This is a genomic window from Bacillus sp. JJ675 (genome assembly GCF_036963165.1).
GTDB lineage: Bacteria > Bacillota > Bacilli > Bacillales > Bacillaceae > Bacillus > Bacillus glycinifermentans.
In genome coordinates, this window is sequence record NZ_JBALMR010000057.1 from 1 (window position 1) to 57671 (window position 57671).

Annotated in this window: 57 protein-coding genes, 1 pseudogene and 1 other annotated feature; of the genes and pseudogenes, 43 read left to right on the forward strand and 15 right to left on the reverse strand. The window is 46.6% G+C overall.

The genetic code is table 11. From position 1 onward, the window contains the following. Positions 1–156: 156 nt before the first annotated feature. Genes V7126_RS15180 through V7126_RS15190 form a run of 3 tightly spaced genes read right to left on the reverse strand, consistent with a single transcriptional unit; the run spans position 157 to position 2612 of the window. A complete protein-coding gene (locus V7126_RS15180) occupies positions 157–1317 on the reverse strand; it encodes an acetoin utilization protein AcuC (RefSeq protein ID WP_046131904.1) in 1161 nt (386 codons plus the stop codon). Beyond that, complete coding sequence (locus V7126_RS15185; protein WP_046131903.1) at positions 1314–1958, reverse strand: acetoin utilization AcuB family protein; 645 nt, start codon at positions 1956–1958, stop codon at positions 1314–1316. The genes V7126_RS15180 and V7126_RS15185 overlap by 4 nt, the downstream gene beginning before the upstream one ends. Positions 1959–1979: 21 nt before the next feature. Next, positions 1980–2612, reverse strand: a complete 633-nt coding sequence (locus tag V7126_RS15190) for a GNAT family N-acetyltransferase (protein ID WP_046131902.1) — start codon at positions 2610–2612, stop codon at positions 1980–1982. 155 nt (positions 2613–2767) lie between these two features. On the opposite strand from V7126_RS15190, the gene acsA reads away from it, so the two are divergent. The 5 genes from acsA (at position 2768) to V7126_RS15215 (ending at position 7892) form a co-directional block, all read left to right on the forward strand. Next, on the forward strand, positions 2768–4486 hold the full coding sequence (gene acsA / locus V7126_RS15195; protein ID WP_065894675.1) for an acetate--CoA ligase: 1719 nt from the start codon (positions 2768–2770) through the stop codon (positions 4484–4486). 54 nt (positions 4487–4540) lie between these two features. Beyond that, positions 4541–4774 (forward strand) — a binding site (T-box leader). Positions 4775–4822: 48 nt separating this feature from the next. After that, the gene (gene tyrS, locus V7126_RS15200; protein WP_175076819.1) at positions 4823–6088 is read left to right on the forward strand and encodes a tyrosine--tRNA ligase; all 1266 of its coding nucleotides are present in this window, start codon (positions 4823–4825) and stop codon (positions 6086–6088) included. Between the two features lie 367 nt (positions 6089–6455). Continuing rightward, on the forward strand, positions 6456–7013 hold the full coding sequence (locus V7126_RS15205; protein ID WP_236809821.1) for a metallophosphoesterase family protein: 558 nt from the start codon (positions 6456–6458) through the stop codon (positions 7011–7013). Then, a complete protein-coding gene (locus tag V7126_RS15210) occupies positions 7000–7218 on the forward strand; it encodes a hypothetical protein (RefSeq protein WP_236809820.1) in 219 nt (72 codons plus the stop codon). The genes V7126_RS15205 and V7126_RS15210 overlap by 14 nt, the downstream gene beginning before the upstream one ends. Before the next feature lie 245 nt (positions 7219–7463). Continuing rightward, on the forward strand, positions 7464–7892 hold the full coding sequence (locus V7126_RS15215; protein WP_175076818.1) for a DUF805 domain-containing protein: 429 nt from the start codon (positions 7464–7466) through the stop codon (positions 7890–7892). A 231-nt stretch (positions 7893–8123) separates the two neighbouring features. Here V7126_RS15215 and V7126_RS15220 read toward each other — a convergent pair whose 3' ends face one another. From V7126_RS15220 to rpsD, 3 genes are all read right to left on the reverse strand, one after another. Beyond that, positions 8124–8279 (reverse strand): hypothetical protein, encoded by a 156-nt coding sequence (locus tag V7126_RS15220; protein WP_175076817.1) that lies wholly within the window; start codon positions 8277–8279, stop codon positions 8124–8126. Positions 8280–8315: 36 nt separating this feature from the next. Then, positions 8316–8525 (reverse strand): hypothetical protein, encoded by a 210-nt coding sequence (locus V7126_RS15225; RefSeq protein ID WP_175076816.1) that lies wholly within the window; start codon positions 8523–8525, stop codon positions 8316–8318. Between the two features lie 319 nt (positions 8526–8844). After that, positions 8845–9447, reverse strand: coding sequence for a 30S ribosomal protein S4 (gene rpsD, locus V7126_RS15230; RefSeq protein WP_046130819.1), 603 nt, complete (start codon positions 9445–9447; stop codon positions 8845–8847). Between the two features lie 331 nt (positions 9448–9778). Between rpsD and V7126_RS15235 the strand changes: the two genes are divergently transcribed. Continuing rightward, the gene (locus V7126_RS15235; protein WP_046130820.1) at positions 9779–11488 is read left to right on the forward strand and encodes a sensor domain-containing diguanylate cyclase; all 1710 of its coding nucleotides are present in this window, start codon (positions 9779–9781) and stop codon (positions 11486–11488) included. Between the two features lie 13 nt (positions 11489–11501). Here the strand turns inward: V7126_RS15235 and V7126_RS15240 are convergent, their stop codons facing one another. Next, the gene (locus V7126_RS15240; protein WP_046130821.1) at positions 11502–11996 is read right to left on the reverse strand and encodes a GAF domain-containing protein; all 495 of its coding nucleotides are present in this window, start codon (positions 11994–11996) and stop codon (positions 11502–11504) included. 126 nt (positions 11997–12122) lie between these two features. On the opposite strand from V7126_RS15240, the gene refZ reads away from it, so the two are divergent. Continuing rightward, positions 12123–12761, forward strand: a complete 639-nt coding sequence (gene refZ / locus V7126_RS15245) for a forespore capture DNA-binding protein RefZ (protein ID WP_046130822.1) — start codon at positions 12123–12125, stop codon at positions 12759–12761. Here refZ and hisJ read toward each other — a convergent pair. Further along, the gene (gene hisJ, locus V7126_RS15250) at positions 12754–13563 is read right to left on the reverse strand and encodes a histidinol-phosphatase HisJ (RefSeq protein WP_046130823.1); all 810 of its coding nucleotides are present in this window, start codon (positions 13561–13563) and stop codon (positions 12754–12756) included. The two genes, refZ and hisJ, sit on opposite strands and share 8 nt — an antisense overlap. Positions 13564–13755: 192 nt before the next feature. Between hisJ and ezrA the strand changes: the two genes are divergently transcribed. Continuing rightward, the gene (gene ezrA / locus V7126_RS15255) at positions 13756–15453 is read left to right on the forward strand and encodes a septation ring formation regulator EzrA (protein WP_046130825.1); all 1698 of its coding nucleotides are present in this window, start codon (positions 13756–13758) and stop codon (positions 15451–15453) included. A gap of 89 nt (positions 15454–15542) precedes the next feature. Here the strand turns inward: ezrA and brnQ are convergent, their stop codons facing one another. Continuing rightward, positions 15543–16880 carry a branched-chain amino acid transport system II carrier protein gene (gene brnQ / locus V7126_RS15260; RefSeq protein ID WP_046130826.1) on the reverse strand — a complete coding sequence of 446 codons (1338 nt, stop codon included), beginning with the start codon at positions 16878–16880 and terminating at the stop codon, positions 15543–15545. Positions 16881–17069: 189 nt separating this feature from the next. Between brnQ and V7126_RS15265 the strand changes: the two genes are divergently transcribed. The 8 genes and pseudogenes from V7126_RS15265 to V7126_RS15300 all read left to right on the forward strand — a co-directional run bounded on the left by V7126_RS15265 (position 17070) and on the right by V7126_RS15300 (position 24395). Continuing rightward, positions 17070–18215, forward strand: coding sequence for a cysteine desulfurase family protein (locus V7126_RS15265; protein WP_046130827.1), 1146 nt, complete (start codon positions 17070–17072; stop codon positions 18213–18215). Between the two features lie 7 nt (positions 18216–18222). Then, positions 18223–19428: a tRNA uracil 4-sulfurtransferase ThiI gene (gene thiI, locus V7126_RS15270; RefSeq protein ID WP_335497699.1), complete on the forward strand. Its 1206-nt coding sequence runs from the start codon at positions 18223–18225 to the stop codon at positions 19426–19428. A 111-nt stretch (positions 19429–19539) separates the two neighbouring features. Continuing rightward, on the forward strand, positions 19540–19755 hold the full coding sequence (locus V7126_RS15275; RefSeq protein ID WP_006638006.1) for an alpha/beta-type small acid-soluble spore protein: 216 nt from the start codon (positions 19540–19542) through the stop codon (positions 19753–19755). 193 nt (positions 19756–19948) lie between these two features. Further along, complete coding sequence (gene mbcS, locus V7126_RS15280; protein ID WP_335497700.1) at positions 19949–21538, forward strand: acyl-CoA synthetase MbcS; 1590 nt, start codon at positions 19949–19951, stop codon at positions 21536–21538. Between the two features lie 33 nt (positions 21539–21571). Then, the gene (locus V7126_RS15285) at positions 21572–22000 is read left to right on the forward strand and encodes a MarR family winged helix-turn-helix transcriptional regulator (protein WP_216899118.1); all 429 of its coding nucleotides are present in this window, start codon (positions 21572–21574) and stop codon (positions 21998–22000) included. A 136-nt stretch (positions 22001–22136) separates the two neighbouring features. Next, a complete protein-coding gene (locus tag V7126_RS15290; RefSeq protein ID WP_254416521.1) occupies positions 22137–23522 on the forward strand; it encodes an MFS transporter in 1386 nt (461 codons plus the stop codon). 28 nt (positions 23523–23550) lie between these two features. Next, the gene (locus V7126_RS15295) at positions 23551–23763 is read left to right on the forward strand and encodes a hypothetical protein (RefSeq protein ID WP_254416522.1); all 213 of its coding nucleotides are present in this window, start codon (positions 23551–23553) and stop codon (positions 23761–23763) included. Position 23764: 1 nt separating this feature from the next. Then, a pseudogene (locus V7126_RS15300) lies at positions 23765–24395 on the forward strand (HlyD family efflux transporter periplasmic adaptor subunit). A 57-nt stretch (positions 24396–24452) separates the two neighbouring features. Here V7126_RS15300 and V7126_RS15305 read toward each other — a convergent pair. Then, a complete protein-coding gene (locus V7126_RS15305; protein WP_046130832.1) occupies positions 24453–25253 on the reverse strand; it encodes an NAD kinase in 801 nt (266 codons plus the stop codon). Between the two features lie 187 nt (positions 25254–25440). On the opposite strand from V7126_RS15305, the gene sppA reads away from it, so the two are divergent. From sppA to V7126_RS15380, 15 genes are all read left to right on the forward strand, one after another. Beyond that, positions 25441–26448, forward strand: a complete 1008-nt coding sequence (gene sppA, locus V7126_RS15310) for a signal peptide peptidase SppA (protein ID WP_216899120.1) — start codon at positions 25441–25443, stop codon at positions 26446–26448. 15 nt (positions 26449–26463) lie between these two features. Next, entirely contained in the window at positions 26464–26979 is a 516-nt protein-coding gene (locus V7126_RS15315; RefSeq protein ID WP_216899122.1) for an RDD family protein, read from the forward strand. 118 nt (positions 26980–27097) lie between these two features. Next, the gene (locus tag V7126_RS15320) at positions 27098–27781 is read left to right on the forward strand and encodes a DUF2953 domain-containing protein (protein ID WP_335497701.1); all 684 of its coding nucleotides are present in this window, start codon (positions 27098–27100) and stop codon (positions 27779–27781) included. A 12-nt stretch (positions 27782–27793) separates the two neighbouring features. Next, positions 27794–28246 (forward strand): GerW family sporulation protein, encoded by a 453-nt coding sequence (gene ytfJ / locus V7126_RS15325; protein ID WP_046129682.1) that lies wholly within the window; start codon positions 27794–27796, stop codon positions 28244–28246. A 125-nt stretch (positions 28247–28371) separates the two neighbouring features. Beyond that, positions 28372–28875, forward strand: a complete 504-nt coding sequence (gene tpx, locus V7126_RS15330; RefSeq protein ID WP_046129681.1) for a thiol peroxidase — start codon at positions 28372–28374, stop codon at positions 28873–28875. 82 nt (positions 28876–28957) lie between these two features. Then, a complete protein-coding gene (locus V7126_RS15335; RefSeq protein ID WP_175076809.1) occupies positions 28958–29944 on the forward strand; it encodes a class I SAM-dependent methyltransferase in 987 nt (328 codons plus the stop codon). A gap of 224 nt (positions 29945–30168) precedes the next feature. Further along, entirely contained in the window at positions 30169–31356 is a 1188-nt protein-coding gene (locus V7126_RS15340) for an acetate kinase (RefSeq protein WP_216899124.1), read from the forward strand. Positions 31357–31458: 102 nt separating this feature from the next. After that, on the forward strand, positions 31459–31983 hold the full coding sequence (locus V7126_RS15345; RefSeq protein ID WP_175076807.1) for a MogA/MoaB family molybdenum cofactor biosynthesis protein: 525 nt from the start codon (positions 31459–31461) through the stop codon (positions 31981–31983). A 171-nt stretch (positions 31984–32154) separates the two neighbouring features. Beyond that, a complete protein-coding gene (locus tag V7126_RS15350) occupies positions 32155–33366 on the forward strand; it encodes an argininosuccinate synthase (protein ID WP_046129677.1) in 1212 nt (403 codons plus the stop codon). Then, positions 33363–34742: an argininosuccinate lyase gene (gene argH, locus V7126_RS15355; protein WP_175076806.1), complete on the forward strand. Its 1380-nt coding sequence runs from the start codon at positions 33363–33365 to the stop codon at positions 34740–34742. The genes V7126_RS15350 and argH overlap by 4 nt, the downstream gene beginning before the upstream one ends. Positions 34743–34818: 76 nt before the next feature. Continuing rightward, on the forward strand, positions 34819–34959 hold the full coding sequence (locus V7126_RS15360) for a hypothetical protein (RefSeq protein ID WP_164918170.1): 141 nt from the start codon (positions 34819–34821) through the stop codon (positions 34957–34959). A 174-nt stretch (positions 34960–35133) separates the two neighbouring features. After that, on the forward strand, positions 35134–35895 hold the full coding sequence (locus V7126_RS15365; RefSeq protein WP_046129675.1) for an SDR family oxidoreductase: 762 nt from the start codon (positions 35134–35136) through the stop codon (positions 35893–35895). A 43-nt stretch (positions 35896–35938) separates the two neighbouring features. Next, positions 35939–36628 (forward strand): metal-dependent hydrolase, encoded by a 690-nt coding sequence (locus V7126_RS15370; RefSeq protein ID WP_175076805.1) that lies wholly within the window; start codon positions 35939–35941, stop codon positions 36626–36628. Positions 36629–36728: 100 nt separating this feature from the next. Continuing rightward, positions 36729–37280 (forward strand): PadR family transcriptional regulator, encoded by a 552-nt coding sequence (locus V7126_RS15375; protein WP_175076804.1) that lies wholly within the window; start codon positions 36729–36731, stop codon positions 37278–37280. A 119-nt stretch (positions 37281–37399) separates the two neighbouring features. Then, on the forward strand, positions 37400–38722 hold the full coding sequence (locus tag V7126_RS15380) for a CBS domain-containing protein (RefSeq protein ID WP_175076803.1): 1323 nt from the start codon (positions 37400–37402) through the stop codon (positions 38720–38722). A 21-nt stretch (positions 38723–38743) separates the two neighbouring features. Here V7126_RS15380 and V7126_RS15385 read toward each other — a convergent pair whose 3' ends face one another. Then, positions 38744–39046, reverse strand: coding sequence for a YtpI family protein (locus V7126_RS15385; protein ID WP_046129671.1), 303 nt, complete (start codon positions 39044–39046; stop codon positions 38744–38746). A gap of 147 nt (positions 39047–39193) precedes the next feature. On the opposite strand from V7126_RS15385, the gene V7126_RS15390 reads away from it, so the two are divergent. Then, positions 39194–40135, forward strand: coding sequence for a DHH family phosphoesterase (locus V7126_RS15390; RefSeq protein ID WP_175076802.1), 942 nt, complete (start codon positions 39194–39196; stop codon positions 40133–40135). Positions 40136–40259: 124 nt separating this feature from the next. Here the strand turns inward: V7126_RS15390 and V7126_RS15395 are convergent, their stop codons facing one another. The 3 genes from V7126_RS15395 to V7126_RS15405 form a co-directional block, all read right to left on the reverse strand. Then, complete coding sequence (locus V7126_RS15395) at positions 40260–40439, reverse strand: hypothetical protein (protein WP_046129669.1); 180 nt, start codon at positions 40437–40439, stop codon at positions 40260–40262. A 110-nt stretch (positions 40440–40549) separates the two neighbouring features. Beyond that, complete coding sequence (ytrI, locus tag V7126_RS15400) at positions 40550–41053, reverse strand: sporulation membrane protein YtrI (RefSeq protein ID WP_046129668.1); 504 nt, start codon at positions 41051–41053, stop codon at positions 40550–40552. Further along, positions 41050–41391, reverse strand: coding sequence for a YtrH family sporulation protein (locus V7126_RS15405; RefSeq protein WP_046129667.1), 342 nt, complete (start codon positions 41389–41391; stop codon positions 41050–41052). The genes ytrI and V7126_RS15405 overlap by 4 nt, the downstream gene beginning before the upstream one ends. Before the next feature lie 137 nt (positions 41392–41528). Between V7126_RS15405 and dnaE the strand changes: the two genes are divergently transcribed. From dnaE to V7126_RS15440, 7 genes are all read left to right on the forward strand, one after another. Then, positions 41529–44873, forward strand: a complete 3345-nt coding sequence (gene dnaE / locus V7126_RS15410; RefSeq protein WP_175076801.1) for a DNA polymerase III subunit alpha — start codon at positions 41529–41531, stop codon at positions 44871–44873. 142 nt (positions 44874–45015) lie between these two features. Next, positions 45016–46251, forward strand: a complete 1236-nt coding sequence (locus V7126_RS15415) for an NAD(P)-dependent malic enzyme (protein WP_335497702.1) — start codon at positions 45016–45018, stop codon at positions 46249–46251. A gap of 372 nt (positions 46252–46623) precedes the next feature. Beyond that, a complete protein-coding gene (gene accD / locus V7126_RS15420) occupies positions 46624–47499 on the forward strand; it encodes an acetyl-CoA carboxylase, carboxyltransferase subunit beta (protein ID WP_175076799.1) in 876 nt (291 codons plus the stop codon). After that, the gene (gene accA, locus V7126_RS15425; protein WP_046129663.1) at positions 47484–48461 is read left to right on the forward strand and encodes an acetyl-CoA carboxylase carboxyl transferase subunit alpha; all 978 of its coding nucleotides are present in this window, start codon (positions 47484–47486) and stop codon (positions 48459–48461) included. Before accD ends, accA begins: the two co-directional genes overlap by 16 nt. A 238-nt stretch (positions 48462–48699) precedes the next feature. Next, positions 48700–49659: a 6-phosphofructokinase gene (gene pfkA / locus V7126_RS15430; RefSeq protein ID WP_046129662.1), complete on the forward strand. Its 960-nt coding sequence runs from the start codon at positions 48700–48702 to the stop codon at positions 49657–49659. A gap of 26 nt (positions 49660–49685) precedes the next feature. Next, the gene (pyk, locus tag V7126_RS15435; protein ID WP_046129661.1) at positions 49686–51443 is read left to right on the forward strand and encodes a pyruvate kinase; all 1758 of its coding nucleotides are present in this window, start codon (positions 49686–49688) and stop codon (positions 51441–51443) included. 107 nt (positions 51444–51550) lie between these two features. After that, on the forward strand, positions 51551–51937 hold the full coding sequence (locus V7126_RS15440) for an FxsA family protein (protein ID WP_046129660.1): 387 nt from the start codon (positions 51551–51553) through the stop codon (positions 51935–51937). A gap of 36 nt (positions 51938–51973) precedes the next feature. On the opposite strand, the gene ytvI is transcribed toward V7126_RS15440, so the two are convergent. Beyond that, complete coding sequence (ytvI, locus tag V7126_RS15445; protein WP_175076798.1) at positions 51974–53089, reverse strand: sporulation integral membrane protein YtvI; 1116 nt, start codon at positions 53087–53089, stop codon at positions 51974–51976. Positions 53090–53188: 99 nt separating this feature from the next. Between ytvI and V7126_RS15450 the strand changes: the two genes are divergently transcribed. From V7126_RS15450 to mdh, 4 genes are all read left to right on the forward strand, one after another. Then, on the forward strand, positions 53189–53653 hold the full coding sequence (locus tag V7126_RS15450) for a DUF441 domain-containing protein (protein ID WP_048353875.1): 465 nt from the start codon (positions 53189–53191) through the stop codon (positions 53651–53653). A gap of 416 nt (positions 53654–54069) precedes the next feature. Next, complete coding sequence (citZ, locus tag V7126_RS15455) at positions 54070–55188, forward strand: citrate synthase (protein WP_175076797.1); 1119 nt, start codon at positions 54070–54072, stop codon at positions 55186–55188. Between the two features lie 162 nt (positions 55189–55350). Then, positions 55351–56622 (forward strand): NADP-dependent isocitrate dehydrogenase, encoded by a 1272-nt coding sequence (icd, locus tag V7126_RS15460; protein ID WP_175076796.1) that lies wholly within the window; start codon positions 55351–55353, stop codon positions 56620–56622. Between the two features lie 45 nt (positions 56623–56667). Further along, positions 56668–57606: a malate dehydrogenase gene (gene mdh, locus V7126_RS15465; RefSeq protein WP_046129656.1), complete on the forward strand. Its 939-nt coding sequence runs from the start codon at positions 56668–56670 to the stop codon at positions 57604–57606. Positions 57607–57671: the final 65 nt, after the last annotated feature.

A 57671-nucleotide genomic window follows, 5' to 3' on the forward strand; every position in this document is an offset into this window, starting at 1 on the left:
CTGATCACATTCTGATAGAATATTCAATTTTTCTTCTTTTAAAAACCATTTTCCAGCCATGAAAAAACTCCCCCAAGGCAAACAGATTTTTTTATTTCATCTGTCTACCTTTAGGGGAGCATATCACCGTGCAGGGCCTTTTATTTATAGTGCAAGCTATGACGGACGCGAGGCGGAACGGATCGGAAACAGCGCTTTTGAAACGGTACGCGCATTTTTTTCCGTAATCTCGGCTTTTCTCGGAATTGGAGCATACAGGCCGTCAGGATCGCTCCATGCGGCCGGCAGCGGGACAGACGCTTGTTTTTCCCAGCGTTTCAGCCATTTTTCGGGCATATGGCCTTCAGCCTTGATTCCTTTCATTTCGAGCCAGATTCTCCCCCATGCCCGCGGGACGACCCTCCAAATGTCATAGCCTCCGCCGCCGACGGCAATCCATCTGCCGTCGCAATACTTGTGCGCCAATTCGTGAGCAAGCTTTGGAATTTCTTCATAGATTCTCATCGTTGTGCACAAGTGTGTGAGCGGATCATAGTAATGAGCGTCAGCTCCGTTTTGCGTCAAAATTACGTCAGGCTTGAAAAATTCGGCGATTTCACGTACAGCCGTGAGGTAGGAATCGATGAAAGACTGATCCTCGGTAAACGCGTCTAGCGGAATATTAAACGCGTACCCGTAGCCTTCGCCATGTCCCCTTTCCTGAACCTGGCCCGTTCCCGGGAACAGATAGCGTCCTGTTTCATGAATCGAGACGGTGCAGACAGATGGATCGTCGTAAAAGGTGAATTGCACGCCGTCTCCGTGATGGGCGTCTGTATCAATGTACAAAATTCTGGCGCGGTAGTTTTTCTGCACATAGCGGATCACAACCGAGCTGTCATTATAAATGCAAAAACCGGAAGCTCTCCCTCTGAATCCGTGGTGAAGCCCGCCGCCGAGGTTGAGGGCGTGCTTTGCCTTGCCGGTCATGACATAGTCAGCAGCCGTCAGGGTTCCGCCCACCAAAAGCGAAGCGGCTTCATGCATGCCGGCAAAAACGGGCGTATCTTCCGTGCCGAGACCGTAGCTCTCTCCGTCTGCTTCGGGAAGCTTTCCCCGTCCGGCAAGCTTTACGGCTCTGATATAATCTTCCGTGTGAACGAGGCTGAGTTCAGATTCTGTCGCCATTCGCGGCGCGATAATTTCTCCCTGTCCAAACGCATTCATCGTGTTCAGAAGGTCATACGTGACATAGACCCTGAGCTGGTTAAACGGATGGTCCTGATGAAATTGATAGGTTTGGTAGGAGGGGGAAAAGACAAAGACGCAGTCTTTCATAGCAAATCCCTTTGCTCTGCGGGCCAAAGCACTTGATACCCTTTTGATTTTACATCTTTTATGCTTGCTTCCGGATTCATCGTCTGCACGCGAAATACGAGAATCTTTTCATTTTCTTCTTCGCCTGGATAAACGAGCACGCTTGAAATGCCGATTTGCCGCCTGCTGAAAATCATGCTGATATCGGCGAGGCTTTTGGCGATATCATCGGTTTTAATTTCGATCTGCGAGCCGGGAAAATGGGCGCCCGTCAGCCTGACAAACGTATGAAGCAAGTCAGACTTCGTCACAATGCCGACCAGTTTACCGTTTTTCACAATCGGAAGGCAGCCGATTTCGTGTTCGAAAAACACGGCTGAGATTTCCTCGGCGAAATCGAGCGGATGCCCTGTCACGACTTCTTTTGACATGATCAGTTCAACCGGTTTCTGCAAAGCGCCGGCTGAGCTGTTTTGAGCAAAAATACTCGGGGTTGCCGTCTTTACATCCCGATCCGTCACAACGCCGACGACGGTTCCCCGTTCATTGACGACAGGGAGGTGTTTAATGCGGAATGTCCTCATTCGTTTGATCGCTTCTTCGATCGTATCTGTTCTTGAAAGCGTCACAACGTCTTTTTTCATGATTTTTTCAACAATCATATTTAGATCCCCTTTGCTCCCTTAATACATAAAGCGGTTATGGAACCTGAGCCTGTCAAAGCGCTCGATCGATTCCTGGCTGACCTCTTTTCCGATGCGGGCCATTAAACAGTTGGCGGGATGAGAACTGATTTCCGGATCGTCTGTGGCAAACCAGACAAGGCCCCCGGCATTCATCATCTTCTCCATCATCTTTCTGTACTCCCAGACATCTTTGTTTGTCCCCTTCAAATCCCAATGCCAGTAATATTCAGTCGTAATGATAATGTATTTTTCCATTTGTTGATCCATCATGCTGACCTCTAAAAGCGTCTTTCCGACAGAGTGTCCTCTGAACCTTGGAACCACCTCGATGGCGCCGAGTTCGATTAAATTTTCCATGTTTCCTTCAGACCATCTTTCAAGCGGGTCGGGATAAACGTAGGTGACATAGCCGACAATGGTATGATGGAAACGAGCGATGATAATCCGTCCTTCGGGAAGCCCTGCGATTTCGATTAATGCTTCATGCTGTTTTTCAGATGGGCGAAAGGCTGTAAGCTCTGCATGAAACTCATACTCTGCGAGTTTATCGGGGCTGATAGGGCCCTCTATCAGCAATGTGCCTTCCCCCGTGTGCAATTCTTTGGCATGATAGGTTTTGTGATGCTTCACGTATTCACCGCCTCACGTCTTAGTTGAAGTCTTTTACACATAACATACCAAAATATTAAGCGTTTTCAAAGGAAAGAACAATATTTTTTAAAAATTGAGAAAATAAAAAATCTATACTATAATATATTTTGATGATCGAACAAAGGGGGATGGGCATGGAATTGAAAGCGTTGCCAGCCGTGAAGGGAAATTATAATCTAAACGACTATGAGGAAGTATACCGGACGTTTGACTGGAAAGATGCTGAAAAAAACTTTTCATGGCACAAAACAGGAAAAGTGAATGCGGCATATGAAGCCATCGACCGCCATGCTGAATCGCACTTGAAAAACAAAGTGGCTTTTTATTACAAAGATCCGGCCCGCGACGAAAAGTACACCTTCAGAGAGATGAAAAATGAAACGAATAAAGCCGGGAACGTCTTAAAAAAACACGCCGATGTCAAAAAAGGCGACCGTGTGTTTGTTTTTATGCCGAGATCGCCCGAGCTTTATTTTATTATTCTCGGCGCCGTCAAACTTGGGGCCATCGTCGGGCCTTTGTTTGAAGCGTTCATGGAGGGTGCGGTAAAAGACCGGCTGAAAAACAGCGAGGCGAAGGTCATCGTCACGACGCCTGAACTGCTGGAGCGGATTCCGCAAAAAGAGCTTCCGGATCTGAAAACGATTGTGGTCGTCGGGGAAGGCGTGAAGGAAGAAGGGCCTATTGTAGACTATTTTTCAAAAGCTGAAGAAGCAAATACCGATCTTGAGGTTGAATGGGTCGATCCGGAAGACGGAATGCTTCTTCACTATACGTCAGGCTCTACAGGCGCGCCAAAAGGGGTTCTCCACGTCCATCAAGCGATGGTCCAGCATTACCAGACGGCGAAATGGGTCCTTGATCTGCGGGATGATGATATCTACTGGTGCACGGCTGATCCGGGCTGGGTAACCGGAACAATCTACGGCATCTTCGGTCCGTGGCTGAACGGGGCGACGAATGTCGTCGTTGGCGGCAGATTCAGTCCGGAGTCGTGGTATGAGACGATTGAACAGCTGGAAGTCACCGTTTGGTACAGCGCACCGACAGCCTTCCGGATGCTGATGGGAGCCGGCGACGACCTCGTAAACAAATACGATTTAAGCTCATTGAGGCATATCTTGAGCGTCGGAGAGCCTTTAAATCCGGAGGTCATCAGATGGGGGCACAAAGTGTTCCATAACCGGATTCATGACACATGGTGGATGACCGAGACAGGTGCACAGCTTATTTGTAATTATCCTTGCATGGAGATCAAGCCGGGTTCGATGGGCAAGCCGTTCCCCGGCATCGAGGCAGCGATCGTCGATAATCAGGGAAAAGAGCTCCCGCCTTACAGAATGGGCAATCTTGCCATCAAAAAGGGCTGGCCGTCGATGATGCGCTCCATCTGGAATAATCCCGAAAAATACAGCTCGTATTTTATGCCGGGGGATTGGTATGTATCTGGGGATTCCGCATACATGGATGAAGACGGATACTTTTGGTTCCAGGGACGGATTGACGATGTCATCATGACGTCAGGCGAACGCGTCGGTCCGTTTGAAGTCGAAAGCAAGCTCGTCGAGCATCCGGCCGTGGCTGAAGCCGGTGTCATCGGCAAGCCTGATCCCGTCCGCGGGGAAATTATTAAAGCTTTCATTGCACTCAGGGAAGGATACGAGCCGTCAGACGCCTTAAAAGAGGAAATCAGACAGTTTGTCAAAAAAGGCCTGGCCGCGCATGCTGCCCCAAGGGAAATCGAATTTAAAGATAAACTGCCGAAGACGAGGAGCGGAAAAATCATGAGACGCGTCCTGAAAGCGTGGGAGCTGAACCTCCCGGCCGGCGATCTGTCGACGATGGAAGACTGATGCTTCATTGACAATGAGGAAATATTATGTTAAAAAAGATTTAGTCTTAAATACGAAAAGGTGAAGACTGAGATCAGTAGAACGCATCCTTCCCTGTCTTAGAGAGCTGATGGCCGGTGAGAATCAGCACAAATGGATGGTTCGAATTACACTCACGAACCGCTTTTACGAAAAAGCCTGCCGCTTTGTAGTAAAAGAGCGGACGATGTCCGTTATCAACAAGAGTGAAAAGGACGCCCCGTGCGTTCTTTTAAGCAGGGTGGTACCGCGATGTTCATCGTCCCTTCGTTTACACGAAGGGGCGTTTTTATTTTAGGAAAAAAGGAGCCAATAATGATGACACATTTACTTGATGATTTGTCCTTCAGGGGACTGATTCAGCAGCAAACCGATGAGGAGGGATTAAGGGAGCTCCTCGATCAGGAGAAGATCAGCCTGTACTCAGGCTTTGACCCGACGGCTGACAGCCTGCATATCGGGCATTTGCTGCCGATCTTAATGCTCCGCCGCTTTCAGCAGGCCGGGCATCGCCCGATCGCACTCGTAGGCGGCGCGACAGGCCTGATCGGCGATCCGAGCGGAAAAAAAGCCGAGCGGACGCTGAACAACGAAGAGATTGTCCGCGAATGGTCGCAGAAAATCAAGGATCAGCTTTCGCGTTTCCTTGACTTTGAAGCTGACGAAAACCCGGCGGTAATGGCCAACAACTATGACTGGATCGGGCAAATGAATGTGATTGACTTCCTGAGGGATGTCGGCAAAAACTTCGGCATCAACTACATGCTTGCCAAAGATACGGTAAGCTCCAGAATCGAAACGGGTATCTCATACACAGAATTCAGCTACATGATTCTGCAGTCTCTCGATTTCTTAAACCTATACAGAAACGAAGGGTGCAAGCTGCAGGTCGGCGGCAGCGACCAATGGGGCAACATTACAGCCGGCCTTGAGCTGATCCGGAAATCGGAAGAAAGCGCAAAAGCTTTCGGATTGACGATCCCGCTTGTGACAAAAGCGGACGGCACGAAATTCGGAAAAACGGAAGGCGGCGCGATCTGGCTTGATAAAGAGAAAACGTCGGCCTATGAGTTTTACCAATTCTGGATCAACACAGATGACAGAGATGTCGTCAAATACTTGAAATATTTCACTTTCCTTTCCAAGGAAGAAATCGAAGAACTGGCTGAAAAAACAGAAACAGCTCCTGAAAAACGCGAAGCGCAAAAACGCCTTGCCGAAGAAGTGACGGTCCTCGTTCACGGCCGCGAAGCGTTCGAGCAGGCTGTCAACATTTCAAAAGCGCTCTTCAGCGGAGACATTAAACAGCTGTCAGCCGAAGAAGTGAAGGTCGGCTTCAAAGGCGTTCCTTCCATGGAACTCGGGCAAACCGATGAACTGCCGCTCATCGATGTCCTCGTCCAATCGAAGCTGTCGCCATCCAAACGCCAGGCGCGCGAAGACATCACAAACGGAGCCGTCTACATCAACGGCGAACGGCGCACTGACGTAAACAGCGTCCTCAGCCGCGAAGACCGCATCGAAGGCCAATTCACTGTCATCCGCCGCGGGAAAAAGAAATACTTCCTGCTGACTTATAAGTAATCAGCGAACCCTTGCCGAATGGCAAGGGTTTTTTGTTCCCTGGGAATATCAAAAAGTGTGGATGTAGTCATCAAAATCGTGTTAAAGATTCCAAGACCATCGGGAGGTAAGGAAATAGACATATTACTCGATCATTAATATTTTGGCTCTTGCGTAACTAGCCAGTAGACGGAGCAGGTTAAAGGGAAGGGAAAACTGAGCCGAATTTTCACGGTAGAGAGAATAGGATTTTTGTCTTGCACTTACCAACCGTCTCTTTATTTTATAGAGAGCCTTCAGATATACGAAGGATTTGCATAGAGCCGGCTATGAATATATATTGAGAAGAGATTGTGAAAAAACTAGGCGAAGGGGAGGAATTTCACAGATGAAGATTGCGGCACTTTATGATATTCATGGAAACCTGCCGGCATTAAATGCATTGCTAAAGGAACTTGAAGATGTCAAGCCGGATTTAATTGTTATTGGTGGAGATATCGTCTCTGGACCAATGCCTAGACAAACTTTGGAACGGATTTTCTCCTTGACTGATAAAGTTCGCTTTATTCGTGGAAATGGGGATAGAGAAGTAGCAATGGCTTTTGATGGAAAAAACCTCCCATCTACAATGTCAGAAAAGGGTCGACAAAGAACCCAATGGGTCGCTGATCAGTTAACTCGGTCTCAAAGAGACTTTCTATCAAAATTACCCGAAACAGTAACAGTTCATATTAATGGATTGGGAGATGTGCTATTTTGTCACGCTACACCACGTAGTGATGAGGAAATCATTACACCCAATACCTCCCAGGAACGACTTGCCGCTATTTTTTCAGGCGTTCGGCAACAGATTGTTGTCTGCGGACATACCCATATGCAATTTGAGCCGACAAACAGGCAGTATACGCATTGTCAACTCTGGGAGCGTAGGAATGCCATTTGCTGATGAACCAGGGGCATACTGGCTCCTAATTAGTCCAACAGGTTATGAGTTTCGACATACGGCATACGATGTTGAGGCGGCGGCGCAAGAGATTAGAGCAAGTAAAGACCCAGGAGGAAAGGAATTTGCCGATGAGAATGTGATCAAGGTTCCAACTGCTGCAGAAGCATCGGAATTTTTAGAGCGTATTGCAATGAAAAACTCGTAAAATAGCTGGCTTTTTTCAAAAAAGTGTTTAAGGCAGCTCTTATCAAGCATTGATTACGTAACCTAAATATACGAGAAAACGATTGAAAACGATACTATGGAAAAAGCATTTGAAAGCCAAAAAGGAGATGAAAACTCAAGAAGAAATATTAACATTATCGACTGAGCCGGCCGATAGCAAAATGTTTTATGATATAATGGATATGTTTTGCATTAATCAATACAGTTGGCAACAGAGGAAATTGTATGAAGTGGTATTGGAAAGGTTTAAAAAACTATGCAAATTTTGAAGGGAGAGCAAGGCGAAAAGAATATTGGCTGTTTCATCTCTTTAATGGCATCATTTGTTTTCTTTTATTAATACTATCATTATTAATAGCAGGTTTATTTATTGCAGAATTGCTAGGAGAAGGCGGATATCAAGCAGGATATGTAGTCGGGTATGGAGGGGGATTGCTTGCATACATTTTGATCTTTATTTATCAGTTAGCTGTTTTGGTGCCGTCATTAGCTGTCGGCGTCCGCAGATTGCATGACATCGGGAAAAGCGGTTTATGGATACTCATTGGCTTGATTCCGTTTGTCGGTGCTATTATCCTGCTGATCTTCTACTGCCAAGATAGTGAAACACAAGATAATCAATATGGACCAAATCCAAAAGCGAATTTAAATTAATGGTAAATTGCACCCTGATTGTCAGACAATGAATCAAGCGATCGGGGTGTTTTGATTGTCTTAAGATAAATTTAAAACCGGTTTGGTCGTTCTTTCAAAAGAGGCTACCAAATGTCACTTAAACTGCCGTAAATATCAAAAAAAGAGAGGAAACCACAGGGAGAACTTGAAACAGACGCACAACTGACGCTTTGAAAAATAAATATTTACGCTTATTTTTAAATAACATAATTATAATCCGGAATATGGATTTTCAATGTTTCCTTCTAATTCCTCTATAAGCTCTATAACTTCATCACTAATTTTTTCTTCTCTAATCATTTCCTGTAATGCTTGAAAACTTTCCGGAAGTCCAAAATAAGCAATGATTGCTGTAGCATTATCCATTAGGCCATAAGAATTCACATCCAAGATGTTTTTGATTCAAATATCCGCTTTATGTTTAATTTTGCCGTCCAGCATTTTATATGTATGCCATTGTCTTTCTGAAAGCCGGTATATAGCTTCAGATAATTCAATTTTACTGACAGTGTCTTTTGTACTTTCATACATTTCAATCATTTGATTGAAATACTTTTCTAAAGTATCTTGGGATAAAGAATCGGGTAATTCATCAAACTTAGAAAAATCCATGTTGTTACTGGCATGTATGTATATTCCTCGGCTTTTATGGGGTTTACCATCTCGTCCTAGAGGTTTATTTGACAGTCCGCATATGCTTTCCTTTCAGCTCTGTCCATTTTGATCTTTCAAGCGCGTTCATCTGCTTGAGATGTCTAATAAGACGGTCGTTTTAACGTTATGCGTCTGCCTACTTGTTTGATTTTATCTCCCAAAACCCCCGAATCAATTGGAGAGAACCATAAAGCAGAGAGAAAATAAAAAACCCCAGAATCGTCGGTATATCAACAATTCTAGGGTTTCCTTCAATACTCTTTGCAGAGCATTTCCCTTAACGAGAGTAGAACTCAACGATAAGCGCTTCGTTAATCTCAGCAGGAAGTTCAGAGCGTTCTGGAAGGCGAGTGAACGTACCTTCAAGTTTTTCAGCATCGAAAGTCAGGTATTCAGGAACGAAGTTGTTCACTTCAACCGCTTCTTTGACGATTGCAAGGTTTTGAGATTTTTCGCGAAGCGAGATGGTTTGACCAGGTTTTACTTGGTAAGACGGAATGTCAACGCGGCTTCCGTCAACAAGGATGTGACCGTGGTTTACCAGCTGGCGAGCTTGGCGGCGAGTGCGCGCTAAGCCGAGACGGTACACGATGTTGTCAAGACGTGATTCAAGAAGAACCATGAAGTTTTCACCGTGTTTACCGGCCATTTTCGCAGCTTTGTCAAAAAGGTTGCGGAATTGGCGCTCGTTTACACCGTACATATGGCGAAGCTTTTGCTTCTCTTGCAATTGCAAACCATATTCAGATAGTTTTTTGCGTTGTCCCGGACCGTGCGGACCTGGTGCATAAGGACGTTTTTCTAATTCTTTACCCGTACCGCTTAAAGAGATTCCCAAACGGCGGGATAGTTTCCAGCTTGGACCTGTATAGCGAGCCATAATGTGACTCCTCCTTTGGTTTTATTTTGTGAAAATAAAACCCATCTGTTCAATTCAGCCATGTCCATTTTGTTTTCATGTATCCTCGCTCCAGCAGCAAAGAGTTACACGATACACCTTATATAGTATAAGGAACAAAATGAAACACAGTTGCAGAACAAAAAGGCTGCAATATTTCACACAAAGTCGATTATATAATGTTCAAGGATGAAAGTCAACCATAGGTGATGGGAGTCGAAAATACTAGATGGCAACGAGGATAAAGTCCTGGTTTTGTGATATAATCGGGAAAATAAAATGAGATTTTTGTGGAAATTTTCGGGTGATAATCATGAATAAACAAACGGAAGACCTATATTTGTCTTTTCATCAGGAGTTGCTGCAGTTTTTATTGAAAAAACGGGATGCCTCTTACAGTGAGTCAGTCGCCTGGCTCAAGGGGGCGGCAGAGTCTTTTTTTTCGTTTATGTCCTTAACCTTGAAGGTTTCGTCCCAGCCGGATGACTTGAGAGAACAGCACGAACCTGATAAAGACATCGATAAATATTATATCATAATAACAATTGAAGAAAACAGTAAATATATTAAGATTTCTTGTCAAAAGAATCATAAAATTTTAGAGGATTTGACTGAATCCGTCCGCTTGTTTTTGCAGAACTGCCTAAAAACAGAAGCATCTGCGGAAGAAACGCGCCGCCAAGCGAGGATCTATGAGCAGACAGCGTTGTTCCATGAGCTCATGGATCAGGAAAAAGTTCTCAAGACAATGCTTGAAAGCTTACAAGGAGAGTTTCCTTTCTTGTCATACGGCCTTTTTCTGTCTTATGACCAAGACCAGTATTTGCAATTGCCTGCAAAAGAAATCGACGTCAATGGTGAATCGGCCGATTCTTTCGCACTTGAAGCCTACCTGTCGGGGCAGGTGAAGCTGATCAACGGATCTACCGTCTATGTTCCGCTGAAAGGCAGGCAAGGTACGTACGGCGTTTTGCGTACCGAGGGAGAGAACGCAGCCAAAGCCGCTGCTGACATTGGCGTGATTGCCAATGCTGCGGGAATAGCCTTCGAAAACGCGCGGCTTTATGAACAGGCCAAAAACATGATCTCCAATCTGGAACTTATCAATGAAACGTCTCATCAGCTAAATCAGACAAGGCAGCTTCCGGAAATGATGAAATATTTGTCAGAACGGCTGGTCGGGTCATTTGGCGCCGATGAAGTGGGCTTTTTTTATAACAGCTATTTAGAGGAACAGCAGCTCTTGCCTGGGAGCACCGTCTTTTTTCAAACGGGTGCAGCCGATCCGTACATCCGCTATGTCAAAGAGAAAATTTCAGAAGGGGACGGGGTTTTTGTCGGCAGCGGATCATCGATGTTCGGCCCTGACGGCTATGCGTCATTAATGGGCGTTCCGATGATCCAAAACAGTGAATGCATGGGATTTGCGATCGTTCTGAAGAAAAACGCCTATTCATTTTCTTTTGAAATGTTCAAGCTCTTTCAGACGCTGATCAGGCATTCCACTCTTGCCGTGACGAATTCGATGCTCCGTGACCGTCTGAAGCATATGGTTCAGACGGACCAGCTGACAGAGCTGTATTCGAGAGCCTATCTCGACGAAAAAATACAATACAGCATGGAAGCTCATCAGGAAGGGGTGTTTTTGCTGATTGACATTGATAATTTTAAGCGGATCAATGATACGTACGGGCACCAGACCGGGGATTCCATCCTTATTCAGGTTGCCCGGGTGATACAGCAGAACATCCGCGAACAGGATGTAGGAGCCAGATGGGGCGGGGAGGAACTGGCCGTGTACGTTCCGAAAATCGATATGTCCGCCGGGGAAAAGCTGGCTGACCGCCTGATCGCGCTCGTCAGGGAAAACACGAATCCGAAGGTTACGATTTCCTGCGGAATTTCGCACTGGTCAGCGGATGATCCGAAATCTCTGACATCTCTCGTCAAACAAGCCGATATCGCCTTGTATGAAGCAAAGCGAAACGGAAAAAACAAGCTGATGATTTTTGAAGCCAATTAAAAAAGAGCCGGGATTACCGGCTCTTTTTACTGATGCGCTCCCCGAGCTTTTCGGCGAACTTTTTCAAATATAATTCATCTATTTCGTCGAAGCGGTTTGTAATCGGGCTGTCGATGTCAAGCACGCCGATCACTTCGCCGTCTGCTTCAAGCGGAATCACGATTTCGGATTGTGAAGCAGCATCACACGCGATATGACCCGGGAATGCATTGACATCCTCCACGCGTTCGACCTGTTTGTTGGCGTATGCCGTACCGCAGACGCCTTTTCCGAACGGAATCCTGACGCAGGCCGGAAGCCCTTGAAACGGTCCTAACACGAGCTCTCCGTCTTTTGCAAAATAAAAGCCTGCCCAGTTGACGTCCTCAAGCGAATGGTAAAGGAGGCTTGAGGCGTTGGCCAAATTCGCAATCATATCAGGCTCTCCTTCTGTCAGTGCATCCGCTTGTTTAAGCAGGAGCTCGTATTTTTTTTCTTTGCTGCCTTCTGTTTTTTCGACATGAAACATGTTATTTCCCTCACTTTTTATTTGAAAATGCAAAATCGCGGCTTCGCGTGATGTGATTTGTCGAGCACTTTTTACAGGAACAACTCCGAGTGCGTGGAATTGTTTTTGTAAGAAGGGGTGAACAAGATGGGATCAAACTCATTTTTTACCACAAAGGACAGAATTATCGAATCTGCCGTGCAGCTGTTCAACCAAAAAGGGTTTTCGGGAACATCCGTCCGTGAAATTGCAAAAGCAGCGAATGTCAATGTGGCCCACATCTCTTACTACTTTAATGGAAAAGGCGGATTAATGGAACATTTGGTATCCCGTTTTTATGAAGGATATTTGAGAATCCTTGAACAAGGATACGAGCGCCTTCGCGACACAACTGCAAAGGAATGCCTTCTTCAGCTGATTTTTGATATTCTATCGTATCAGCATGAACACCGTCAATTAACTCGATTCGTCTATCGCGAGGTAACGATCGATTCGACGCTGATTCGTGAAGTGATGTCGACATATTTAACAAAAGAAAAATACATTCTCCATTTGATCATTGAAAAAGGAAAAGAGAACAGAGAATTTTCTCATTTTCCCCTTTCGCATTTTATGATCCAGTTGAAATCGCTTTTGACGATGCCCTATTTGCAGCCTCAGTATATTTCTGAGGTGCTGTATTTGCAGCCCCACGAACCTTACTTTTACAGGGCGTATTATCAAGAGGTCAAAACATGGATCATCAGCTTGTTTGACAGGAAACAGGAACAGATTGCCGCTATTTAGCGATTTGTTCAAAACGCTTATAGCCAAACCCGGCATCCTTTGCTTGATGGGCATCAGACCCATAAACAAGCGGGATGTTTTTTTGTTTGGCTTCTTCGATCATCCACTCCTCCAAATAAATGTCCCCGGCATGGGGTTTGCGGAGGCCTGACGTATTGAAGTCGAGTTCAAGCCCGCGTGCTGCCGCTTCTGTCAGACATGAGGACGCCAATTGGCGGACCTTTTCTGACATGGTATATGGAAAAAGTTTTACAAATTTTTTAACCAATGTAATATGACCGATTCGTTTTGGCTTAAAGACGCCGAGCGATGATACAATAGAAGAAAAGATTTCCTGATAGTATGCGAGATACACCTCTTCGATCGTTCCATAATGCCTGATCAGTTGTTGAAACGCGGCTTCATCATAATCAAGGCAGATATGCGACTCACCCGCCGGCAAAAAGTGAACCGACAGGATGCCGTCGTCAAGAACCGGGCCGAAATCATCAAGAAATGACTGGATTTCGCGTTCAAAGGCGCGGATATAGTCGACTTCAAGACCGATTAAAATATCGATTTGCCCTTCATATTCTTTTTTCAGCGCCGCAAGGCTTTTCAAATAGCGCTCCAGTGACGCCATCGGCATGGCGCTGTCCTTCTCGGGTGTCGGGTCAACGAAAGAAGGCGGCAGGGGGGCATGCTCTGTAAAGGTAACGGAATGAAATCCTTTTTTGCATAATTCTTCTATATATTGTCTGAATTCATCCTTTGATCCGTGAGGGCAAAAAGGAGAGTGGACATGAGCGTCTCGTTTCAGCATAATGTCACCCCGTAAAAAAATAGTCAGATGTTGTCACTTTGATGTAAAAAAATTAAAAATTCTGCTCAAAAAATGTTGGTTACATGGTATCATAAGAACAATGAAAACGATAGCTTTACTTCTTTTTTACATAACAATTTTTCAAAATATCATAACCCTGACAGAACAAGTTAAACAGCAAGGGGGCTCATTATGGAGTTTGTCATAGGCTTATTAGCGGCTTTTTTGATTTTATTCGCTGCAGGCTACTTATTCAGAAAAAATATATATAAAGAAATCGACCGTTTAGAAGCATGGAAAATCGAAATCCTCAACCGTTCGATCGTGGAGGAAATGTCGAAAATCAAGCATTTGAAAATGACGGGACAGACCGAAGAATTCTTTGAAAGATGGCGCAAAGAATGGGATGAAATCGTCACATCGCACATGCCGAAGGTCGAAGAGCTGTTGTTCGAAGCGGAGGACTGCGCCGATAAATACCGCTTTCAAAAGTCAAAGCAGGTGCTTGCCCACATCGAAAACCTAATATCTGCGGCCGAGTCCAATATAGAGGACATTTTAAAGGAAATCGCCGACCTCGTTTCAAGCGAAGAGCAAAACCGCAAGGAAATTGAAGATGTGAAAGAACGGTATACAAAGGTGCGCAAAAACCTTTTGGCGTACAGCCATTTGTACGGTGACCTTTACCCGAAAATCGAAGCCGATCTTGACGAGGTATGGGAAGGGATCAAGCGATTCGAGGCCGAAACCGAAGGCGGAAACTACATAGAGGCAAGAAAGGTGCTGCTTGCTCAGGACCGCTTGCTTGAAGAGCTTCAATCACACATAGACGATGTGCCGAAGCTGCTTGCCAGCTGCAAGCAGACCGTACCGCAGGAGCTGCAGAAACTGAGGGCGGGCTACCAGGAAATGATCGACAAAGGCTACAAGCTTGATCACATTCAGATCGACAAAGAACTGGAAAACCTTATGAAGGAACTGAAGCGCGCCGAAGCAGCGCTCATGGCAGACCTCAATCTTGAAGAAGCATCACAGATCGTACAAATGATCGATGAGACGATACAGACGCTGTATAGCGATTTGGAGCATGAGGTCGAAGCTGGACAGCTCGTATTAGGAAAAATGCCGGAGCTGGCTGTCACGCTTGAAAAGCTTGAATCCAGCAAAGAAGAAACAAAAGCCGAAACAGAGCTCGTAAAAGAAAGCTACAAGCTGACGACGGGTGAGCTGGAAAAGCAGCAGTCATACGAAAAGCGGCTTGAAACGATCAACAAGCAGTTTGAGCAGGTGAAGGAAAGGCTTGATCAGAAGCATGTCGCTTACTCCCTCTTAAAGGAAGAGCTGCTGGACATCGAAAAGCAGATCGAAACGGCTCAAAAAGAGCACGATGAATACAGGGAAATGCTCCAATTGCTGCGAAAGGAAGAGCTTCAGGCAAGAGAGCTTCTTGAACAGTTGAAGCACACCGTCAAAGATACGGCAAGACGTCTGGAAAAAAGCAATGTTCCGGGCATTCCCCAGTCATTGACGGAACAGATTCAAGCGTCCCGCTCCGTCGTTTTGAGAGTGAATGAACAGCTTGATGTACTGCCGTTAAACATGGATGCCGTCAATGAGCGGCTGAAAGAAGCCGAAAAACTTGTCACTGACGTGCAAGAGCAGACGGAGGATCTTGTTGAAAAAGTGTTGATGACCGAACGCATCATTCAGTACGGCAATCGCTTCAGAAGCCAGAACCATATGCTTTCAGAGCAGCTGAAAGAAGCGGAAAGGCGCTTTTATTCATACGATTACGATGAAGCGTTTGAGATTGCCGCAAGAGCGGTGGAAAAAGCCTCTCCGGGTTCTGTGAATCGCCTGAAATCGCAGGCCGATCAGCCCGAAAGCTAAAAGCCGGCATTGTTTAAAACGATTCCGGCTTTTGTTTTCACAAAAGGCACAAAAAGCCCCCCTTCTTTTTGGAAGGGGGGCTTATCATTTCAGCTGACTTTCTTTAAACGGTCCGGACTAACAGGGATAAAGAAAGTCAAAATGTAACCGATCGCTGCGCCGATAATGGCCGGGATGAGCCAGCCGATTCCGACGCTGAATAATGGAATGTGCGCGCCTAAAAATTTGTTTAGCGCTCCTAATGGAATGCTCGCGGCATTCAAGCCGTCGATAATGCTGAAAATGCCTGTTGCGAAAAGCGCTCCGATATACACTTCGCGCCGTTCGTTAAACAGTTTGTCGATAAACGAAAGGAATACAACGACGATCGCAAGCGGATAAAGCGCTGAAAGAATCGGCACTGAAAGCGAGATGATTTCATTCAATCCGAAATTCGCGATCACCAGGCTGAACAGCGAGACAATGATTACAACGGTTTTGTAGGAAAGACCCGGAATCAGCTTTGAAAAATATTCTCCGCACGAAGAGACAAGTCCGACGCTCGTTGTCAGGCAGGCGAACAAAATGGCAACCCCGAGGACGACATTACCAAATGAGCCGAACAAAAAGGTGGAAGCCTTAGATAAGACGGCTCCTCCGTTATCGAGTGATCCGACCGTCTCAACGCTTGTCGCTCCAAGATAAGCAAGTGATACATACACCAGCGCAAGTCCAACTGCAGCCACAACCCCGGCTTTGATACAGGAGGCCGCGATTGATTTTGGATTTGTCACGCCGCGCTCTTTTACTGCTGAAATAACGACGATGGCGAAGACGATCGACGCAATGGCGTCCATTGTTTTATAGCCCTCTAAAAATCCGGTGAAGATCGGAGCGGACTTATATGCTTCCGTAACAGGACCAATGCTGCCCATCGGCGTAACGATTGCTTTGATTACGAGTATAGCGATGACTGCCAATAAGATCGGTGTTAAAATTTTGCCGATGCGGTCAACAAGCTTGCTCGGATTTAAAGCCAGGAAAAAAGTGATACCAAAGAAAATCAGGGTAAAAATAAAAAGGTAAATCCCTGATGAATGGCTGCCTAAAAACGGTTCAACGGCAATGACGTACGAAACGGTTCCCGTTCTTGGAATCGCAAACAGCGGTCCGATCGTCAAGTAAATGCAGACAATTAAAATGGTGCCAAAGACGGGGTGAGCTTTATCCGCCAGCCCTTTTGCACTGCCGGTAAGGGCTACGGCAATCACGCCGAGAAGCGGCAGGCCGACGCCTGTCAGCAAAAAACCGATGATGGCCGGCCATACGTTTTCTCCCGCAGCTTGGCCGAGCAGGGGAGGAAATATCATGTTTCCCGCTCCGAAAAAGAGAGCGAACAGCATCAAACCGATCGCTAACGTTTCCTTAGCGGATAGGGCAGTTTTCATTAAAAAGACCTCCTGTTATTGTTAAAATTTTCTGTCAATTATTTTTGCGATATAATATGACAAAAGTCCATAAACTATTATATTTTAAAAATCAGATAAGTCAAACATTTATTTTAATTTTCAATTTCGGGTTGATATGATAACATATACAGTCATGAAAAAGAACGTTCAATTCCAAAGGAGAAGATTATGATTTATCTTGATAACAGTTCGACAACTCAACCTTATCGTGAAGTGTTGCAAACGTATGAACAAGTCAGCCGGCGTTTCTTCGGCAATCCATCCTCGCTGCATCACCACGGCGTGGAAGCCGATCAATTATTGGCTGAAGCAAGAAAACAAATCAAATCGGCTTTGTCTGTCAACAATTATGACGTCGTTTTTACGTCAGGCGCTTCAGAAGCCAATAATATGGCGCTGAAAGGCATTGCGCTTGCACACGGCCAAAAAGGAAAGCATATTATCACTTCTTCCATTGAACATCCTTCTGTTTCCGAATCTTTGGAACAGCTGAAAACCGCGTTCGGTTTTGACATTACGTATCTTCCCGTCGACGGTCAGGGACGCGTGTCGCTTGAAGAGCTCGAAAAAGCGATCACGAAAGATACGATTCTTGTCAGCATTATGCATGTTAACAATGAAACAGGCGTCATTCAGCCTGTCGGGGACATTGGGAACATCGTTAAAAGGACGAGCCGGGCGTTCTTTCACGTCGATTTTGTTCAAGGGATTCACAAGGTTCCGCTGGACATCGCCAGTGCAAAGATCGACCTTTGCACAATATCCGGCCATAAATTCCACGGCTTAAAAGGGACCGGAGCTCTCATACTAAAAGAAGGAATGACCCTTTTTCCGTTAATTTCAGGGGGCGAACAGCAAAACAGCAGAAGGGCCGGGACAGAAAACACAGCCGGCGCGGTAGCGCTCGCAAAAGCAATCAACTTATCAGCAAAGGATTACTTCGATTATATAGAGGAGATGAAAGCGGCAAAAGCGGATTTCATCAAACAGCTTAAAGGTTTGGAAGGCGTGATGTTAAATACGCCTGAAGATGCGAGCGCACCGCACATCATCAACTTTTCCGTTCCGGGAATTAAAGCTGAAGTCCTCTTGCATATGCTCGAGGAACGGGGTATTTTTGTATCGACGACATCCGCATGTTCATCAAAGCAGCATAAGCCGAGCAAGGTGCTGATGGCTATGGGAAAAGGGGAGCAGGCGGCCGAAAGCAGCATCAGAATCAGCTTAACATACCGGGGAAACAAAGGGGTTGTCGAGCCGTTTATGACAGCTCTGACAGAAAGTGTACACAAACTAAAAGGAATTATGAGGTAGAGAAAAAATGAAATATGACTACATGTTAATCCGCTTTGGCGAAATTTCAACAAAAGGAAAAAACAGACGCCTTTTTGTCGATCGTCTGAAAAGAAACATCAAAATGGTTTTGCGAGATTTCAGAAACATCCGTTATGAAGCAACAAGGGACAGAATGACGCTCACATTAAACGGCGAGGATGCCGAATCCGTAACCGCCCGCTTAAAAAACGTTTTCGGCATTCAATCGTTCAGCCTCGCCGTCAAATGTCCGACAGACTTGGAGAGCATTAAAGAGACGGCCCTTGCATCCATAGAAGAGCAATACAAGGCCGGTGACACGTTCAAAGTATCAACAAAAAGAGCGTATAAACAGTTTGAATTAAACACCAATGAAATGAATTCCGAAATCGGCGGACATATTTTGCGGAATACTGAAGGCCTGACCGTTGACGTTCACTCGCCTGACATTCACTTGCGGATCGAGATCAGGGAAGATGCGACTTATTTGACGTTCCGCGATGAAAAAGGAGCGGGGGGGCTTCCCGTGGGCAGCGGAGGAAAAGCGATGCTGATGATCTCGGGCGGCATTGACAGCCCTGTCGCCGGATTTTATGCGCTGAAGCGCGGCCTTGAAATTGAGGCTATTCACTTTTTCAGTCCGCCGTACACGAGCGAGCGCGCCAAGCAAAAGGTGATCGACCTTACCGAAAAGCTGACGGCGTTCGGCGGGGACATCAAACTTCACATCGTGCCGTTCACAAAAACGCAGGAGCACATTCAAAAGCAAATTCCCGAAAACTATTCGATGACGGCAACCCGAAGGCTGATGCTGCAGATCGCAGACAAAATACGCGAACAAAACAACGGCCTCGCCATTTTTACGGGAGAAAGCCTCGGACAGGTGGCAAGCCAAACGCTTGAAAGCATGTATGCGATCAATGCGGTGACGAATACGCCGGTTTTGCGCCCGCTGATCGGAATGGACAAAACCGAAATCATCGAAAAGGCGAAAGAGCTCGGCACATACGACATCAGCATCAGGCCTTACGAAGACTGCTGCACGATCTTTACTCCGTCAGCGCCGAAAACGCGGCCTAAAAAAGAAAAAATCGAGCACTTTGAAAGCTATACAGACTTCGAGCCTCTCATCCAGGAAGCGGTAGAAAAAACGGAAACGATCGTTTTAAGCGGCAAAACGGAGGCGAAAGAGAAGTTCGCCGACTTATTTTAAAGGCACATTCCTTAAGGTCGATATCGTCTGTTTTGCATACAATTACCAAACATTCTTTGCATGAAGTCATGTGTTTCTACACAATCTATACTCACAAGGAGGTGAGAACACATGGCTCAAAACAACAGACAAAGCAATTCTAACCAACTATTGGTTCCAGGAGCTGCTCAAGCTATCGACCAAATGAAATTCGAAATCGCTTCTGAATTCGGTGTTAACCTTGGAGCGGAAACTACTTCTCGTGCAAACGGTTCAGTTGGAGGAGAAATCACTAAACGTTTAGTTTCTTTCGCTCAGCAACAAATGGGCGGAGGCACACCTCAGTAACTTAAAAATTAAACAAGTAATGGATAATGAGTGGGGTTTTTTCCCCACTCTTTTATTGTGCGAAAAGAACATGTCAGCAGTACACACTCTTTATATCTGCCGAACATACTGTATTTTCATGGGACAAATCATTTTAGAAAATACACAATATTGTTTATAATGAAATGATGGCAAATGTGAGGAGAGGAAATCGTTGAAAAGAGAAGATTTGATTGCTCCAGAGAGGTATAATGCGGTTGATGAGATTGAAAAATTCAATGCTTTTCCAAATAAGACGGCTTTAATCTGGGAAGATGAATCAGGTAGGACAGCTTCCTGGACATATCGGACGCTGATCGATAAAACAAACAGGATAGCCAGCGTTCTCGCCGACTCCGGTTTGCAAAAAGGCGATAAGCTGATCGTAATGATGCCGCGCGTTTTGGAAACCTATGCCGTATATATGGCGATTCTAAAAGCGGGAATGGTTGTCATTCCTTGTTCTGAGATGCTTCGTGCAAAAGACTTGGACTACAGAATCGGGCATGCCGGTGTGAAAGGCGCCATTATTTATTCTTCGTTTATTAATTCTTTAGAGGGAGTTCAGTCCAAGGAAAAGCTGAATACTTTCTCTGTCGGGGAAAATGAAGCTGGATGGCCGGATCTTCTAAAAGAGATGGAAACGAGGGACGGAGCATCCTTTCAAGCGGCAGATACGAGCCGCGACGATATCGCGTTTTTATCATATACATCCGGAACGACGGGCCAGCCAAAAGGCGTTGTTCACACACACGGCTGGGCGTATGCCCATTTAAGAACGACGGCTTCCGCCTGGCTTGATATCAAAGAAGATGACCTCGTTTGGGCAACGGCCGGCCCAGGTTGGCAAAAATGGCTGTGGAGCCCGTTTTTGGCTGTGCTGGGAAGCGGAGCGACAGGATTTGTCTACCACGGAAAATTCGATCCAGAGACATATTTGTCGTTAATGGAACGTTATCGGATCAATGTGCTTTGCTGTACGCCGACAGAGTACCGATTTATGGCAAAGGTCAATAATCTGTCAGGCTGGGATCTTTCTTCTATCCACAGTGCCGTTTCGGCGGGCGAACCTTTAAACCGGGAAGTCATCGACGCGTTTAAAAAGCATGTAAACGTTGAAGTGCGGGACGGCTATGGACAAACGGAAAACACTTTGCTCGTCGGCGTCCTGAAGGGAATGAAGGTCAAACCGGGCAGCATGGGTAAGCCAACCCCGGGCAACATCGTCGAAATTATAAATGAAGACGGGGACATCTGCGAACCCGGCGAAACGGGGGATATCGCCGTCCATATCAGTACGCCGGCCCTTTTCAAAGAATATTATAATGACCCTGAGCGGACGCTTCTTCAAAGAAGAGGGGATTACTTCATCACCGGCGATAAAGCGAGGAAAGACGAAGAAGGCTATTTTTGGTTTGAAAGCCGAAACGATGATATTATCATCAGTTCCGGCTATACGATCGGCCCTTTTGAAGTCGAAGATGCGCTGATCAAACACTCGCGTGTAAAAGAATGCGCCGTTGTCGCAAGTCCTGATGAAATCAGAGGAGCCATCGTCAAAGCGTACGTTGTATTAAAGGATTGCTCCGGAGACGAAAGCCTGGTAAAAGAGCTGCAAAACCATGTCAAGGCATTAACGGCTCCGTACAAATACCCGCGGGAAATCGAATTCATCGACCAGCTTCCTAAAACCTCTTCGGCGAAAATTAAACGCTTTGAATTAAGAAACCGGGAGCTTGCCCGAAAAACGAAAGGAAACCGCTAAACGGCAAACTTTTAATGACAGGGGGGATCTCCTTTGAGTCGTAACTCACTCCGAAACATCGAGAAGGAAATCGCGCTTCTGGTACGCTTGACTACGGCCTACAGTCCGCGGTTCGGAAATTTGGATCGTTCAGAATACCTGCTTTTGAGCGAACTTGACAGCGAAAGTCCTCTTGCGATCAATACATTGGCCGACAAGCTGATGCTGAATCTTTCGACTGCAAGCCGGCAAGTTTCGGCCCTTGAGCGGAAAAAACTGATCAGGCGTTTTCCAGATCCGCAAAACGGCCGGATCAGCCTTGTGGAGATGACTCAGGAAGGAATTGATAAGCTGCATAAGGTGCAAAAGGCCCGCTACGATGTGTATGCCGAGGTTCTCCAAGAATGGCCGGATGAAGAGCTTACCGTTCTGGAGGCCAATTTAACCCGGCTGAACCGGGATTTCAAAAAATGGAGCAAATAAAGAAAGACTGCTGATCCAAAAGTCAGCGGTCTTTTTGCCGATTTAAACATTGATTTATGTGAGAAAGAGAGTATAATTAACTTGTATTATACAACTTGTATTATGAAATATATTTCAGCGAAAGGAGGAAACGGATATGAATCATTCCGATGCTGCTGAACGGGATGCTAAAAACAGCATTCCGAAATATTTAATTATAACGGTATTAACGATATGTTCGATCGGACCGCAATACTTTCTCAATCTTTCATACACCTTGAACCAAATCGTCATACAAAACGGACTTCATTTGACGTCCCGCGATATGCTGATGCCTTCAATTTTGTCAAATCTCGCTTTTGCCCTCGGGGTACCGCTCGGACGCGTTTTTTCAAAAAGGTACGGGACCAGGTCCATCTATCTGACCTTTGTCTTCGTTTTTTTATGCGGTTCGCTTATTGATGTTTTCTCAACCGGATTAATTTCCCTTATGGCTGGAAGGACGATTCAAGGCTTAAGCGCGGGAATGTTATTTTTGACGATTTTGCCTGTTAAATTGGTTTCATTCCCGAACAAGATCAGAAATCTGTTTTTATTTTTTGTGATCAGCGGCTTGTTCGGTTCATCTGCTGTCGGTGCTTTTTTCGGCTCTTTATCGCTGAGTTATGATGCATGGCGATGGGTATATGTGATCAATATTATATTTCCGGTTCTTTGTCTGGCTGTCGGGTTTTGGACGCTGCCGAAACAAAAACCGGATCAGCGCGAAAAGCAGCCGACTGATAAGACCGGTGTATTTTTGCTGACCCTTCTGATGTCGGTGCTGGCGTTTCCGCTCATTCACCTGCAGGAAGAAGGCTTTTCATCTGTTTATGTATGGCCTTTCTTTATTGGTGCATTCATTTTACTCATCCTGTTTTTTATAACCGATTGGCGCGCAGAGTTTCCTTTGGTGCCGTTTCATTCATTATGGTCTGCGAAATCGGTTTCGGGAACGATCATGGCAGTAGCCTCCCATATTGCACTGATCGTCGCCCTGGCCGGAATCAACGGTTTTCTGCAAAACATTGCCGATGTTTCATTTGCATACCTCTCATGGTTTTATATTTGGTTTTTCATCGGCATTTTGACAACTGCCGTATTCAGCACATTGCTTTATGACAGGCTTGGCGCCGGGGTGCTCGGCTGTATCGGCTCGCTTGCGATGATTGCGGTCGGCCTCTCATGGAGAACGGTCGAACCGGAAGTTTCGATGCATACCCTGTATATTCATGCGGTTTGCCTTGGAGGCGGCGTCAGCATGGTATTGGTATCAGGAGCTTTGGGAACAGCGCTTGCAGGCGATATTCATAAAGCCTCAAACCGTTCGGTCTCGCTTCATTTCATTCGGAATTTCGCCGGCGCGGCGGCAGCGCCCGTGCTCGGCTGGTTTGCATCAATGAAAAACGCCGTCCATTATGAAACGATCAGGGATCAAGTCAGCGGGGCCGATCCGGGAAATTCAACTGGAATTATCCAAATTGATCCACCGCTTTATGAATAGCGGACTTCCGTTAGGAGAGGCGAAACATATGGCGGCTTATACCGTAGCGGCAAACGCAAAAAAAGCGTCCGCCCTCGGTGCCTATCACGACCTTTTTACGATTTTGCTCTGGCTTGGCGTGATCATGCTGGCTGCTTCAATTGGAAAAGCGGCTACAGGAAAAGGAAGATCGCTCGTTCAAAAAAAGAAACGGCTTCATCTTCCTGATCCAAACATACATCAACATAAGGAGATGGGTTAGAATGAGCAAAGGACGTTTCATCATCACCAATATGTTGGAGTGATCATCATTTTGGCGCTTCTTGCAGGAGGCGGGTATTATTACTATCAAAATCACAACTACGTGACGACAGATGAAGCAACAGTATATGCTGATATGACGAATGTGACGGCTCCGGCATCCGGACGCTAAAAGGCTGGAAAGCTAAAGAAGGAGACGATGTATCCCGCGGTCAAAATTTGGGGGAAGTATTCGATGGTCAACAGCCGGTTCCCGTCGATTCTCTTTCAGAGGGAAAACTGATTAAAAACAACGCCGTCAATCATCAATCCGTTCAGGCGGGGGAGGTCATCGGCCAAACCGCCGACATGGACCATCTGTATATTATTGCAAACATTAAAGAAACCGAACTGCACGAAATTGAAAAAGGCGATAAAGTGAATATTACCGTTGACGGTGATCAGGACACAACATTCGAAGGGGAAGTGAAGGACATCGCCAAAGCGACAAACTCTGCATTTTCAATGTTGCCGGAGAATACGAGCGGAAACTATACAAAAGTGACTGAGAAAGTGCAGGTTAAGATCTCTATCGATCATCCTTCTTCAAACGTGCTTCCCGGCATGAATGAAGAAGTTAAAATTTCGATATAACCAAAAATAGGCAGGTGCTTGGCACCCGCCTATTTCATCTTGAAAAGGCTTCCAATATTAAAGAAATGTACGCTTTACTTTTTCCCAGAATGAATTGTCTTTCAGCTTGACGGTTTTCATGACTTTTTCGGACAGGCTGACCTCAACCTTTTTTACATTCATCGTGCTGAATGCTTCGTTATCAAGGCCGATGATCGGATAATCGTTGCCGTCCTGGGCGATTTTAAGCGTCAGCTTACGATCGGCGCTTAGGATAAACGGCGAACCGAGCGTCCTGTAGGTGTTGTTGTTTAATGAAGCGAGCTCAGTCACCTGTATGCATGGAAGCAACGGATCGACAACCGCTCCTTCGACAGATTTATTATAAGCCGTGCTTCCCGTCGGGGTGGATACAATCATTCCGTCCCCGCGGAATGTTTCAAAGTGAAGATCGTCAATATATACATCCATCACAAACGTTTTAATAATGCTTGAGCGGATGGATACCTCGTTCAGACAGTGAAATCGGTTCGTCCCGTCAACCGTCACATCGATGAGCGGGTATTTTCTGACTTCGATTTGTTCCGAGTTTGTCGCTTCGATCATTTTATCTGTATCATGAATATTAAAATCAGCGTAAAGGTGAGCCTTCCCCTTTTTGGCTACCCCTACATACAGACAGTCATCCCTGAAATTCGTTTTTCGCACCGCCTGCAAAAAAGTACCATCGCCGCCGATACTTGCGATAATGTTGGCCTGCCGATGATCGTCGACGACTTGAAATCCGTGTTCTTTGGCAAGCTGCTTCAGCATATTGCACTGTTCATCTGTTTCCGCATTTTGCTTGTAAAAGAAATAAATGTTCCGGCGGTCTGTCACAACCATTCTCCCCTTTGTTTGTGAAATTTAGATTTCTCTGCCATCTAACATATGTGTTAAAATGACCTGTGACCCTAGTTTACCATGTCCTCAGGAGTTTGTTGTATATGAAGCGTCATCATATCGAACTTTTTCTCTTCGTATACGTACTATGACATGCAACATTTTTTTAAAAGGAGGAGAACAAATGAATCCTAAAAGGTGGATAGCGCTTGTGATCGCAGTGGGTATTTTCGGCGTTTCTTTGATCATGAGCCTGATTTTGACGGTATTTGAAAGTTTCAGTGATGACAGCAAGATGCAGTTTGGCCTCACTGACGGCCAGGAAGAAACGGTTTTGGAAAACGGGAGCGGTTCAAATAAAATCGCAGTCCTGGAAGTGAATGGAACGATTCAAGACAATGGCGATGGCTCAAGCCTTCTCGGTTCTGACGGATACAACCACAGATCGTTTTTAAAAATGCTGGAGAGGGCGAAAGATGATTCTGCGGTTAAAGGGATCATTTTACGCGTGAATTCTCCGGGAGGCGGGGTATACGAAAGCGCTGAAATACATAAGAAACTCGAAGAAATCAAAAAGGATGCGAAAAAGCCGATTTACGTATCAATGGGTTCGATGGCGGCGTCCGGAGGCTATTACATTTCCACCCCGGCAGATAAGATTTTCGCGGCGCCCGACACCCTGACAGGCTCTCTCGGGGTCATTATGGAAGGCATGAATTACAGCAAGCTTGCCGAAAAGCTTGGATTGAAAACGGAAACGATCAAAAGCGGAGAATATAAAGACATCATGTCTCCGACGCGCGATATGACGAAGAAAGAGCGTGAGATCATGCAGTCCATGGTCAACGATTCTTATGAAGGCTTCGTTGACGTAATTTCAGAGGGGCGCAATTTATCAAAAGCCGATGTGAAAAAAATCGCCGATGGACGGGTTTATGACGGACGGCAGGCGAAAAAGCTGCATTTGGTCGATGAACTCGGCTACTACGAAGATGCAGTAAAAGCAATGAAAAAAGACCATAAAGATTTGGCTAAGGCGTCCGTTGTCAGCTACAAAGAATCGACAGGCCTTTCATCGCTCCTTTCGATGAGCGCGAACAAAATATTTAAAAGCGAAGCTGACTTTTTGAATATTAAAGAAGCCATTTCGCAATCCGGCGCGCCGAGACTGATGTATCTTTACGCTAAATAGGAGGGGGACCGAAAAATGGATGTGACTTATGATGGAAAGGATCATAACGAAATATCTGCGCCCGCTGACGTTTCTCAAGCCAAATCGGCCCCGCCTTTGGAGCATGCATACGCCGGTTTTTGGGTCAGGTTTTGGGCGTTTCTGCTTGACGGGATTGTGATCGGCAGTATCAACCGCCTGCTCATATCTCCTGTTTTCAGTTTGCTTCATTTGCCGAAAGAAACAGGGCTTTTCACTTTTTCGCTGTATTCGATTACGTCGGCCGTCGTGTTTTTTGCCTATTTTGCCATTATGACGAAGTTTTTCAAACAGACATTGGGCAAAATGGTATTCGGACTCAAGGTAGTTTCACTTGTTCCTGAAAAAAGGCTTACCTGGGATGTGGTCCTGTTCAGGGAAGTTATCGGCCGCTATATCAACAGCGTGTATATCACCTATCTCATTGTCGGTTTTACGCCGAAGAAACAAGGAATCCACGATTATTTTGCCGACACCGCGGTGATTCACGAAAAGCTGTTTCGGAAAAAGTAAATAAACCATTCAGGAGCCCGGCACCCAGACTGCCGGGCTTTCCTGAGCCATGGCGATCTTCCACGTTTATTTTTTTTGCGTTTATCCCATAATGCCTAGTATAAGAGGAAGTGAAAACATGGTTTACATATGGATAGCAGCCGCCATATCTTTGCTTGCGGCTGTTTGGTTTATGAAAATCCGCGTTTCAATCGAATATGTTCATACACATGACGACGACCGGCTGACCGTTAAGATTCGGACGCTTTTCGGCCTCCTTCATATCAAAAGGGAAATCCCTATGATCAAGGTCAATCAAAAAGATATGACCATTGATGTAAAGGAGCGGATGAGCACTGCTGTCAGCAAAGATAAAAAGAAGCGGAAAGTCGGGTTCAATGACGTGCTTAAAAGTATGCGGCAGATCAAAAACCTTGTCGAACAAATCCGCAATCTTCAGCCGGTCATCCGCAAATTCATGAAGCGCATACATGTAACAAAGCTTGAGTGGACGTCAGTTCTCGGGCTTCCCGACGCGGCTTTGACCGGTATTGCAACGGGCGGTGCCTGGTCCGTCAAATCCGCCTCGATGGCTATGTTGGACAGGTTTTTAAGTTTTGACCGTCGCCCTGAGTATCAGGTGATTCCCGTTTTTAACAGCCCGTCCTCCAAAACGCACCTGACATGTATATTCCATTTTCGCGTTGGACATGCTATAACCGTAGCTTTCAGAATCGTGGTTAATTGGAAAGGGAACATGCGCGGCTTGTTTAAGCTGCCGAAACATCTGTCAGGTTCAACAAAGAAAGACTCATCTGTATAGGAGGAATGGAGTATGGCTGAACATCCAATTCAAGGTTTGATGAAAACCGCCATGGAAAATTTAAAAGAAATGATCGATGTTAATACCATTATCGGAGATCCTGTAGAAACACCTGACGGCAGTGTCATTTTAACCGTCTCCAGAGTAGGCTTTGGATTTGCCGCCGGCGGAAGCGAATTCAGCGGCGCGAAACCTGCGGAATCGAAAGCAAGCGACGGTGAACGGGAACGAAAAGAAGCGAAGCTTCCGTTTGGCGGAGGGAGCGGCGGAGGTGTATCGATCACACCGATTGCGTTTTTGATTGTCGGCACATCAGGCGTAAGAATCCTCCATTTGGATGAAAACACGCACGTCATTGACAAGATTTTAGATTCAGCCCCGCAAACGATCGAGCGGATCCAGCAAATATTTAAGAAAAACGATAAGCAAAAACAAAAAATGAATCAAAAAGATATGCCATTATAAAACAACGCTCTGAAAGTTAACTGTTTTTAGAAGCAGTTAACTTTTTTTCGTCTCAAACTTAAGCTTTGCAGTTTGGCTCAAACTCTTTTATAGTAGAGTCATACATAAGTGAAGGAGGAATAATGATGGCTTCAATAACATTTAAAGGAAACCCTGTAACATTGGTTGGTTCCGAAGTACGCGTCGGCGATCAAGCTCCTGATTTTACGGTGCTTTCCAATTCGCTGGAGGAAGTGACGCTTCAAGACATCAAAGGCACACCTGCGATTATTTCAGTTATACCATCCATTGATACGGGAGTTTGCGACGCACAGACCCGCCGTTTTAACGAAGAAGCCGCAAGCCTCGGTTCAGTGAAAGTGTACACGATCAGCGCGGACCTTCCGTTTGCGCAGGCGCGCTGGTGCGGATCGAACGGAATTGAAAATGTGGAAACATTGTCAGATCACCGGGAGATGTCATTCGGGGAAGCATTCGGCGTCTATATTAAGGAACTGAGATTGCTCGCCCGCGCCGTATTTGTTTTAGACGAAAACGGAAAAGTCGTTTACACTGAGTATGTAAGTGAAGCGACAAATCATCCGGATTACGAAAAAGCGATTGAAGCTGCAAAGTCGCTTGCAAAGTAAAAAGTACGTTAGAAAGGGCTCCAGGTGAACAACTCCCGGAGCTCTTTTCATGGCTTTACATTTTCATAAGGAGAGACATTGCATGCAAAACAACCAAGTAGAAACGATATACGGCTGGCTTGATGATGGAGCGAACATCATCGCCCGCGACCGGGAGATTCCATACATAGAAGCGTTGGCAGATGCCGGAGAAGCGTACTTTCTGGGAGAAGCAAGCCGCACGTTGACAGAAGCGGGCGAACAAAAGATGAAAGAGCTGATCGAAAAAGCGGATTTTTCCCAATGCAGCCACGAATCTATACGAAAAGCCTTTCAGCTTGCGATTCTCAAAGGGCTGAAAAATATCCCGCATCCGAACCGGCAAATGACTCCGGATACGATCGGTTTGTTTATCGGATATCTCGTCAATAAGTTCATGGGCCGCAAAAAAGGACTCACCCTTTTCGATCCGGCGGTCGGCACAGGAAACCTTCTGCTTGCCGTATTGAACCAGCTTGCGGAAACACCCGGCAAAGCCTTCGGTTCCGAGATTGATGATGTACTGATCAAACTCGCCTACGTTCAAGCGAATCTCCAGCAAAAAGAAATTGAATTGTTCAACCAGGACAGCCTGCAGCCCGTTTTTATGGACCCTGTCGATGCGGTCATCTGCGATCTTCCCGTCGGATATTATCCGGATGATGAAAGCGCGCGGTCGTTCCGTCTGAAAGCCGATGAAGGCCACTCTTTTTCGCATCATCTGTTCATCGAACAAAGCCTGACATATACAAAACCGGGCGGATATTTATTTTTCATGATACCGAACCATTTGTTTGAAAGCAGCCAAAGCGAACAGCTCCGGACCTTTTTAAAGGACACCGCGCACATCAATGCAGTCCTTCAGCTGCCGCTTTCGATATTTAAAGATGAAGCACACGCAAAAAGCATCCTTGTGCTGCAAAAGCAGGGAGAAGGGGCAAAAGCGCCGAAACATGTGCTGCTTGCCGAACTTCCGTCCTTCTCCAACAAAGAAGCGATGCTGAAGATGACCGCAAAACTTGACAATTGGTTTAAACAGGAAAAAAGCTAAACAGTCAGAGATGGGATTCTCTGGCTGTATATTTATTTTCAGAAAATAATAAAATCTTTTTGAAAGCGTTAACAATCAGAATCGTACTTGAAAAGGATTCTTTTGAATGTTTAAATGAAAAAGGCAGATATTTTTTGAATTTACTATGAACGATTTATACATATTTTTTATGATCCGGGTTGAACATAAAATAACCGGACTCTAGGTAAAAAGGAGCGTCATTTATGTCCAAAATTATCGCAATCAATGCTGGAAGCTCATCATTAAAATTTCAGCTTTTCGAAATGCCCAGCGAAAAAGTATTAACAAAAGGTTTAGTCGAACGGATCGGGCTGGATAACGGCATTTTTACGATCTCTTTCGACGATCAAAAAAAGAGCGAAACAACAGACATTCCGGATCATTCCGTAGCGGTAAAAATGCTGCTCGGCAAACTGACGGAATACGGCATCATTAAAGACTTAAACGAAATCAACGGCATCGGCCACCGCGTCGTCCACGGAGGCGAAAAGTTCAACGATTCGGTTCTTCTTACAGACGAAACGATTCGCGAAATTGAAGAAATTTCCGATTTGGCGCCGCTTCACAATCCGGCTAACATCGTCGGAATCCAAGCGTTTAAAGAAGTTCTTCCAAACGTTCCGGCCGTAGCCGTTTTTGATACGGCTTTCCATCAGACGATGCCTGAACAGTCATATTTATACAGTCTGCCTTATGAATACTATGAAAAATACGGCATTCGCAAATACGGTTTCCACGGTACGTCTCATAAGTACGTAACAGAGCGCGCTGCTGAGCTTCTCGGACGTCCGCTTGAGGATTTGCGCCTGATTTCCTGCCATTTAGGAAACGGAGCTAGCATCGCTGCTGTTGAAGGCGGCAAATCGATCGACACGTCAATGGGCTTCACTCCGCTTGCAGGCGTGGCGATGGGAACGCGGTCCGGAAACATCGACCCTGCCCTGATCCCATTCATCATGGAGAAAACGGGACAGACTGTTGACGAAGTGGTCAACACGCTTAATAAAAAGAGCGGTCTCTTGGGGATTTCCGGTTTCTCAAGCGATTTGCGCGATATTCAAGATGCTGCCAAAGAAGGCAATGAGCGCGCGGAAACGGCTCTTCAAATCTTTGCAAGCCGCATCCATAAATACATCGGCTCCTATGCAGCAAGAATGAGCGGCGTTGACGCGATCATTTTCACTGCCGGCATCGGTGAGAACAGCGTTGAAGTAAGAGAACGCGTTCTTCGCGGTCTTGAGTTCATGGGCGTGTATTGGGACCCTGCTTTAAATAATGTCCGCGGCAAAGAAGCGTTTATCAGCTATCCGCATTCTCCGGTAAAAGTACTGATCGTTCCGACGAACGAAGAAGTCATGATTGCAAGAGACGTTGTCAGACTTGCAAAATAAATACAGCCTTCCCCCAGGCCAGGGGGAAGGTTTTTTTATATGTTTCAAAAAAACTTTCTCCTTTATAATGAAAAAGATCGCTAAAAAGGAGGCGGATGTAACATGAGTGTCGAAGAACACAAAAAAGAAGCGCCCGACTGCGTGTCCTGCAAGGTGATCACGGTCAGCGACACAAGAACGGAAGATACGGACAAAAGCGGCCGGCTGATGAAAGAGTTTTTGACAGATGCCGGCCACGAAATTGTTTCCTATGAGATCGTGAAAGACGAAAAGGAAGAGATTCAGGCGGCGGTGCTTGAAGGATGCCGCGATGATCGCGTTGAAGCGGTACTGTTAAACGGAGGGACAGGCATTGCAGCGAGAGATGTGACGATCGAATCGATTGCACCGCTTTTTTCGAAGGAGATTTCCGGCTTCGGAGAAATCTTCCGGATGCTGAGCTATACCGAGGATATCGGATCAAGCGCGATTCTTTCCAGAGCATCAGCCGGCGTCATTCAAAACAAAGCCGTATTTGCGACGCCGGGCTCAAGCGGAGCGGTCAAGCTTGCGATGGCAAAACTGATTGTTCCGGAGCTTGCCCACGTGATCAGGGAATTGAGAAAAGACATGCAGAACCTGTGGTGAATATGCTGAATACTGACGAAACTTCATTCATAAAAAATGAATGAAGTTTTTTTTATAAAAAGGTTGAAAAAACGAGACTTCCTTGATAAAGTGTATACATATTAAGTGTATTTTTATTAAATAAAATTTATTTTTATACAAAAGACACCGATGTGAGGGGAGTTTTTCAAAATGACGGAAAAGAAAAAAGTGGTTTTAGCATATTCAGGAGGTCTTGATACTTCTGTTGCGATAAAATGGCTGCAAGAGCAGGGGTACGATGTTGTTGCCTGCTGCCTTGACGTCGGCGAAGGCAAGGATCTCGCGTTTGTTCAGCAAAAGGCGCTTCAAGTGGGTGCAGTCAATTCTTACATGATTGATGCAAAAGAAGAGTTTGCCCGGGAGTTTGCGCTGGTCGCCCTGCAGGCCCACACGATGTATGAAGGCAAATACCCGCTGGTGTCAGCCCTTTCAAGACCGCTGATCGCCAAGAAGCTTGTAGAAGTCGCCGAAAAAGAAAACGCAGTCGCCGTCGCTCACGGATGCACCGGCAAAGGAAATGACCAGGTCCGCTTTGAAGTTTCCATTAAATCGCTGAACCCGAATCTCGAGGTTCTCGCTCCCGTACGCGAATGGAAATGGTCGCGGGACGAAGAGATCGCATACGCGGAAAAGCACGGCATTCCGATTCCGATCAATTTAGACAGTCCGTATTCAATCGACCAAAACCTGTGGGGCAGAAGCAATGAATGCGGCATCCTTGAAGACCCTTGGGCAGCGCCGCCTGAAGGAGCGTATGACTTAACAAAGCCGCTTGAAAAAACGCCTGATGTGCCGGCTGTTGTCGAAATTGCTTTTGAACAGGGCGTTCCGGTATCGATTGACGGTGTGTCTTATACCCTCTCGGATTTGATTTTAAAGCTGAACGAGTTGGCGGGGGAACACGGCGTCGGCCGGATCGACCATGTTGAGAACCGCCTGGTCGGCATCAAGTCCCGCGAAGTTTATGAATGCCCGGGAGCCGTGACGCTGTTGAAAGCGCACAAAGAGCTTGAAGATCTGACATTGGTGAAAGAAGTCGCCCACTTTAAGCCGCTGGTCGAACAAAAAATGGCTGAAGTCATTTACAACGGCCTTTGGTTTTCACCGCTGAAAGACGCCCTTTCCGCTTTCCTGAAGGAAACGCAAAAGCACGTAACAGGCGTCGTCCGCGTCAAGCTGTTTAAAGGCCATGCAATCGTGGAAGGCCGAAAATCCGATTATTCCCTTTACGACGAAAAATTGGCGACATACACAAAAGACGATGCATTTGACCATCACGCGGCAGTCGGTTTTATCGAACTGTGGGGGCTGCCGACAAAAGTAAACAGTATCGTCAAACAGAAGGAGAAGGTTAAAGCATGAAAAAGCTTTGGGGAGGCCGGTTCCAAAAAACACCGGAAAAATGGGTCGATGAGTTCGGAGCATCGATCCACTTTGACAAAACGCTTGTAAAAGAAGATATCTCAGGGTCACTCGCCCATGCTTCCATGCTGAAAAAGTGCGGCATATTGACAGAGGAGGAAGCGGAAAAAATAAAAGAAGGCCTCACATCTCTTTGGCATAAAGCCAAAAAAAACGAGCTCGATTTTTCCGTCGATTATGAGGACATTCATTTAAATATCGAAAAGATGCTCATCGATGAAATCGGACCGCTCGGCGGCAAGCTTCATACGGCGAGAAGCCGAAACGACCAGGTTGCAACCGACATGCACCTTTATTTAAAGGAGCACACCGAACACATCCTCGATTTGATCGCGGCTTTTCAAGGCGTGCTCGTCGAAAAAGCGGAAGAACACGTCGGGACGATTTTGCCCGGCTACACGCATTTGCAGCGGGCACAGCCGATTTCGTTCGCCCATCATCTGCTCGCTTATTTTTGGATGCTTGAACGCGATAAAGAGCGCTACCGCGATTCGCTGAAGCGGATCAATACATCACCGCTCGGATGCGGGGCGCTCGCGGGGACGACTTTTCCGATCGACCGCGAATATTCCGCAGAGCTGCTCGGATTTGATTCGATTTATGAAAACAGCCTTGACGGCGTCAGCGACAGGGATTTCATCCTTGAATTTTTAAGCGCAAGCAGCATTCTGATGATGCATCTGTCGCGTTTTTCTGAAGAAATCATCCTTTGGTGTTCACAGGAATTTAAGTTTATCGAGCTTGATGACACATACGCGACAGGCAGCAGCATGATGCCGCAAAAGAAAAATCCGGACATGGCGGAATTGATCCGCGGAAAAACCGGACGCGTGTACGGCAGTCTGATCGGCCTGTTAACGATTATGAAAGGCCTTCCTTTAGCTTACAATAAAGATTTGCAGGAAGATAAAGAAGGCATGTTTGACACGGTCAAAACGGTAGAAGGAAGCCTGGAGATCTTCGCCGGCATGATCAAAACAATGACCGTCAATCAAAACATGATGAAAAAAGCAACCGAGCAGGACTTCTCAAACGCAACCGAGCTGGCCGATTATCTAGCAAAAAAAGGAATGCCGTTCAGAGATGCGCACGAAGTCGTCGGAAAGCTCGTCTATACGTGTATTGAAAAAGGGATTTACCTCAGCGGCCTTCCGTTTGAAGAATTCCAAAAGGCGAGCGGCCTGTTTGAAGAGGACGTCTATGTCGTGCTCGATCCGCACCATGCCGTCGAAAAAAGGATGAGCGAAGGCGGCACCGGCTTCAAAAAGGTTGAGGAAGCCCTGCAGAAAGCAAAGCAAAAATTGAACAATTTTTAACACTTCGCGATTCGATTCATAACTGAGAAAGCTCAGACGCAAACTACACGTATGAATCGAAAAGAGGGGTGTGGGAATGAAGCAGGATAAGCTAAAACAGGCTTACATGTACGATGCTGACGGGGAAAAGGAAACCGTCCAGCAAATATCTGATGCTTATTTCAGCGGCTTTGTGAGTTATGATGCCGAACAGCCGTCTGATCAAGACGAACAATAGAACCCTTTCGATAAAGCTGGAGCCTGATGGCTTCAGTTTTGTTATTATGATATTGCAAAAATTGCCGGTGCTCAACATGTGATATCCTCCCGATTTTGTAGTAAAGTATAGATAGAAAAGAATATCATGCCAATGATGGTGAATACAGAGAACCAATGCTTGGGAGGGAAAGATGTGCGCCATGCGTTAATTACAGCCGGCTCAAAAGGTTTAGGGCGTAAAGTGACAGAAGCGCTGCTCGAAAAAGGATATTCCGTGACGGTGAACTACAGACGGGATGAAGAAGCTGTCAAGCGCCTGAAAACCGAATGGCGGTCTTGCCTTGACCGATTGCAGTTTGTAAAGGGAGATGTCACGAAAAAGGAAGATTTGCATCACATGGTGAATGCGGCTCTCGAGCGGTTCGGAACAATCGATCTGCTGATTAACAATGCCGGCCCATACATATTTGAGCGGAAGAAGCTTGCCGATTATACTGATGATGAATGGTATGAGATGCTTGAAGGAAATTTGAGCGCCGTCTTCCATCTGTTTAAAGCGGTCGTTCCGGTCATGAGACGCCAGCAGTTTGGACGCATCATCACATACGGATTTCAAGGGGCTGACCATGCTCCGGGCTGGCTGCACCGTTCAGCTTTTGGAGCGGCGAAAGTCGGACTTGCCTCCCTTACCAAAACGATCGCCATCGAAGAAGCGGGCTCAGGCATTACAGCAAACATGGTCTGTCCGGGCAACATCGTCGGGGACATGAAAGAATCCTCGATCACAGACGCCCGTGCTTCCCTTGATCGGGAAACGCCGATTGGCAGATCGGGAACCGGAGAAGACATCGCAAGGATCATTGCATTCCTCTGTGACGAAAATTCGGACTACATCACGGGAACGGTTATTGAAGCAACAGGCGGCCTGAACGTGATTAACCGTCACTCTCACTAAAAAAGTTTTGTTTCATAAAAAACATGAAATTGGGGTGGATATGATGAAAGTGACATACCATGGTCATTCGGTCATTACAGTTGAAACAGAAAATCACCATTTAATTTTTGATCCGTTTCTTTCCGGCAATCCTTTAACAGACTTAAAACCTGAAAATGTTAAAGCAGACGCCATCCTGCTGACGCACGGCCACAGCGACCATGTCGGCGACACCGTGGAAATCGCCAAGCGAAACGACGCGCTTGTCGTCGCTCCGAACGAGCTTGCGGTTTACCTCGGATGGAAAGGCTTGAATGTACATCCGATGCACATCGGCGGTTCGCACCAGTTTGATTTTGGAAAAGTGAAGCTGACACAGGCATTCCACGGCTCCGCTTATACGGAAGAAGACAATCAAAAAATCGTTTATACCGGAATGCCGGCGGGGATCTTGCTGACTGTTGAAGGTAAAACGATTTTTCATGCGGGAGACACGGGTCTGTTTTCAGATATGAAGCTCATCGGCGAGTTAAACCACATCGACCTCGCATTCTTGCCGATCGGCGACAATTTTACAATGGGACCTGAAGATGCAAAACTGGCTGCGGAATGGCTTAGAGCCAAACAGGTTGTTCCCGTTCATTACTCGACGTTCCCGGTCATCGAACAGGATCCGTACGCCTTTGCCGACAGCCTGCCGGGCGGCGTCGGGAAAGTGCTGGAAGTCGGCGAATCGATCGAATTGAAATCATGAAGGCAGCATGGGGCCCCTTGATCGGGCTCCTTTTTTGTATGTAAATCAAAACATGTGCAGCATGATATAATATCATCACGATATACTTTGGAGGATAAACATGAGGGTACTGAAATACGCAATTTTGGGTCTCTTGGATAAAGGCAGTCTGAGCGGCTATGATATGACGAGCCATTTTAAAGCAGAGCTTGGCCAATTCTGGAGCGCGAAGCACAGCCAGATTTACCCCGAGCTGAAAAAGCTTACAGATGAGGGGTTCATCGAATTTGAAACGGTTATACAAGGGGCGAAATTGGAAAAAAAGGTATATTCCATAACAGCCGCCGGAAAACGGGAGCTTCATGAATGGCTGACGGCATATCAGCCGGTTCCTAACACGGTGAAAGATGAATTTATGCTGAAAGCCTATTTCATTTCGGCGATGGAGCCTGGTGAAGCAGAAGGCCTTTTTGCCGACCAGCTCGCCAAACGGAAGCAGAAGGCCGCTTTTTTAAAGGAAAGGCTTGAAAAGCTGAAACAGGAAGCCGGACCGGAGATTTCCTTTCAGTCCCCGCACTTTGGCCACTACCTTGTCCTGACGAGGGCGCTCGAACGGGAAAATGGCTATTGCAACTGGCTAAAGAAGGCGCTGGAGCTGATGAAGCGTAGATGACGGCGGCCATGGGCCCATGAATAGCGTATTTTTATTTTGCGCGGGCCGGATTGCGGCAAAAACGTCCAAGCATTTATAATAAAACCATATCTTGCAGTCAGAGGATGAAGGTGAAACGATTGGCGACAAAACACGAACAGATCTTAAAATATATTGATTCCTTGTCCGTCGGTGAAAAAATTTCCGTCAGGCGGATTGCCAAAGAAATGAAAGTGAGCGAAGGGACGGCTTACAGAGCGATCAAAGAAGCGGAAAACAAAGGCTTCGTCAGCACGATCGAGAGGGTCGGGACGATCAGGATCGAGCAGAAGAAAAAAGAAAATATTGAAAAGCTGACATACGCCGAAGTGGTCAACGTCATCGACGGACACGTACTCGGCGGCAAAGCAGGGCTTCATAAAACGCTGAATAAGTTCGTCATCGGAGCGATGGAGCTCGATGCGATGATGAGATACACCGGAGCCGGCAACCTTTTGATCGTCGGGAACCGGATCGATGCGCACCGCCAGGCGCTTGAAGCCGGCGCCGCTGTTTTGGTAACGGGCGGGTTTGATACCGAACCGTCGATCCTTGAGCTTGCCGACAGGCTTGAGCTTCCGGTCATGTCGACGAGCTATGACACCTTTACCGTCGCAGCCATGATCAACAGGGCGATCTACGATCAGCTCATTAAAAAAGAGGTTGTGCTTGTTGAAGATATATTGACCCCGCTTGAAAAAACAGTCTGCTTATCCCCTCATGAAAGGCTCGAAAGATGGTACGAAAAGAATTTTGAAACGGGCCACGGGCGCTTTCCGGTCGTTGACGACCAGATGAAAATCCACGGCATTTTGACGTCAAAGGATGTTGCAGGATATGACCGCTCCGTGCTTATCGAGAAAGTCATGACGAAAAATCCGATTACGGTCGTCGGCAAAACGTCCGTAGCCTCGGCAGCGCAGATGATGGTCTGGGAAGGAATCGAAGTGCTGCCGGTGGTAGACGAGCGGCAGAAGCTGATCGGCATGATCAGCAGGCAGGATGTGCTAAAAGCGCTACAAATGATTCAAAAACAGCCGCAAGTCGGTGAAAAACTCGATGATATCGTCACAGGCGGATTCAAGGAATCAGACATTGACAAGCAGAATCCTTCCCCCGTTTATCAATATGAGGTCACACCGCAGATGACAAACCATTTGGGAACGATCTCATACGGTGTATTCACGACAATATTGACCGAAGCGGCAAACCGCGTTTTGCGGTCGCGCAAAAAGGGTGATCTTGTCATCGAAAGCATGACGATTTATTTTTTAAAGCCCGTGCAAATGGAGTCTGTCCTTGAGATTAAGCCGCACATCCTGGAAGCGGGAAGAAAGTTCGGAAAAATGGATATTGAAGTTTTTCATCAGGGAGCTCTCGTCGGCAAAGCGATGATGATGGTACAGCTCATGGAAAGAAGCTAAAGGGATCCGGCCGGATGCCGCTCAAGCGTTTTCCCTCTCGTTTTCCTTTGCGAGCAAAGGGACATAATGTTTATAAGCCCTGTATCCGGCCCACATGCTTCCGATTCCGGTCAGAACGAAAACGACCCCGATGGCAGCGCTTAAAGCGCCCCTGTTTAAAAAGAGCTGATTCAGTCCGAAGAACATAATAAAAAGGCCTAAAGACATGCTCGATTTAGCGGACAGGTATTCTTTCAAAAGGGCCCTTTTTGTTCTTACATATTGAATCTTGTAATACACATAAACAATCGCTGAAACCACAATGAAAAAAACAAAAAACGGCATATTCGACATCCTCCATTGTAAGTTTTACAAACCCATTGTATACATAAACGGGTTTGCTTTCTACAATAAAAAGTCATGACTTTCACTTTCCACCAACTACAGTTTATGATTTAATGGTTAAAAATAAATGTAAAGAAGGGGCACGGCATGAAAAAAGAAATCATCAGAACCATATCATTATATGACACTATCATTATACATAGACATGTGAGGCCTGATCCTGATGCCTACGGATCCCAGTGCGGCCTTACGGAAATCTTGAAAGCAACCTATCCCGAAAAAAATATTTTTGCGGTGGGGACGCCAGAGCCGTCTTTGTCATTTTTATATACGCCGGAAACAATCGAAGACTCCGTCTACGAAAATGCCCTTGTCATCGTTTGCGATACGGCAAATCAGGAAAGAATTTCAGACTCCCGCTACAATATGGGCGCAAAGCTGATTAAAATCGACCACCATCCGAACGAAGACCGGTACGGCGATCTGATCTGGGTCGATACGGATGCAAGCTCAACGAGCGAAATGATTTATGAATTGTATTTGGCCGGGAAAGAAGCGGGATGGAAGCTTCCGGTCAAAGGGGCCGAGCTGATTTATGCAGGCATCGTCGGCGATACAGGGCGTTTTCTGTTTCCGAACACGACCAAGAAGACATTGAAATATGCGAGCGAGCTCATCGAATATCCTTTCTCGTCTCAGGAACTTTTTAATCAATTGTATGAGACAAAGCTGAATGTTGTGAGGCTGAACGGATACATTTATCAAAATGTTTCATTGACGGAAAACGGCGTTGCCTCTGTGCACATTACAGAAGACATATTAAAGCAGTACAATATTACGCCGTCTGAAGCATCGCAGCTCGTCAGCACGCTTGGCAATATTTCCGGAATTAAGGCATGGGTGTTTTTCGTCGAGGAGGCCGATCAAATCAGGGTAAGGCTGCGGTCGAAGGGGCCGATTGTAAATGAAGTCGCGAAAAAATACAACGGCGGAGGCCATCCTCTGGCGGCCGGCGCTTCCATTTACGACTGGAAAGATGCCGAACGCGTCATTGCCGACTTGGAGCACATATGTAAAGAACAAAAATAAGAGGGGATACCCTCTTTTTTTGTGCTGTCTGAATGGTAGCGTTTGCATTTGCAGACAAACAAAACAACGCACATCGCCGGTTTTCATGCGTGTTCATCATGCGGGCGGCCCTCCGTGATTTCGCCTATTCGGGTATAAACCAAGATCCGAAATCCGTCACATCTTCATATACGCTGATGTTTTGTGCCTTTAATTCTTTTTTGATAAGGGACGCGAGAATATCAGTTTCCGCATAAGCCGAATAGCCCAGCTTAATCCGGTTGACTTTATCTCTTGCCAGCTGATGGTAACTGTAAATGTACATTCTGCTTTCCTCCCTTTTTCGATTGTCATCATATCATGTAATGACAGTTTAAAATAAAAAATGGAAAAAAGCGACGAAAGTCTTTAAATAGTTAAAAAAAATCCATATTTTTATTCGGAAAAAGAAATTTTGATCTCGACGGAAAGCCTCGTATAAATCGTCAGCTCCGTAACCTTTGCTTTGTAGGTTTTATCGTTGATCGTGTACACTTTGTTTTCAATCGTCCGTTTCAGAAGCTCCCTCGTTCTGTAAACACTTTCGATGTCCTTCGTAATGACGTCGGAAATATTATCTTTAATATTCTCTTCAACATTCATCTGGTCAGGCTGGGACAGCTTGTATTGCTTGGCGTTTACAAGCTTGACGTCAACGCTTTGGATCAACAGCTTTCTTTTGTTGTCTTCATTCAGTTTATGGAGATCCTCCCGGTAAATGTCGATTTGTTTATTCAAATCCGTGATTCGTTCCTTCTGCTGGCGTATCATGATAACCTGTTTCTCCTGGAATGTGCCGTACGTAAACAGGAATACGAGCCAGCTGATTACTGCTCCGCACATGATTCCCGCGAAAAAACGCTGCCAGCCCGGCTTTTTATGATAAGGAGGGACCCTCATGATGAAATATGCTCCTGTGTGAGCCAGTTGATGATCAGAAATCCCGTCTGCGCTCCTCCCATTGCCGAAAGGATCAGAAGAAGCTGCTTCACGATGTCTCTCGTATTGCCTTCGATGATGCCTCGTTCAAAGCTGTAGACCGCATCGAACGTACCGCCGATTGCGGCCACCAATGCCCAGATCTTAAGACGGTTTGCAAGACTCGTAATAATCGTTAAAGGCGGCTGGCCTGACAAATAAGCGCCGATTCCGCCGATTAATGCACCGCCGAGAAGAACGCCGAGCGCGATAAAGTAGCAGCTGATAAAGTTTGGAAAAAAAGGCTGTTCCGGGTCCATTTCGATCACCTCACCTTTTAACACTATATGGACAATGTAAGACAAGTATGAATGATACGGGGAGAAAGAACATTTGTTTCTAATTCATTCACATCATATAATGAAAGGAGATTGCTCGAAAAGGAAGGGGTGACAGAATGCCTTTTGTTCACCTGCAAGTACATAGCGGCTACAGTTTATTAAGCAGCGCCGCCTCTGTGGAGGATCTCGCTGCCAAGGCCGAAGCGCTCGGATACGGCGCGATGGCCCTGACGGACGATGAGGTCATGTACGGGGCGGTTGAGTTTTATAAAGCATGCAAAAAACGCGGGATTAAGCCGATCATCGGGCTGACCGCTTCAGTTCTTACAGATGAAAAAGAACAGCTTGCATATCCGCTCGTTCTTTTGGCTAAGACGAATAAAGGATATCAAAATCTGCTGAAGATCAGCAGCGTGCTGCAGTCAAAATCAAAATCAGGCATAAAAGAAAAATGGCTGAAAAGCTATCATGAGGATATTATCGCGCTCACAACTGGCGAAACGGGTTATATTGAAACGCTGTTAAAAGGCGGGGAGACCGAAAAGGCAAAAGAAGCCGCACTCCGGTATCAAGCGATTTTCGGCGAGGAGCACTTCTATTTGTCCTACCAGCCGTATAAGGCCGATCCGCTTCTTTCCGAGCGCATCCTGGAGCTTTCGCAGGAGGCGGGAATTCCAATTGCTGCCACCGGAGATGTGCGATACATCGAAAAAGAGGATGTTACGGCTTACACCTGCTTAAAAGCGATTAAAGCTGGGGAGAAACTCGGGGAATCGGTTGAGGATCAAGGCGATCTGCACCTTGATCTGAAGCCTGCCTGTGAAATGCTGGATATTTACCGGAATCACCCGGATGCGCTCGAGAATACCGTCAAGATCGCAAATCGGTGCCACGTCGATTTAAGCCTCGGCCAGACGCGTCTTCCGAAGTATCCGGCTCCCGGCGGCAAACACGCGGATGAATTTTTAGCAGAGCTTTGTTTTGAAGGACTTTCCAAGCGGTTTGTCTCGCCTTCCCGTAAATACGTCGAAAGGCTCGAATACGAGCTTTCCGTCATTAAAGACATGGCGTTCAGCGACTACTTCCTCATCGTCTGGGACTTTATGAAATTCGCACACGAAAACGGCATCATCACCGGCCCGGGCCGCGGATCTGCGGCAGGGTCTCTTGTCGCCTATACGCTGTTTATTACAGATGTCGATCCGATCAGGCACAAGCTTCTGTTTGAACGCTTTTTAAATCCGGAGCGGGTCACGATGCCCGATATTGACATCGATTTTCCGGATACGAGAAGGGATGAAGTCATTCAGTATGTGAAAAATAAATACGGCGCTATGCACGTCGCCCAGATCATTACATTCGGGACACTGGCCGCAAAAGCAGCGCTCAGGGATGCAGGAAGGGTGATGGGCATCAGCCCGAAAGAAGCCGACCAGCTGGCAAAGCTGATTCCGTCAAAGCCGGGCGTGACCTTGAAAGAGGCGAAAGAGCTATCTCCTGAACTCGCAAGGCGACTTAATGAATCAAGGCGGCTGCAGGACATATTTCAAACGGCCCAGAAAATCGAAGGTTTGCCCCGGCACACTTCCATTCATGCGGCAGGCGTCGTATTGAGCGAGGAGCCGCTCACCAATATCGTACCGATACAGGAAGGTCATGACGGGGTGTATTTAACGCAATATTCAATGGGCCACCTCGAAGATCTGGGCCTTCTCAAAATGGATTTTCTCGGCCTCCGCAATTTGACGCTGATCGAGTCAATCAAATCGCTGATCGAAAAAAAAGAGCGGATCACGATCGATTTCTCCGCTATCCCGTATGATGATGAACAAACATTTCAGCTTTTATCAGCGGGCGACACCACAGGCATCTTTCAGCTCGAATCCGCCGGAATGAGAAATGTGTTAAAGCGTCTCAAACCGAACAGCCTCGAGGACATCGTCGCCGTCAACGCCCTGTACCGGCCCGGCCCGATGGAAAATATCCCGCTGTTTATCAGCAGAAAGCACGGTCAGGCGCCTGTTTTCTATCCGCACGAAGATCTTGAGGACATTTTAAAAGATACGTACGGCGTCATCGTCTATCAGGAACAAATTATGATGATTGCCTCAAAAATGGCAGGCTTCAGATTGGGGGAAGCCGACCTTTTGCGGCGGGCCGTCGGCAAAAAAAACAAGGAAATTCTCGATACAGAGAGAAATCATTTTATAGATGGATGCCTGAAGAAAGGATATTCCGTTAAATCGGCAAATGAGGTATATGATCTGATCGTCAAATTTGCCAATTACGGCTTCAACCGCAGCCATGCGGTCGCCTACAGCATGATCGGCTACCAGCTCGCTTATTTGAAGGCCCATTTTCCCCTGTACTTTATGTGCGGCCTTTTGACGAGTGCAATCGGCAATGAGGAAAAGCTCGCCGAGTACATCTATGAAGCAAAGGGTAAAGGGCTTCGCGTTCTGGGGCCTTCGATCAATAAAAGCGGCTACCCGTTCACTGTTGAAAACGGAGCGCTCCGCTACAGCTTAAGGGCCGTGAAAGGCGTCGGAATATCGGCCGTAAAAGAAATATACAGGGCGAGAAAGGAAAAGCCGTTTGCGGACCTGTTTGACTTTAGCGTCAGGACGTCTGCAAAAAGCGTCAACCGCAAGACGATAGAGGCTCTCATATTTGCCGGAGCGATGGATGAATTCGGGGAAAACCGCGCCACCCTGCTCGCTTCCGTAGACATCGCTCTGGAGCATGCCGAGTTGTTTGCGGGGGACAGTGAGCAGCTTGGATTTTTTCTCGATGAAGCGCTGACCATCAAACCGAAATATGCGAAAACGGAAGAGATGCCGCTCGTCGATCTGCTTGCCCGCGAAAAAGAGACGCTCGGCATTTACTTTTCAGACCATCCGCTGACCGTCCACCGCACCATGCTGGACCATGCTGGCGCCCTTCCGATCATTCAGCTGACCGGAAACAGCCGGACGAAAGCCGCTCTCGGCGCTCTTGTAACAAAGATGAAAACGATACGGACGAAAACGGGGCAAACGATGGCATTTCTCGAATTAAGCGATGAAAGCGGGGAGATGGAAGCGGTCGTGTTTCCCGAACAGTTCAGACGGCTTTCTCCGATATTGGAAGAAGGGGTCACGCTTTACGCCGAAGGGCGGCTTGAAACAAGGAACGAAAAACGCCAGCTTATCATCGCCAGGGCTTCTCTCCTTGAGGCGCTGCATACGGAGAAAAAGCCTGCTGTTTATATCAAGGTTGAAGAACATCAGCATTCCCAGGAGATCCTTGAAAAAATCAGCGCGATTTTACGTGAGCACAAAGGGGATACACAGGTCTGCATCTATTACGAAAAGAAAAAGCAAACGATGAAGCTTCCCGAAGGCTATAATATAAAAGCTGATCACGCCGTGCTGTACCGCCTGAAAAGCGTCGTCGGAGAAAAAAATGTCGTACTGCGGTAACAATTTCGTGAGCATTTAGGATTAAAAAAGTCATGAAGTGTGTTATCATTTTTAAGATTCTATTGTTCGTCCAAAAAGAATCTTACAGCAGTATACGAAGCAAAATTTTAGGCAAAATTCCCTTGAAGGAGTGTTTGTTAACATGTCATTGAAAGAAAAAGCGCTGCACATGCATAAAGTCAACCAGGGTAAACTGGAGTCAAAATCAAAAGTTCAGGTTCGAAATGCGGAAGACTTAAGCCTCGCTTATTCTCCAGGCGTCGCCGAGCCTTGTAAAGCAATCTATGATGATAACAGTAAAGTATACGATTATACAATGAAGGGAAACATGGTAGCAGTTGTATCCGACGGAACGGCTGTACTCGGCCTCGGAAATATCAGCCCAGAAGCTGCGCTTCCCGTTATGGAAGGTAAAGCGGTTCTTTTTAAAAGCTTTGCAGGCGTAGATGCTTTCCCGATCTGTCTCAATACAACGGACGTTGATCAAATCGTTGAAACCGTAAAGCTTCTTGAGCCGACTTTCGGCGGGGTCAATCTGGAGGACATTGCAGCACCGAACTGCTTTGTCATCGAAGAACGCCTGAAAAAAGAAACGAAAATCCCGGTTTTCCATGATGATCAGCACGGAACAGCGATCGTTACAGTCGCAGGGCTTGTAAACGCCTTGAAGCTGTCAGGAAAATCAATGTCTTCCGTCAAAGTGGTAGCAAACGGCGCCGGTGCGGCCGGAATCGCAATCATCAAGCTTCTGTATCATTTCGGCGTCCGCGACATCATCATGTGCGACACGAAAGGCGCGATTTACGAAGGCCGTCCGAACGGCATGAACGCCGTCAAAGCCGAAGTGGCGAAATACACAAACAAAAACAGAATAGAAGGATCGCTTCAGGACGTGATTAAAGGAGCGGATGTCTTTATCGGCGTTTCCGTCGAAGGCGCCCTGACAAAAGAAATGGTTGAAAGCATGGCAGACCAGCCAATCATTTTCGCCATGGCAAATCCAAATCCGGAAATCATGCCGGACGAAGCGCATGCAGCAGGAGCCAGCGTTGTAGGAACCGGACGTTCGGACTTCCCGAACCAGGTGAACAATGTACTCGCATTCCCGGGCATTTTCCGCGGAGCGCTTGACGTAAGGGCGACACACATTAACGAAGAAATGAAAATTGCCGCCGTCGAAGCGATCGCATCGCTTGTTTCTGACGAAGAGCTGCGCCCGGAATACGTCATTCCGGCTCCGTTTGATCCGAGAGTCGCCCCTGCCGTTGCCAAAGCGGTTGCGAAAGCAGCTATGGAAACGGGTGTGGCAAGGATTGACGTAGACCCTGAGGAAGTCGCTGAAAAAACAAGAAAACTCGCGATTATCGAAGAAAAATAACACACCGCCATTTGCTTTTATCAGCGCGTGATCACTCGGAACTTTCCTCGAGTTGTCACGCGCTGTTTCTTGAATAAATTGATTGATTTTTTCCTCTTTTTGGACACGCTCCTGAGGGAAATCAGCTCTTGAAAAAATTTTTTTCGGCCAAGCTGTTCCGGACATTTGTATCCGCTCTCAAGGCTTATATATCAGTTTGTCGGTCCAAAAGCTCATAAACGCGGGCTGCGCCATAGCCGATTAAAAATTGTCGAATTGAGGATGACACCGTTTGACAAAAAAAGTACAATAGTTTCGGTATAGTGATGTTCTAGTCTAAGAGTTAGGACAGGCATGTATTGAGGAAACCCTTCAGAAAAGGGAGGTAATCTTTTGTTAAAGGATATATTCAGCAAAAAGAAGAAAAAATACGCTTCCGTTCCCGCGGAGAAAGCGAAACAGGACGTACCTGAAGGCATTATGACGAAATGCCCTGATTGCAAAAAAATCATGCTCACAAAAGAGCTGGATAAAAACTTAAGGGTCTGCATGAACTGCGGCCACCATTTAAAAATGAACGCGAAGCAGCGCTTCAAAAGCCTGCTTGATGACCAGTCCTTTGAAGAATTCAATCAGGACATGGTGTCTGAAAATCCGCTGGGATTTCCGGGATACTTGGAAAAGCTGGAAAAAGACCGGGAGAAGACCTCTTTAAATGAGGCGGTTGTCACCGGAAAAGGCACGATCGACGGGGCCCCTGCTGTCGTTGCCGTGATGGATTCGTCATTCAGGATGGGGAGCATGGGGTCTGTCGTAGGCGAAAAAATTACGCTGGCGATTGAAAAAGCGAGGGAAGAGAAAATCCCTTTCATCATTTTTACCGCTTCCGGCGGCGCGAGAATGCAGGAAGGCCTTCTCAGCTTGATGCAGATGGCGAAAACAAGCTCGGCCTTAAAGCTGTTCAGCGAAGAAGGCGGCTTGATCATTTCCGTCATGACGCATCCGACAACCGGCGGCGTTTCGGCAAGTTTTGCATCCCTTGGCGATTACAACCTTGCCGAACCGGGCGCCCTGATCGGCTTTGCCGGCAGAAGGATCATCGAGCAGACCATTCGCGAAGAGCTGCCTGAGGATTTTCAAACCGCGGAATTTTTGCTCAAGCATGGTCAGCTTGATGCCGTCGTTCACAGAGCCGACATGAAAAAAACGCTCGGCAGCATTTTAAATATGCATCAAACTGGAGGTGATCTCGAGTGGCTGGAGAATTAGAATTTGAAAAACCGGTAATCGAACTGCGTGAAAAGATTGCCGAACTGAGAAAATTCACGCAGGATTCAGATATGGATTTAAGCTCTGAAATAACAAAGCTTGAAGCACGTCTTGAAAAACTTGAAGAAGATATTTACACAAATCTGAAGGCATGGGACAGGGTGCAGATCGCAAGGCATCCGAACCGTCCGACAACGCTTGACTATATAGAACATCTCTTTACCGATTTCTTCGAATGCCACGGAGATCGTTATTTCGGTGATGATGAAGCGATTGTAGGCGGTATCGCCAAGTTTCGCGGCCTGCCCGTGACGGTGATCGGCCACCAGCGCGGCAAGGATACAAAAGAGAACATCCGACGCAATTTCGGCATGCCGCATCCTGAAGGATACCGGAAAGCGCTCAGGCTCATGAAGCAGGCTGACAAGTTTAACAGGCCGATCATCTGCTTTATTGATACGAAGGGTGCCTATCCGGGCAAAGCTGCTGAAGAAAGGGGACAAAGCGAAGCCATTGCGAAAAACCTTTTTGAAATGGCCGGACTTTCCGTACCCGTCATCTCGATCGTCATCGGTGAGGGTGGCAGCGGGGGAGCGCTTGCTCTCGGCGTAGCGAACCGTTTATTTATGCTGGAAAACTCCACATATTCGGTGATTTCTCCGGAAGGAGCGGCAGCGATTTTGTGGAAGGATTCAGGACTTGCGAAAAAAGCGGCTGAAACGATGAAAATCACGGCTCCGGACCTGAAAGAATTAGATATTATTGATCATGTTATAAAAGAAGTGAGAGGCGGAGCGCACCGCGATGTGAAGCAGCAGGCAGCATATATTGACGAGACGTTAAAGCAGGCCCTTCAATCGCTGATGAAGCTGGATAAAAACGAGCTCATCCAGCAGAGATACGAGAAATACAAATCAATTGGAAAAATTTCGACTGAAAGCCAATATGTTGGGATAAAATAAATAAACGTGAGGCCTTTTGGCTCACGTTTATTTTTTGTGTGCAGCATAGAAAGTGAAAGGATTGTGTCATTACCTCGAATTTTCCATGAGTTTATTTAAAATTTATTTAAAAACTTTTTGTTTAATTGTATAATAAATAAGGTTTACAAGGGACTCGGGCAAATTTGCATCCCTTTTCATTGTTTTTGCGGCAATGAACATGGTAAGGTAATTTATATATGTTTTCGAGGTGAAAAAGATGAAGCGAATCGGAGTATTGACAAGCGGCGGGGACTCCCCGGGAATGAATGCGGCTGTTCGGGCGGTTGTCAGAAAAGCGATCTATCATAACGTAGAGGTTTACGGAATTTATAATGGGTATTCAGGTCTAATCAGCGGAAAGATAGAAAAGCTGGAAATCGGTTCAGTCGGTGATATCATCCACCGCGGGGGAACGATGCTTTATACGGCAAGGTGTCCTGAGTTTAAAACTGTTGAAGGACGGGAAAAAGGAATAGAGAATTTAAAAAAATACGGGATAGAAGGATTAGTTGTCATCGGAGGCGACGGTTCATATATGGGTGCCAAAAAGTTGACCGAGCACGGCTTTCCTTGTGTGGGCGTGCCGGGAACGATCGACAATGACATTCCGGGAACCGATTTGACGATCGGCTTTGATACGGCATTGAATACCGTTATTGATGCGATTGACAAGATCAGAGATACAGCAACATCCCATGAACGTACATATGTGATTGAAGTAATGGGCCGTCATGCAGGAGATATCGCTCTGTGGTCAGGATTGGCCGGAGGAGCGGAATCCATTCTGATCCCTGAAGCAGATTACGATATGGATGAAATCCTTGCCAGACTGCAAAGAGGACACGAACGCGGCAAGAAACACAGCATCATCATCGTTGCCGAAGGCGTCGGCAGCGGAGTTGAATTCGGAAAACGAATTGAAGAAGCCACTAATCTCGAAACTAGAGTATCAGTGCTTGGTCACATTCAGCGCGGAGGTTCGCCGACAGCTGCTGACCGCGTATTGGCAAGCCGGCTCGGTGCATTTGCAGTTGAGCTGCTGCTCGAAGGAAAAGGCGGCCGCTGCGTCGGTATTCAAAATAACGAACTTGTGCATCATGATATTATCGAGATTCTTGATGAAAAGCACACCGTTGATCAAAGCATGTACCGGCTGTCTCAAGAACTGTCAATCTAGTGTATAACCCGAGGAGGAAGTAGCAAATGAGAAAGACGAAAATAGTTTGTACGATTGGCCCGGCCAGTGAAAGCGTTGAAAAGCTTACCCAGCTGATGGAAGCGGGAATGAACGTAGCGCGCCTTAACTTTTCCCACGGAGATTTTGAAGAACACGGCGCAAGGATTAAAAATATCCGTGAAGCAGCAAGCAAGCTTGGAAAAGATATCGGGATTCTTCTTGATACAAAAGGGCCGGAAATCCGTACGCATACAATGGAAAACGGCGCAATCGAGCTTGTCACAGGCTCCGAACTGATCGTTTCAATGGATGAAGTCATCGGAACGGCCGAAAAAATTTCAGTGACGTATGAAGGTTTGGTTCATGACGTTTCCAAGGGTTCGACGATTTTGCTTGATGACGGACTGATCGGCCTTGAAGTTCTGGAGGTGAACGCAGACAAGCGCGAAATCTTGACGAAAGTGCTGAACAGCGGAACATTAAAAAATAAAAAAGGCGTCAACGTGCCGGGTGTCAGCGTCAACCTTCCGGGAATTACGGAAAAAGACGCGAAGGATATCGTGTTCGGCATTGAACAGGGCGTTGATTTTATCGCCGCATCCTTTGTGCGCCGTCCGTCCGACGTTCTTGAAATCCGCGAATTGCTGGAAGAGCACAATGCGGCGGATATTCAAATCATTCCAAAAATCGAAAATCAGGAAGGCGTCGATAACATTGACCGCATCCTTGAAGTGTCAGACGGCCTGATGGTTGCGCGCGGAGATTTAGGCGTTGAGATCCCTGCGGAAGAGGTTCCGCTCGTTCAAAAAGAGCTGATTAAAAAATGCAACGCGCTCGGCAAGCCTGTTATTACGGCTACGCAGATGCTTGACAGCATGCAGCGCAATCCGCGCCCGACGCGGGCCGAAGCAAGCGATGTTGCGAATGCGATTTTTGACGGAACTGACGCGATCATGCTTTCCGGGGAAACCGCAGCCGGAAACTATCCGGTTGAAGCCGTTCAAACGATGCACAATATTGCATCCCGTTCTGAACAGGCGCTCAACCATAAAAAAATCCTGTCTGCGAGAAGCAAGCAGGTAGGCATGTCGATTACGGACGCCATCGGACAGTCTGTTGCACATACGGCAATCAATTTGGACGTTTCTGCGATCGTGGCGCCGACCGAAAGCGGCCATACGGCGAGAATGATCTCCAAATACCGTCCAAAAGCGCCGATTGTAGCGGTTACGGTCAATGACTCCGTATCGAGAAAGCTGTCCCTTGTATTCGGCGTTTTCGCAAAAAGCGGACAAAATCACAGCACAACGGACGAAATGCTCGAAAATGCCGTGCAGAAGTCGCTTGACAGCGGCATCGTTCACCACGGCGATTTGATCGTTATTACGGCCGGCGCTGTCGGTGAAGCTGGTACAACGAACTTGATGAAAGTGTATGTTGTCGGCGATGTGATCGCAAAAGGCCAGGGGATCGGACGCAAATCAGCATACGGAGAAGTGGTCACGGCTCAGAATGCGAATGAAGCGGCCGAAAAAATGAAAGAGGGCGCTGTTTTGGTCACGAAAAGCACTGACCGCGATATGATGGCTTCCCTTGAAAAAGCGTCTGCCCTGATTACTGAAGAAGGCGGGTTGACAAGCCATGCGGCAGTCGTAGGCTTAAGCCTCGGCATCCCTGTCATCGTCGGATTAGAAAACGCGACTTCGATTTTGACAGATGGCGACGACATTACGGTCGACTCTGCCCGCGGAGCGGTGTACAGAGGACACGCAAGCGTGCTTTAATCGCATATACTGGAAAGAAGGGGAATCATATTTCCCTTCTTTTTTTACACGGTAGAAAGGACTTTAGTCCGGCCGTTCTGTTCCTTACAGAATTTGAGGTGAAAACGATGAAGTTTTTCCTGTTGTTTCTCATTATTTTTCCGGCATGTGAAATCGGTCTGTTCCTATTGTCCGCAAAATCGATCGGCGTTTTGCCGACCGTGCTGCTGATCATTTTGACGGGTTTTCTCGGTGCGGCTCTCGCTAAAAAACAGGGCATAGAGATTTACCATAAAGTCCAGCGTGATCTGCAATACGGGAAGATGCCGGGTGATGCGATGTTAGACGGGCTGTGCATTTTTGTCGGCGGCATGCTGCTTTTGCTTCCCGGGTTTTTATCCGACATGATCGGCTTGTTGCTCCTGCTTCCGCTGACGCGCAATCGGCTAAAACCGTTTTTATCACGCAGGCTGAAAAAAATGTCTGAAGGAAGACGGATAAAAATTATTAAATAATGTATAGCGGCAGCCTGCTGTATAGCGGATTGTCGTTTATTTTTGGCTTCCTTTAATAAAAAACCAGATTTCCTTGAATATACCTGTTGTAAAGAGGGCCTGAATCAGAACGAAAAGAGCGGGCCCCATGATCAATCCGAGAAAACCAAACAGCTTGATGCCGGCAAAAAGGGCGATCAATACGCCCAAAGGATGAATTCCGATCGACCTGCTCAATATTTTAGGCTCGGCAAGCTGCCTGAATGTCAGGACAACGATATACAAAACGCCGATGCCGATGGCAAGCGGAAGCTGCTTCGTGATCACCAAATATAAAATCCAGGGGACAAATACCGATCCTGCTCCTAAATACGGAAGAAGATCGACAAGCCCGATAAAAAAAGCAATCGCCACAGCGTGATTGATGTTCAGTATGATAAGGCCGATCAGGACGAGGAGCATCGTGATCGAAACGAGCAAAGCTTGAGCTTTCAAAAAGCCGGCCACCGCTTTTTTTAGTTCGGCATAAACCGCCATTCCCCCTCTGATCAGACGGCCAGGCAAAACCGTCTGCACCCATTTTTTCAATTTGTGCAAATCCTTGCTGATGAAAAAGGTGGCAAGGAGCGAAAAAATCAGCACGGCCGCCATGTTCGGCAAAAAGGCGAAAAAGAGCGGGACCATTTCTAAAATTTTGGAAAGAAATGATGCGGTGCCGGAAGCGAATTCGCTTCCTACATTCTCGATCTGGGCAATGATCGATTCCTGCTGGCCGGCATCCAGTCCGTCAAAAAATGCGGCAAGCTGGTTATAAAGCGGCATAATCTGATCGGTGAAAAAACGCTCGGCATAAAAAGCTGCTTTTTGAAATTGAGCGGGCAGCACTTTGGCCAAATATGCGGCGCCGGAGACAATTTCGGCAACGACGAGTGTCATAAAGCCGGCCCCCGCGGTCAAAAAGCCGACGAGAACGATGCCCACATTAACGCCCCGCGGAAATCCCGTCCATTTTTCCAGCCATTCCACAAAAGGGTTGATGATGATGGCCAGAATAAGAGCGATCACAAAGGGATAGGTTAACGGAAAAGAGTAGTATCCGGCTATTCCGGCCGCTGCCGCCAAGAAAAGCACACAGCATGCCCGGAGCGCAATTGTTACATAGGATTGATTCAATTCTAAAATCCTCCCGCGAAAAAAGCGTGTCCTTTTTTTCATTTTATTCATGAGTCTTGCGATTATGAGACAGGTCATTAAAAAATGGAGATGAAACACATGTTTACACAAGCCAATTTATTTTTGCTTCTTTTGCTGGCGGTCGCTTTAATAGCGAAAAACCAGTCTCTCATATTTGCCGTCGCAGTGCTTTTGGTCATCAAGCTGATCGGGCTCGACCAAAAGCTGTTTCCCGCGATTCAGTCAAAGGGAATCAACTGGGGCGTTACGGTCATTACGATTGCCGTTCTTGTACCGATCGCCACCGGGGAGATCGGGTTTAAGCAGCTCGGAGAAGCGATGAAATCGTATTATGCGTGGATCGCCCTTGGAGCCGGGATTCTCGTTGCATTGATCGCCAAAAACGGCATCACGCTGCTGGCGGACGACCCGCATATCACCACCGCCCTTGTTTTCGGAACGATTTTGGCTGTCGCGTTATTCAAGGGCGTCGCAGTCGGCCCTTTAATCGGGGCGGGCATCGCATACCTTGCTATGCAGATCGTCCAGTATTTTACATCATAGATCCTGAATTTTTTCGACATCCCCTTTGTGAAAAGGGGATGTTTTGTTTCGTCTCTAAAAAAATTTCAGGGCCGTATTTTTTCAAAAAAACATAATTGAATATAAATAAAACGGCTGAAACTACTAAAAATCTGTAAATAGAAGACAGCAATCTCAAAAAATAAGAAAAAAAAACTATAGTTAAACATTTAACAAATGTCTGATAATTGTTATAATATAAATACGCTTAATCTTTATTAAGCATATCGGAGTATTGAATGGTATAAAGACGCACGATTGTTTTATTTGAAAAACAATTAAAATGTAAGCATTTTCTTTTTGGGACAAAGAGGGTGCATACAGTCTGCGTTGTGTTTGCTCCAAGGTTTTGGTTTAATTTTAAAAGGGGAAATTTTTAAAAAAAGGGAGAGATGTATATGACAGCAACACGCGGCCTTGAAGGGGTAGTCGCTACTACGTCATCCGTAAGCTCAATTATTGATGATACTCTTACATACGTAGGGTATAACATCGATGATTTGACAGAAAACGCAAGCTTTGAAGAAATCGTATACCTGCTTTGGCATTTAAAGCTGCCAAACAAAGCCGAGCTTGAAGAACTTAAAAAGCAGCTTTCTGAAAATGCCGGTATCCCCAACGAATTAATTGATCATTTCAAATCCTATTCAAATCGAAAAGTCCATCCGATGGCAGCGATCCGCACAGCCGTTTCTTTATTGGGGCTGTATGACGATGAAGCTGACCAGATGGATGCGGAAGCAAACTACAGAAAAGCGGTTCGCCTGCAAGCCAAGATGCCGACTCTTGTCGCTGCTTTTTCAAGAATCCGCAAAGGGCTTGAGCCAATCGAACCAAATCCTGAACTCGGCGTTGCCGCCAATTTTCTCTACATGCTGAACGGAAAAGAGCCTGCCCCTGTGGAAGTGGAAGCCTTTGATAAAGCATTGATTCTCCATGCGGACCATGAACTGAACGCCTCTACATTTACGGCACGGGTATGCGTGGCTACGCTTTCAGACGTGTATTCCGGAATCACGGCTGCGATCGGAGCCTTGAAAGGCCCGCTTCACGGCGGTGCAAACGAAGGAGTTATGAAAATGCTTACAGAGATTGGCGATGTAGAAAACGTAGATTCCTATATTCATGCCAAGCTCGAAAAGAAAGAAAAGATCATGGGATTCGGCCACCGCGTATACCGTCAGGGCGATCCGCGGGCCAAGCACCTCAAGGAAATGAGCAGACGGCTGACGAATTTAACCGGTGAGAGCAAATGGTTCGACATTTCTGAGCGGACTGAGCAAATTGTCACAACTGAAAAAAAGCTCCCGCCAAACGTAGACTTTTACTCTGCTTCGGTTTATCATAGCTTAGGAATCGACCATGATTTATTCACTCCTATCTTCGCGATCAGCAGGGTGTCAGGCTGGCTGGCGCATATTCTCGAACAGTATGAAAACAACCGTCTGATCCGTCCGCGAGCCGATTATACGGGGCCGGACATGCAGAAGTTCATTCCGATTGAAGAAAGAAGCTGAACGGATGGAGGAAGAGGCTGTCCGCACTTCACGGGGGGCGGCCTCTTGCACCCGCGGTTTGCAAATGAACGTATGAATCTATGAAAAAACATGCTTGTCCTCTTGTTTAGGAGGAAACAAATGTTTTTCAATATTGCATTACATAACATGGGAGGTTTTATTGTGGCACAAGGTGAAAAAATTACAGTCTCTGGCGGAGTATTAAACGTTCCAAATAACCCGATCATCCCGTTTATTGAAGGAGACGGAACCGGTCCTGATATTTGGAGAGCGGCTTCAAGGGTTTTGGAAGCAGCCGTTGAAAAAGCATACAAAGGCGAAAAGAAAATCACTTGGAAAGAAGTCTATGCCGGTGAGAAGGCATTTAACAAAACGGGCGAATGGCTTCCGGAGGAAACGCTTGACACGATCCGCGAATATCTCATCGCCATCAAAGGTCCTTTAACGACACCGGTAGGGGGCGGAATCCGCTCGTTAAACGTTGCGCTCAGACAGGAGCTTGACCTGTTCACATGCTTACGTCCTGTCCGCTATTTCAAAGGCGTTCCTTCTCCGGTTAAACGCCCTGAAGATACAGACATGGTCATCTTCCGCGAAAATACTGAAGACATTTACGCGGGCATTGAATACGCCAAAGGCTCCGATGAAGTGAAAAAGCTGATTTCCTTCCTGAAAGACGAGCTCGGCGTCAATAAAATCCGTTTCCCTGAAACGTCAGGCATCGGCATCAAACCGGTTTCTGAAGAAGGAACATCAAGACTTGTCAGAGCGGCAATCGAGTATGCGATTGAGCACGGCCGCAAATCCGTGACCCTCGTTCACAAAGGAAACATCATGAAATTCACTGAAGGTGCCTTTAAAAACTGGGGATATGAAGTGGCTGAAAAAGAATTCGGCGATAAAGTATTTACATGGGCCGAATATGACCGCATTGCCGAAAAAGACGGAAAAGACGCTGCCAATAAAGCGCAAAGCGAAGCTGAAGCGGCTGGAAAAATCATCATTAAAGACAGCATCGCCGACATTTTCCTTCAGCAGATTCTGACGCGTCCGGCAGAATTTGATGTCGTAGCGACAATGAACCTAAACGGGGATTATATTTCTGACGCTCTTGCCGCCCAAGTCGGGGGAATTGGGATTGCGCCTGGAGCGAACATCAACTATGAAACAGGACATGCCATTTTTGAAGCGACTCATGGCACGGCTCCTAAATATGCAGGTCTTGACAAGGTCAACCCATCCTCAGTCATCCTTTCCGGCGTCCTGCTTCTTGAGCATTTAGGCTGGAATGAAGCCGCAGATCTTGTCATTCAGGCGATGGAAAAAACGATCGCATCAAAAGTCGTCACTTACGACTTTGCCCGTTTGATGGACGGAGCGACAGAAGTGAAATGCTCTGAGTTCGGAGACGAGCTCATTAAAAACATGTCTTAAACGGCAAGTTTTATCCAAATACAATCATTTAAAGGGGTAGAAAAAATGGGTAAGAAGCGAAATAAAGTATCTGTTATCGGAGCGGGTTTCACGGGTGCAACCACTGCATTTCTGACGGCGCAAAAAGAATTGGCCGATGTCGTATTGGTCGATATTCCGCAGCTGGAAAACCCTACGAAAGGAAAAGCGCTCGATATGCTTGAATCGAGCCCGGTCCAAGGGTTTGACGCCAATATCACTGGCACGGCAAATTACGAAGATACGGCTGATTCCGACATCGTCGTGATCACCGCGGGTATCGCAAGAAAACCCGGAATGAGCAGGGACGACCTGGTCGCTACAAACGAAAAAATCATGAGAAGCGTCACGAAAGAGGTCGTCAAATACTCTCCGGACTGTATCATCATCGTCTTGACGAACCCTGTTGATGCGATGACTTATGCCGTATACAAAGAATCCGGTTTTCCGAAAGAGCGGGTCATCGGCCAGTCCGGCGTTTTGGATACGGCCAGATTCAGAACGTTTGTCGCTCAAGAGCTGAATCTTTCCGTCAAGGACATCACGGGCTTTGTACTCGGCGGCCATGGGGATGATATGGTGCCGCTTGTCCGCTATTCATATGCGGGCGGTATTCCGCTTGAAACGCTTCTTCCAAAAGACCGCATCGATGCGATTGTCGAAAGAACGAGAAAAGGCGGGGGAGAAATTGTCAATCTGTTAGGGAACGGAAGCGCGTATTATGCGCCGGCCGCTTCGCTGACGGAAATGGTTGAAGCGATCTTGAAAGACCAGCGCCGCGTATTGCCGACGATCGCCTACCTTGAAGGCGAATACGGCTATGAAGGAATCTATCTCGGCGTACCGACCATCATCGGAGGAAACGGTCTTGAGAAGATCATTGAGCTTGAATTGACGGATTTCGAAAAAAGTCAGCTTGATAAGTCTGTCCAATCTGTGAAAAACGTCATGAAAGTTCTCTCATAGGTCAATCACCGCAGGAAGGCTTCTTACACGGGCCTTCCTGTTTTTTTGCCTTCCAAACGGGCAAA

What these genes read in the sequence shown, in the direction of transcription:
- V7126_RS15180 (WP_046131904.1), bottom strand. Translation starts at nt 1,317, where the DNA reads ATGAAAGACTGCGTCTTTGTCTTTTCCCCCTCCTACCAAACCTATCAA.
- V7126_RS15185 (WP_046131903.1), bottom strand. Translation starts at nt 1,958, where the DNA reads ATGATTGTTGAAAAAATCATGAAAAAAGACGTTGTGACGCTTTCAAGA.
- acsA (WP_065894675.1), top strand. Translation starts at nt 2,768, where the DNA reads ATGGAATTGAAAGCGTTGCCAGCCGTGAAGGGAAATTATAATCTAAAC.
- tyrS (WP_175076819.1), top strand. Translation starts at nt 4,823, where the DNA reads ATGACACATTTACTTGATGATTTGTCCTTCAGGGGACTGATTCAGCAG.
- V7126_RS15205 (WP_236809821.1), top strand. Translation starts at nt 6,456, where the DNA reads ATGAAGATTGCGGCACTTTATGATATTCATGGAAACCTGCCGGCATTA.
- V7126_RS15210 (WP_236809820.1), top strand. Translation starts at nt 7,000, where the DNA reads ATGCCATTTGCTGATGAACCAGGGGCATACTGGCTCCTAATTAGTCCA.
- V7126_RS15215 (WP_175076818.1), top strand. Translation starts at nt 7,464, where the DNA reads ATGAAGTGGTATTGGAAAGGTTTAAAAAACTATGCAAATTTTGAAGGG.
- V7126_RS15220 (WP_175076817.1), bottom strand. Translation starts at nt 8,279, where the DNA reads ATGGATAATGCTACAGCAATCATTGCTTATTTTGGACTTCCGGAAAGT.
- V7126_RS15225 (WP_175076816.1), bottom strand. Translation starts at nt 8,525, where the DNA reads ATGGATTTTTCTAAGTTTGATGAATTACCCGATTCTTTATCCCAAGAT.
- rpsD (WP_046130819.1), bottom strand. Translation starts at nt 9,447, where the DNA reads ATGGCTCGCTATACAGGTCCAAGCTGGAAACTATCCCGCCGTTTGGGA.
- V7126_RS15235 (WP_046130820.1), top strand. Translation starts at nt 9,779, where the DNA reads ATGAATAAACAAACGGAAGACCTATATTTGTCTTTTCATCAGGAGTTG.
- V7126_RS15240 (WP_046130821.1), bottom strand. Translation starts at nt 11,996, where the DNA reads ATGTTTCATGTCGAAAAAACAGAAGGCAGCAAAGAAAAAAAATACGAG.
- refZ (WP_046130822.1), top strand. Translation starts at nt 12,123, where the DNA reads ATGGGATCAAACTCATTTTTTACCACAAAGGACAGAATTATCGAATCT.
- hisJ (WP_046130823.1), bottom strand. Translation starts at nt 13,563, where the DNA reads ATGCTGAAACGAGACGCTCATGTCCACTCTCCTTTTTGCCCTCACGGA.
- ezrA (WP_046130825.1), top strand. Translation starts at nt 13,756, where the DNA reads ATGGAGTTTGTCATAGGCTTATTAGCGGCTTTTTTGATTTTATTCGCT.
- brnQ (WP_046130826.1), bottom strand. Translation starts at nt 16,880, where the DNA reads ATGAAAACTGCCCTATCCGCTAAGGAAACGTTAGCGATCGGTTTGATG.
- V7126_RS15265 (WP_046130827.1), top strand. Translation starts at nt 17,070, where the DNA reads ATGATTTATCTTGATAACAGTTCGACAACTCAACCTTATCGTGAAGTG.
- thiI (WP_335497699.1), top strand. Translation starts at nt 18,223, where the DNA reads ATGAAATATGACTACATGTTAATCCGCTTTGGCGAAATTTCAACAAAA.
- V7126_RS15275 (WP_006638006.1), top strand. Translation starts at nt 19,540, where the DNA reads ATGGCTCAAAACAACAGACAAAGCAATTCTAACCAACTATTGGTTCCA.
- V7126_RS15290 (WP_254416521.1), top strand. Translation starts at nt 22,137, where the DNA reads ATGAATCATTCCGATGCTGCTGAACGGGATGCTAAAAACAGCATTCCG.
- V7126_RS15295 (WP_254416522.1), top strand. Translation starts at nt 23,551, where the DNA reads ATGGCGGCTTATACCGTAGCGGCAAACGCAAAAAAAGCGTCCGCCCTC.
- sppA (WP_216899120.1), top strand. Translation starts at nt 25,441, where the DNA reads ATGAATCCTAAAAGGTGGATAGCGCTTGTGATCGCAGTGGGTATTTTC.
- V7126_RS15315 (WP_216899122.1), top strand. Translation starts at nt 26,464, where the DNA reads ATGGATGTGACTTATGATGGAAAGGATCATAACGAAATATCTGCGCCC.
- V7126_RS15320 (WP_335497701.1), top strand. Translation starts at nt 27,098, where the DNA reads ATGGTTTACATATGGATAGCAGCCGCCATATCTTTGCTTGCGGCTGTT.
- ytfJ (WP_046129682.1), top strand. Translation starts at nt 27,794, where the DNA reads ATGGCTGAACATCCAATTCAAGGTTTGATGAAAACCGCCATGGAAAAT.
- tpx (WP_046129681.1), top strand. Translation starts at nt 28,372, where the DNA reads ATGGCTTCAATAACATTTAAAGGAAACCCTGTAACATTGGTTGGTTCC.
- V7126_RS15335 (WP_175076809.1), top strand. Translation starts at nt 28,958, where the DNA reads ATGCAAAACAACCAAGTAGAAACGATATACGGCTGGCTTGATGATGGA.
- V7126_RS15340 (WP_216899124.1), top strand. Translation starts at nt 30,169, where the DNA reads ATGTCCAAAATTATCGCAATCAATGCTGGAAGCTCATCATTAAAATTT.
- V7126_RS15345 (WP_175076807.1), top strand. Translation starts at nt 31,459, where the DNA reads ATGAGTGTCGAAGAACACAAAAAAGAAGCGCCCGACTGCGTGTCCTGC.
- V7126_RS15350 (WP_046129677.1), top strand. Translation starts at nt 32,155, where the DNA reads ATGACGGAAAAGAAAAAAGTGGTTTTAGCATATTCAGGAGGTCTTGAT.
- argH (WP_175076806.1), top strand. Translation starts at nt 33,363, where the DNA reads ATGAAAAAGCTTTGGGGAGGCCGGTTCCAAAAAACACCGGAAAAATGG.
- V7126_RS15360 (WP_164918170.1), top strand. Translation starts at nt 34,819, where the DNA reads ATGAAGCAGGATAAGCTAAAACAGGCTTACATGTACGATGCTGACGGG.
- V7126_RS15370 (WP_175076805.1), top strand. Translation starts at nt 35,939, where the DNA reads ATGAAAGTGACATACCATGGTCATTCGGTCATTACAGTTGAAACAGAA.
- V7126_RS15375 (WP_175076804.1), top strand. Translation starts at nt 36,729, where the DNA reads ATGAGGGTACTGAAATACGCAATTTTGGGTCTCTTGGATAAAGGCAGT.
- V7126_RS15385 (WP_046129671.1), bottom strand. Translation starts at nt 39,046, where the DNA reads ATGCCGTTTTTTGTTTTTTTCATTGTGGTTTCAGCGATTGTTTATGTG.
- V7126_RS15390 (WP_175076802.1), top strand. Translation starts at nt 39,194, where the DNA reads ATGAAAAAAGAAATCATCAGAACCATATCATTATATGACACTATCATT.
- V7126_RS15395 (WP_046129669.1), bottom strand. Translation starts at nt 40,439, where the DNA reads ATGTACATTTACAGTTACCATCAGCTGGCAAGAGATAAAGTCAACCGG.
- ytrI (WP_046129668.1), bottom strand. Translation starts at nt 41,053, where the DNA reads ATGAGGGTCCCTCCTTATCATAAAAAGCCGGGCTGGCAGCGTTTTTTC.
- V7126_RS15405 (WP_046129667.1), bottom strand. Translation starts at nt 41,391, where the DNA reads ATGGACCCGGAACAGCCTTTTTTTCCAAACTTTATCAGCTGCTACTTT.
- dnaE (WP_175076801.1), top strand. Translation starts at nt 41,529, where the DNA reads ATGCCTTTTGTTCACCTGCAAGTACATAGCGGCTACAGTTTATTAAGC.
- V7126_RS15415 (WP_335497702.1), top strand. Translation starts at nt 45,016, where the DNA reads ATGTCATTGAAAGAAAAAGCGCTGCACATGCATAAAGTCAACCAGGGT.
- pfkA (WP_046129662.1), top strand. Translation starts at nt 48,700, where the DNA reads ATGAAGCGAATCGGAGTATTGACAAGCGGCGGGGACTCCCCGGGAATG.
- pyk (WP_046129661.1), top strand. Translation starts at nt 49,686, where the DNA reads ATGAGAAAGACGAAAATAGTTTGTACGATTGGCCCGGCCAGTGAAAGC.
- V7126_RS15440 (WP_046129660.1), top strand. Translation starts at nt 51,551, where the DNA reads ATGAAGTTTTTCCTGTTGTTTCTCATTATTTTTCCGGCATGTGAAATC.
- V7126_RS15450 (WP_048353875.1), top strand. Translation starts at nt 53,189, where the DNA reads ATGTTTACACAAGCCAATTTATTTTTGCTTCTTTTGCTGGCGGTCGCT.
- citZ (WP_175076797.1), top strand. Translation starts at nt 54,070, where the DNA reads ATGACAGCAACACGCGGCCTTGAAGGGGTAGTCGCTACTACGTCATCC.
- mdh (WP_046129656.1), top strand. Translation starts at nt 56,668, where the DNA reads ATGGGTAAGAAGCGAAATAAAGTATCTGTTATCGGAGCGGGTTTCACG.